Here is a 56,070-nt window from a genome sequence, read left to right on the forward strand (position 1 = left end):
GCCGACGCCTTCGCGAGGGCCAAGGTGATGGCCATGAGGAAGGGGAAGACGTCTGAGGAGGCGACGGCGATGGCCGAGGACGCGGCGCCTCCCCTGACCGCCGGGCAACGCAACACGTGGGCGTTCCAGCAGATCGCGCAGGGGATGCGCGATGCCGTGCTGCCTTCCAGGCTCCGCGCCGCCATGTACGGCGCCATGGCGAAGATCCCCGGCGTGCGATACGAGGCCCGGTCCACGGACCTGGCCAAGCGCTCGTGCGTCACCCTCTACCGCGTCCAGAGCGGTTACCTGCGCGAGGAGATCTTCATCAACCCCAAGACCTACGAGTACATGGGATACCGCACCATCGCTGTCCGGGACCACGACGGAAGCAACGGCGTCCCCCTGAAGAAGGGCCAGATCGTCGGCTGGGACAGCCTGCTCAAGGCCGTGATCGTCGACAAGCCCGGCCGGCGTCGCTGATGAGTCGGAAGCGCACCGTGGTGAGGGCCCGCGCCGTCAGAGGGTGTACTCCTGGATCGAGTCCGCCAGCTGCACCGCCAGCTCCTCGGCGTCGAGGCGCTTCTCGATCAGCTTGAGGTCCTCGATCCTGGCGCGTGTCTCCGCGCGCTTGGGGGCCAGCAGGGTGCAGCAGTCCTCGTCGGGCAGTTCGGAGATCTCCAGCGTGCCGATGCGCCGCGCCTCGGCCATGATCTCGGTCTTGTCCCAGCCGATCAGCGGTCGGAGGATCGGCAGGTCGACCGCGTTGTCCTGGGCGGTGATGTTCTGCAGCGTCTGCGACGACACCTGGCCGAGCGCGTCGCCGGTGACGAGCGCCCCCGCCCTGATGCGGTGCGCGACCTCCTCGGCCGTCTTCAGCATGAGCCGCCGCTGCGCGATCACCGCGAGCCTGTCCTGGCCCGAGGTCCTGATCGACTGCTGCGCCTTCCCGAACGGCACGACCCACAGCCGTGACTTGCCCTGGAAGCGGTCGAGCTTGCGGACGAGCGCGTAGGCCTTGTAGATCGACTCGGAGGTGGTGAAGGGGATGCCGGAGAAGTGCAGGAAGTCGACGTGGAGTCCGCGTCGCATCATGCGGTAGGCGGCCACGGGCGAGTCGATGCCGCCGGACATCAGCACCAGGGCCCTGCCGCTGCTGCCGACGGGAAGTCCGCCCTGGCCCGGCAGGCCGTCGGTGAAGACGAAGACCTCGTCGCGGTCGACCTCGATGAAGACCGTCAGCTCGGGGCGCTTCAGGTTGACCGGCAGGCCGTAGGTGTCGTTGATGGTGCCGCCGACCAGGCGGTCGAGCTCGTTGGAGCGCAGCGGGAAGCGCTTGTCGCGGCGGCGGGAGCGTACGGCGAACGTCGCTCCCCGCTTGACCTCGTCGCGATCCTTGATCAGCTCAAGCGCGGCCTTCACGACGGTGTCGGGGTCCTTGGCCACGCGCCACGCGCGGTGGATCCACACCAGGCCGGGCACATCGGTCACGCGCTGGGCGACCTGGTCGGCCACCTCGACGGTGGTGCCCTCGGGCAGGAAGATCGCGATGACGCCGTGGCGCTGGCGCACCTCGGTCTTGAGGTCGAAGTCCTTCAGGGCGGCGCGGATGTTGCCGACGAGCCTGCGCTCGAACAGCTCGCGGTTCTTGCCTTTCAGGACGATCTCCCCCAGCTTGAGCAGAACGCACGGCTCGCCCAGGGCGGACATCGTCATGGCGGGAACCTCCGGGAGGAATGTGGGAACGCGGCGCCATCTGCAACGCCGCGACCCATCGAGTTTAGTCCGCCGGGGAGCGGAGAGCCCCGCCCGTCTTCCGGGTTCCTGCCGCTCCCGTCGAGTCGCGCCCCGACGGGAGCGGCGAGGGGGCCGCGTCAGAGGTCCTCGTCGAGGCCCTGTTCGATCGCGTAGCGGACCAGTTCGACACGGTTGTGCAGTTGGAGCTTGTTGAGCGTGTTCTGGACGTGGTTCTGCACGGTCCGGTGGCTGAGCCCGAGCCGGTCGGCGATCTGCCTGTACGACAGCCCCTTGGCCACCAGCCGCAGCACCTCCGTCTCCCGATCGGTCAGCCGGGGCCCTTCGGGCTGGGTCTGCGGCCTGGTCGCCAGCCTGCGGTACTCCCCCAGCACCAGCCCGGCGAGCCCCGGAGTGAAGACGGCGTCGCCCGCGGCGGTTCGCGCCACCGCGTCGAGGAACTCCTCCCTGCCGGCCGACTTGACCAGGTAGCCGCAGGCCCCCGCCTTGACCGCCTCCAGCACGTCCTCCTGTTCGGCGCTGGCCGACAGCACCAGGATCTTCACCCCCGGCAGCCCGCTCGCGACCTGCGCGCCCGACAGGTCGGGCAGATGCAGGTCGAGGACGACCACGTCAGGCCTGACCGCCTGGGCCACCCGCAACGCCTGCCGTCCCTCACCCACCGCCGCGACCACCTCATACCCCGCCTCGGCCAGGTCCCTGGCCACCGCGTCGCGCCACATGGGATGGTCGTCGACCACCATCACCCGCACCATGCCGCAACTCTAGGACTTCGGGCGCAACGCTAGAGGAGCGGCGCGGGCACGGTGATCTCCACTTCGGTGCCCTCGCCGGGTGCGGACAGGATCGAGACCCGGCCGCCGAGGTCGGCCACGCGTCCCTTGATGGACTGGGCCACCCCGAGCCGCCCGTCGGCCTTCGCCCGCTCCAGCCGTCCGTCGGCGATCCCCGGCCCCTCGTCCCGCACGCTGACCGTCACCTCGCCGTCGCCCTCCTCCGCGAACACCCAGGCCCGCGCCTGCTCACCGCAGTGGGCGCGCACGTTGTCGAGCGCCGCCCGTACGGCCGCGGCCGTCTCCTCGGCCATGGCGGTGGGCATGACGAGCGGCGTGGCCGGAGTGGACACCGTCACCTGGGCCGACCCGAACCTCATCAGCAGCGCCCGCAGGTCCGCCGACCCCGTCGGGGCGGGCCGCACCGCGACCAGTTCGCGCAGCGCGGCCTCCTGCTCCCCCGCGAGCCTGCCGAGCTCGGCCGCCTCGCCGCCGATCTCCTGACCGCGCCGCTTGACCAGCGCCAGCACCTGGAGCACGGAGTCGTGGATTCCGCGGGCGAGGCGTTCGCGTTCGCGCTGCGCGGCCTCCATCTCGACGGCCCGCTGCATGCGCTCCTCTGCCCTGATGGCCAGGCGCGCCACGTGGCCGACGACGATCCCCGCCATGAACAGCAGGACCGCCCCGTTGATCAGGATCGGCGCGCCAGGCCCGTTCAGCCGCACCCAGAGGTCGGCGCCCGCCACGATCGCCGCGGCGACCCCGCCGAGGCGGCGCCCGCCGTACACGGCCCATGCCAGGACGGGGCCCGCCACCCAGATCGCGGGGACCGGCATGCTGCCCAGTTCTCCCTGAAACGCCCCCTGCACGTACGGCGTGGCCAGCAGGCACGCCAGCGCCACGAGCATGTCGATGACCAGCAACGGCCACCCGCGCATGGCCTCGACGGAGTAGCAGAAGGTGGCGGCCGCGGTCCACAGCGCCATGATCGCGATGACCGTCCACCCCAGGACCGGGTGGGCGAAGCCTTCGTGCTGGACCATCAGCACCGCCGCGTAGACCAGCGACGCGACCCTGAACACGGCGATCGCCCGCCAGAAGGCAGAGTCCATGAGACATTCTCACGTTTCCGACAGACTTTTCTGACAGATAGTCGAACTATCCATGCAAATCGGACAGACCACTGCCACAATCCGGGAGATCCCTATGGCAAGGATTGTCACAACATGAATCATTTCACCCAGGGTCCGCTCACGCCGATCCTCGCCTACGTGATGTCGTGCATGGGGTCGATGCTCGGACTGCGCCTCACCGCCCAGGCCCACGCCTCGACCGGCTACTCGCGTGCCCGATGGCTCATCGGGGCCGCCATCTCCATCGGTGGCACCGGCATCTGGGTCATGCACTTCATCGCCATGATGGGCTTCGACGTCGAGGGCACCGAGATCAGGTACGACGTGCCGCTCACCGTCGCCTCCGCGCTGGTGGCCGTCGTCTTCGTCGGCGCGGGACTGTTCCTTGTGGGTTACGGCCGCGCCAAGGTGGCCGCCCTGCTCGGCGGCGGATTGCTCACCGGGCTCGGCGTGGCCGCCATGCACTACATGGGCATGTACGCCATGAACATGTCGGCCCACGTCTCCTACGATCCGACGATCGTGGCGGCCTCTGTCGCCATCGCGGTCGTCGCCGCGACGGTCGCGCTGTGGTTCACGCTGCGGGTCAGGCGCGCGGCGGCGATCACCGGCGCCGCCCTGATCATGGGTGTGGCCGTCTGCGGCATGCACTACACGGGCATGTTCGCGATGAGCGTCCAGCTCCACCACCAGCAGGGGCACGTGGGCGGCGCGGACGCGCTGTCGTTCCTCGTGCCGTTGATGACGGTGGTCAGCCTGATCACGCTGACCATGCTGCTGATGGTCATCCTGTCTCCTTCACAAGAGGAGCTCCAGGAGGACGCCGAGCTGATGGCCCGTCTCGAGATGCGCCGCCAGGCGGCGGAACGCGCGCAGACCCTGAGCGCGCCCGCGAACGTTCCCCCGGGTCCGCCCATGCCTTCCCGGCCCGCCCGCCCCGCCCAGGGACGGGCTGCGCAGGCACGGCCCGCCCCCCAGGGACGACCCGAATACGGTGGTCCCGAATACGGCGGGCCCGAATACGGCATGCCCCAGGGGGGCCGGCCCGATCCCAGAAGGGCGCGCGCCCCGCAGGGCCGGCCCCAGCCCTACCCGTATCAACGGGGCTGAGGTCTTCCCGAACGAGAGGGTGGCGAGACTCGCGGGTCCTCCCCGAGACCGGCTCCACGACGAGCCGAGGGGTTCACCGGATCAAGGGCCGAGTCTCCCGGACGAGAGGGTCGCGAAGGGCCGGGTCCACGGTCCTGCGCGGCCTTCTCCGCGATCATCGGGCCGAGGGTCCTCCGCAGGAGATCATGACGACCGTCCGGCCGAGGCCGGCAGGCGAGCGCGAAACCGGACTCCGAGGGTACGGCTTGCGCCCCTTCACATCGGGGCCGCAACAGTCGGGGCACAAGCCGTACCTGGAGGGGAATGGAGCGGTCTCCCGCTCTGCCCTCAAGGTACGGCCCGCCACTTGCAATCCGCTTAACCGAAGAAGACCTCGGCCTCCGCGTAGCGCTCGACCGGCACGGTCTTCAACTGCGAGGTGGCCTCGTCGAGCCCTACCCGAACGATGTCGGTGCCGCGCAGCGCCACCATCGTCCCGAAGTCGCCCGAGTGGACCGCGTCGATCGCCTGCAGGCCGAACCTGGTGGCCAGCACCCTGTCGAAGGCGGTCGGCGTGCCGCCGCGCTGGATGTGGCCCAGCACGGTCGTGCGGGCCTCCTTGCCTGTGCGCTTCTCGATCTCCTTGGCCAGCACCTCGCCGATGCCGCCGAGCCGTACGTGGCCGAAGGAGTCGAGCTCGCCCGCCTGCAGCGCCAGTTGCCCCTCGATCGGGTGGGCGCCCTCGGCGACCACGATGATCGGCGAGTAGCGGGTGCGGAAGCGCGACTCGACGTACTCGCAGACGCGGTCGATGTCGAACGGCTTCTCGGGGATGAGGATGACGTTGGCGCCGCCCGCCATGCCCGCGTGCAGGGCGATCCAGCCCGCGTGGCGGCCCATCACCTCGCAGATGAGCGCCCTGTGGTGGGACTCGGCGGTGGTGTGGAGCCTGTCGATGGCCTCGGTGGCGATGTTGACGGCGGTGTCGAAACCGAAGGTGTAGTCCGTCCCCGACAGATCGTTGTCGATCGTCTTGGGCACGCCGACCACATTGACGTCACGGTCGAACAACTGGCGGGCGACACCGAGGGTGTCCTCCCCGCCGATGGCGATCAACGCGTCGATCCCGCCGGTCGCGAGATTGTCCTTGATCCGGTCGACACCACCCTCGATCTTGATCGGATTGGTGCGGGACGAGCCGAGTATCGTGCCGCCACGAGGCAGGATTCCTCGCACGGCCTGGATGTCGAGCGGCATGGTGTCGCCCTCGAGGGGGCCACGCCAGCCGTCTCTGAACCCGACGAACTCGTGTCCGTAAGCACTGACACCCTTGCGAACAACAGCCCTGATCACAGCGTTCAGACCGGGGCAGTCTCCGCCTCCGGTGAGCACTCCAATACGCATGGCGGGTTCCTCCCGATGGGGTTCACGGCCAAACTAATGGGGCGGTGCGATCGGCGTATCGCCGACGCAACGAATTGTGCCTCCTGGCACCGACAATGGTCTAGACCAAAAGGTGAGGCGCCGTGAGCGTTTTGGCGATAGACGCAGGCACAACAGGAGTAACCGCCCTGGTGGTCACCGATGAGGGGCGGGTCGAGTCGCGGGCATATCAGGAGTTCCCCCAGCATTTCCCCCATCCCGGGTGGGTCGAGCACACACCGGAGGAGATCTGGCAGGCGACGCTCGCGGCCTGCCGTACGGCCCTGGACGCAGCCTCGGCGGCGCCCACCTGCGTCGGCCTCACCAACCAGCGGGAGACGGCGGTCCTGTGGGACAGGCGGACGCTGGCCGCGCCGCGCCGCGCGATCGTCTGGCAGGACAGGAGGACGGCCGAGATCTGCGCGCGGTTGCGCGAGGCGGGCCACGAGCCCCGCGTGTCCGAGCTGACCGGGTTGCGCCTCGACCCCTACTTCACCGCGACCAAGCTGACCTGGCTGGCGGCCCACGACCCGCGAGCGTGGGAGAGCGTCACCTCGGGCGAGAGCGTGGTCGGCACCGTCGACGCCTACCTGATCGCCAGGCTGACGGCGGGCGCGCGGCACGTGACCGACCCGTCCAACGCCTCCCGCACACTCCTGTACGGCCTGGCCTCCGGCACGTGGGAGGAGGAGCTGTGCGAGCTGTTCGGCGTCCCCTCGCACGCGCTGCCGGAGATCGTCCCGAACCACGGAGAGATCGGCAGGACGGCCCCCGAGGCCTTCCTGGGGCTCGACCTGCCCATCACGGGGATGGCCGGCGACCAGCAGGCGGCGCTGTTCGGCCAGACCTGCTTCGGCGAAGGCGAGGTGAAGTGCACCTACGGCACCGGCTCGTTCCTGCTGGTCAACACCGGCAGCGAGATCGTCCGCTCGGACGCGGGCCTGCTGTCCACGGTCGCGTGGCAGACACCTTCGGGCGAGCGCACCTACGCCGTGGAGGGCGCGATCTTCGTGACGGGGGCGGCCGTGCAGTGGCTGCGCGACGGCCTCGGCCTGATCCACACCGCGCCCGAGTCGGAGGCGGTGGCCCGTACGGTGCCCGACAGCGGCGGGGTGGTGTTCGTGCCCGCGCTGACCGGCCTCGGCGCGCCGCACTGGGACCCCGACGCGCGCGGCACGATCACCGGCATCACGCGCGGCACGACCCGCGCCCACCTGGTGCGGGCGACGCTCGAGGCCATCGCCTTCGAGGTGCGCGACGTGGTGGAGACGATGCCCGAGGTCGCCGCGTTGAAGGCCGACGGCGGCGCCAGCTCCAACGATCTCCTCATGCAGTTCCAGGCCGACCAGCTGGGCATCGCGGTCGAGCGTCCGGTGGTCCAGGAGACGACGGCGCTGGGCGCGGCCTTCCTCGCGGGGCTCGGCTCGGGGGTGTGGGGGTCGACGGAGGAGCTGCGCAAGACGTGGCGGCTGGACCGGCGCTTCGAGCCAGGCGAGCGCGACGACGCGGCTTACGAGCGGTGGCGCGACGCCGTGAGCCGATCGTCAACTCGCGGTTGACGCTCCTCGAGCGTCAACCTATGGTTGACGCATGGAGAACACCGTCAGGCTCGACGACCTGATCTCAGCGATCAAGACCCGCGGGGGCGACGCCCTCGCCCAGCTCTCCGACGCGGTCACCCTCGGAGAACACCTCGGCGAAGTGGCCGACCACCTCATCGGCCACTTCGTCGACCAGGCCCGCCACTCGGGCGCCTCGTGGACGGAGATCGGCCGCAGCATGGGCGTGTCCAAGCAGGCCGCGCAGAAGCGGTTCGTGTCCAAGGACGGGCCCACCCTCGCCGAGGATCTGCGCAACTTCGCCCGCTTCACCGAGCGCGCCCGCCACGTCGTCATCGAGGCGCAGGCGGAGGCCCGCGACGGCGGGCACGACCAGATCGAGGTGGGCCACCTCGTCCTCGGCCTGCTGCACGAGCCCGAGGGCCTAGCAGCCAAGATCATGCTCACGCTGGGCGCGGACGCGGCGTCCGTGCGGGACGCGGTGGCCGTCCCCGCGGGACCCGGCGCGGGCGACATGATCGCCTTCTCGGCTCAGGCCACCAAGGCGCTCGAGCTCACCCTGCGGGAGGCGCTGCGGCTCGGCCACAACTACGTGGGCACCGAGCACATCCTGCTGGGGATCCTCTCACTGGAGGAAGGCTCGGCGGTGGAGGCGCTGGCCGGCCTGGGCGTGACGAAGGAAGCGACGGAGGAGGAGCTGAAGCGGCTGCTGGCCGGGATCCTCGGCAAGAGCTAACGCGGCAGCACGCACGCGGGCGCGACGACGTCGAGCTTGACGTCCGTCGGCCGGGGGATTCCGCCGCGCAGGGTCAACAGCGTGACCGCGTCACCGGTCTGGTTGGCCACGTACATGCCGGTGCCGTCGATGGCGAAGTGCCGGGGCCACGTGGCCCCGCTGGGCACCTCCGCCACCATCGCCAGGTCGGACCCGCGCAGCACGGAGATCGTGTCGGGGCCCCGGTTGCCGACGTAGACGTAGTCGCCCGCCGCGTCGATGTGCGAGGGGTAGTTGGTGCCGGGCTCCTCGCTGGCGACCGCGGCCGCCAGCTCGTTCCAGTCGCCGTCGTAGGTCCGGACCATGGCGTCGAGCTCGCCCGCCACATGGCAGCGGCCTCCTGCGAACACCAGGTGGCGGGGCCCCATCCCGGCGGGCAGCTTGACGAACTCCAGCGCCCGGCCGTCGAGCGCGTAGCGGCGGATCTCGTCGGTGCCGAGGTCGGAGACGTGCAGCACGTCCTCGTGGAAGACGGCCTGGTGGGCGTGGGATCGCTCCTGTCGCTCCCATACAGGGCCCGAACCCTGGTGCGCCAGCACGAGCGGGTCACCGGCGAACGCGCCGGCCTCGTCGAGCCTGTGCAGGCTGACGACGCCGTCACCGTAGTTGGCCACGGCCAGCAGCTCTCCGCCTGGATGCACGGCCAGATGGCAGGGCTGGCTTCCCTCACTCGGCCGCTCGCCGAGCAGCGACAGCTCACCGCCGGTCACCGTGTAGGCGGTCACGGTGCCGCTGTCCTCCTCCCCCACGGCGTACAGGACGGGCAACGTGGGATGGGAGGCGAGGAAGGAGGCCTTGACGGCCGCGGTCCGCGCGATCACGTCCAGATCCTTGCTCGCGGTGAGGATGGAGGGGCCGTATCCACCGATAAAGAGCTGCTTCACATCAGGCATCCTTTCATGCTTGACTATGTCAATGAACTCGTTGACTGAGGCAAGGATTGCCGAGATCAGGGCCTTCAATCGCTTCTACACCAAGGTGATCGGCGTCCTGCAGATCGGCATGCTCGACTCGCCCTACTCGCTGACGGAGGTGAGGGTGCTGTTCGAGCTGGCCAACGCCGACGGGCTCGCGCTGGAGGCGGGCGAGCTGCGGCGGATGCTCGACCTCGACGCCGGATACCTCAGCAGGATCCTGACCAGGTTCGAGAGCGACGGCCTCCTCGCCAAGGAGCGGTCCTCGACCGACGCCCGCAAGCAGGTCGTCCGGCTCACCGAGGCGGGAGCGGCCACCTTCGCCCGGCTCGACCTGCGCCAGAGCGAGCAGATCGGCGCGCTGCTCGACGGGCTGAGCGAGGAGGAGCAGGTTCGGCTGACCGAGGGGATGTCGTCGATCAGGGCGGTGCTCGACAGGGCCTCGTCGCCCGCGCGGGCGCCGTACGTCATCAGGCCGCCGCGCACGGGCGACCTCGGGTGGGTCGTGTGGCGGCACGGGGCGCTCTACAGCAGGGAGTACGGCTGGGGGCTCGAGTTCGAGAAGCTCGTGGCGCGGATCGTCAGCGACTACGACCCTGCGAAGGACGCGGGGTGGATCGCGGAGATCGACGGGACGCCCGTCGGGTCGGTGTTCTGCGTGCACAGGGACGAGAGCACGGCGCAGCTGCGGATGCTGCTGGTGGAGCCCTCGGCCCGCGGGCTCGGCCTGGGGCGGCGGTTGGTGGAGGAGTGTCTGCGGCATGCGCGGGAGTCGGGGTACAAGCGGATCATGCTGTGGACCAGGGACTCTCTGGTGAGCGCGCGCAAGATCTACCAGGCGGCGGGGTTCGCGCTGGACTCGGAGGAGAAGTCGGTCGAGAACGGGGTGGACGTCGTCGAACAGGTCTGGTCCCGCGACCTCTGACCCCCTCAGGGGACGCCGGGGCTACGGGGCCGCGCGGGATTCGAGGTAGCGCCGTTCGGGGACGCTCAGCGTCGTCCTGGCGGCCAGCTCGTAGTGGACGCGGGCCCCCTCCCTGTCCACGCCAGCTCCAGCAGGTGGGCACGGACCGCGTGCACCCTGTGGTGCCCGGCGCCGCCTCGTCGTGCACCGCGATCGCCGCCTGCACCTGGTACGGCCCGACGGGCGCCCCCGACAGCGTCCTGGTCAGCTCGGAGAACTGGCCCTACAGCTCCCGAGTCGTCGGATTGCTGTAGATCAGGATCAGATACTTCATCGGTCGAGATTAGTTGGAGGAATCCGGATGATGCTGGCCGAGCTGCTGTCCAGCGTGGCGGCGGGAAAGCTGCCCGACGCCGACGGAACGGTGACGATCGTCCCCCAGCCCAGCCCCCGCGACATGGGCGTGATCGCCTTCACGGGGCACAGTGTGGTCTTCGCCGACCTCGACCACGGCTGGTTGAGGGACAGGCTGCCCGAGGGCGACCTGTCCGCGCCGCTGAACCCGCCGTTCCTGCGCGCGCTGGAGCTGGAGACGGGCCGGACGGTGGACAACGTCGACGCGCTCGTCCTCGCCCAGCCGCTTGACGGGTCGCCGCCCGCCGGGCTCGCCGAGGTCACCGGAGACGACCGTCCCAGGGTGGCGCGGGCCATGAGCCACCGCGACGCCGTACGGGTATGGGCGTGTGAGGAGGGGGTGCTGACGATCGGCAGGGGCGTGGCGGGACGCTGGGAGGTGTCGGTGGAGGTCGACCCCGAGCACAGGGGGCGTGGTGTGGGCAGAAGGCTGGCCTCGGCGGCACGCGGGCTGTGCGACGAGCCGCTGTGGGCGCAGATCGCGCCGGGCAACGCGGCCAGCCTGCGGGCCTTCCTCGCTGCGGGGTTCGCGCCCGTGGGCGCCGAGGCCCTGCTCGTGGCCGACGAAACTCGGTAAACTGCTCGCATGTCCGACCGTCCGGTACGCCGCCAGGCCCGCGGCCTCAAGCGCATCGCCGAGATCCTCGACGCGGCCGAGCTGGTCATCGCGGAGGTCGGCTACCCCGACCTCACCACCAACCAGGTCGCGGCGCGGGCGGGCATGTCCCCCGGCTCGCTGTACCAGTTCTTCCGCAACAAGGACGAGATCCTCGACGGCCTGGTCGCCCGCTACACCGACGAGCGCCGCGAGTTCTGGGCCGAGCGGCTGGCCGCCGTCACTCCCGAGGTGCCGCTGGAGGCCCTGGTGGCGGCCTTCGTCGACGAGAGCGTGGCGTTCAAGGGCCGATCGCCCGCCTACTGGGCCCTGCTGTACGGCTCGGCCACCGGCGACAGGCTCGCGGCGGCCTCCCAACGCCTGCACGCGGCCATCGCCGAGCAGGTCGCCGAGCTGCTGGTGCGCCGCCTCCCCGGCCTCGACCGCGATCGGGCGCTGCTCATGGGCACGATGGCCGTCTCCATGGTCAAGGCCGTCGTCCCGCAGAACTCGCCGGAGCTGACGCGGGAGCTGAAGGTCGCGCTGACAGGCTACCTGACCAGCGCCTGAGCGAAGGGGCCCGTCACCTCGAAGGTGTGGCCGTCGAGGCCGCCCGCGTCACCCCTCTTGCCGCGCTGGGAGGAGAAGTAGAGCCGCCTGCCGTCGGGGGAGAACGCGGGCCCCGTCAGCTCCGAACGGCCATGGCCCGACAGGCGCAGGAACGGCGAGACCTCTCCCGAGAGGCCGACCAGGCTGATCTCCATGTTGCCGCCGTCCTCGGCGACGAACAGCTCGCCCGCGCCCGTGCCGGTGATGTTGTCGGCGCCCCGCACGGTCGACAGCGCCTTGAGGGTGCCCGCCGTGGCGTCGTAGGCCCAGACCTTGCCGTCGCCCTTGGTGGTGAAGTAGCAGACGCCGCCCATGTAGTGGCAGCCCTCGCCGCCGTCGAAGTGCCTGGCGTCGTCGACCTGGTGGCGGGTGGCCCTGGTGACCGCGGCGGGCGAGGGAACCCTGCGCCAGGCGCCCGAGGTGGTCAGCACGTCGAGCGTGCCCTCCGTCAGGTCGCCCCAGTCGCGCGGCCTGAACCGGTAGAAGCAGCCGTCGGGCTCGTCCTCCGTGAGGTAGACGACCTGCCTGTCGGGGTCGCAGGCGGCCGCCTCGTGCTTGAAGCGGCCCATGGCCAGGCGGGGGCGGGCGGCGCGGGAGCCGTACGGGTCGCACTCGAAGACGCGGCCCCTGTGGATCTCCTCGCACGACAGCCAGGTGTTCCACGGGGTGGCGCCGCCCGCGCAGTTGAGGTTGGTGCCCGACAGGATCCGGTACGCGTCGCGGACGGCGCCGTCTGCCCCGAACCTGAGCGCGGACACCCCGCCGAGCAGCGGGATCTCGGAGTTGGAGACGTAGATCCAGCCGTTGCCGTCGGGGAAGCACGCGCCGCCGTCGGGCGCGGCGTGCCAGGTCAGCCCCGCCACCTTGTGGCCTGAGCGGGCGACCACCCTGCCCGTGAAGCCCTTGGGCAGGGCGAGACCGTCGGCGTTCGGCTCCTGGAGCGGGCCGTAGGGGCCGGCGGAGGCGCTCACCTTCGACGTTCCGAGCCACAGCGAGCCCACGACGACGGCGCCCGTGCGGAGGAGAGTTCTGCGCAACATGTGGGGCCCTCCCTGTCAGTTGCCACGCTAGGCCCAAGCCCGTACCCAGTCGATCGGAATGACATGAATGGAAGGGGATCTCGCCGTCAAACTCTGCGCAAACCTCTGCGCAAGCCCCGCGCCACCGCCGATCCGGAGCCCCAGCATTCTTGGACATGACACCCGTGCAGCTCGCTCCCCGGATCAGAGAGCGCAGGGCGCTGGTCTTCCTCGACGGCGAACCCTCCCGCAGGTTCGCGCACGCGCTGCGGCAGTGCGGGTTCGAGGTACGGACCGGCGAGTCGGAGTCGCCGTTCCCCGCCCTCGCGGCGTTCCTCCAGTCGGCCGCGCCCGGAGAGCTGCTGCTGGTCCGCTGGCCCGCGGGCTCGGCCTGGGTGCCGAGCGCGTTCACCGGGCTGATCTCGGAGTTCGCGCGGCGGCTGGGCGACTCGTGCGCGGCGGCGCTGCTGCTGGTGGTCGACTTCGGGTGGGTGCTGCACAGCGGTTCCGACGGGCCCGGCCACGCGCGGCTCGACGTGCCGGGCGATCCGCCGGTGGCGGCCGCCGCGCTGACGGCCTCGCTGGGCCACGGCGCCGAACGTCCCGGCCCCGCCCCCTCGCTGACCGAGCTGCTGGCCGACGGGCTGCTGTCGCGGCGCGAGGCGGTGACGGTGTCCGACCTGTACGTCATGGCGAAAGAGGGCTACGAGGAGGTCGGCTCAGACCTGCGCGCGATCATGTTCAGCCACGGCGACATCGACGACGTGGCGGTCAGTGCCGGCCGTACCGAGGGAGAGGTGGCGCTGGCGCACACGGCGGCCATGCTGAAGGCGGCGGGCGAACGGGAGGTGCCCGCGTCGGCGGCGGAGATCGTCGCCCGCGTCCACGACCTGTACCTGAGCGAGCCCGCGCGACGGCTGCTGCCCGTGGTCGCGCTGCTCGGCCCCGGCGAGGAGCTGACGGCCGACCACGCCGAGCTGCTTGACGCCCGCGAAGGCCTGGACGAGCTGGTCAGGTGGGGCCTGGTGCCGACGCCGCACGAGGCGGTGCGCGCGTTCGGCGGGTCGCTGCTGTCGCGCGAGGAATCCGAACGGCTGGCGTGGAGCCTGCGGCGCATGCGCGCCCGCCGCGTCGCCGTACGGCCGAGAGCGCGGCTGACACCGGACAGGTGGACGCTCGACGACCGGCTGGGGCACCGCGTGTACGCCGAGGCGATGGCCGCCTTCATCCGCCACCCCGACACCCAGCCGCCGCTGACGATCGGCGTGAAGGGCCCGTGGGGCGTCGGCAAGACCTCGCTCATGCGGATGGTGCAGGAACTGCTCGACCCGGGGGCGACGGGCGAGAACCCGGTCGGCCTGCGCCCGCCGCGCCGCGAGCGCGGCCAGGTCACCAACGCCGAGATCCTCGATCGGGTACGGCGGGCGATCGGCGCGCGCGAGGGCAGGGCGGTCCCCGACGCCGACGCCGACTGGCGGCCGACGGTCTGGTTCAACCCGTGGATGTACCAGGACGGCGAGCAGGTGTGGGCGGGGCTCGCCCACGAGATCATCACACAGGTCACCCAGCGCCTTCCCCTCGCCGAACGCGAGAGGTTCTGGCTGGAGCTGAACCTCAGCCGCGTCGACAGGGAGTCCGTCCGCCGTCAGGCCTACCAGCTGGCGCTCACCAGGCTCGTGCCCGTGGGGATCGGCCTGGCGGCGACTCTGCTGCTGTCGGGCGCGTCGCTCGCGGCCGAACAGCTGCTGCCCTGGCTGAAGGGGTCGGCCGCGGCGATCGGATCGGCGGGGGCGCTGGCCTCCGTGGTCACGGGAACGCTGCGGATCGCCAGGTTCTTCGGCGAGTCGGCGGGCGGCAGCTTCAGCGGCCTGATGCGCCCGCCCGACCCGCTCGGGCTCGGCTTCGAGCACGACTACCGCGGCAAGGCGGGCTTCCTGCACCTGGTGCAGACCGACATGCGCAACGTCCTCGACCTGGTGGCCACGCCCGAGCGGCCGCTCGTGGTGTTCGTCGACGACCTCGACCGCTGCTCGTCCGGGACGGTCGCGCAGGTCATCGAGGCGATCAACCTGTTCCTTGCGGGCGAGTTCCCGAACTGCGTCTTCGTGCTGGCGATGGAGCCCGACGTCGTGGCGGCGCACGTCGAGAACGCCTACCGGGGCCTGCAACTGCCCGAGGGCGTCGGCTGGCGGTTCCTCGAGAAGATCGTGCAACTACCGCTGAGCGTGCCGCAGCTCGACGACGACCGGCTGCCCCACTACCTGCGCGTCCTGCTCGGCCTGCCGTCGCACGACGCGCCGCCGCGCGCCGAACCCGTGCGTGAGGAGGAGATCGACAGGGTGGAGGCGGCCATCAGAAAGCTGTCGCCGACCAGTGCGACGTTGGAGCGCAGCGTCCGCCACGCCCAGGCCGCCCTCGGCGCCCGCCCCGAAGAGGTCCTGCGCGCGGCCGACCGCGTCTTCGGCGACATCTACAGCGACGAGAACGCCTTCCACGCCATCGAGGCGACGCTCCCGTGGCTGGACCTGCGCAACCCGCGCGAGGTGAAGCGGTACCTCAACGTGTTCCGCTTCTACTCGTTCGTCACCTATCGGCGGCAGCTCGCCGGGGCTCCGCGCACGCCGGACGCCGCGGTGGCCAAGCTGGCCGCGCTCACGGCCGGGTGGCCGCACCTGCTGTCGACCCTCTGCAGGGAGGCGCATCCGGGTGCGACGGTGCTCGATCGGCTGGAGCGGGCGGCGCTGCGCGGCGACGGTGACGCGTGGCTGCGGGCCCTCATGGAGGGCGAGGTCGCCACGCACGGGGCCACGGAGGAGGCGCTCCGCCTCCTGCTGGCCACCCGTCCCCCGATCGCCGCGCTCGCCGCCGAACTCCTGTAGTTCCTTACCCCTGAGCTCTTTCCACCCCTGAGCTCTGTCTACCGCTGGGCTCTGTCTACCGCTGGGCCTGGAACATCCAGTGCTGCTTCTCGACGTCCTGGGTGACGGCGATCAGTACGTCCTGGGTGACGGGGTCGGGCTCGTCGGTCGCGGCGACCCGCTCGCGCATCCGCCTGAGGACCCCTTCGAGGATGTCGGTGAAGGTGGCGACGACCTTGCCGTCCTCGATCCACCCCTGCTCGGGCTGCTGCACCTTCGTCGACCCCGCGATCGTGGCCGATCTCCCGTCAGGGTTGATCCCCAGCGCGACGGCCCGCTCCGCGACGGTGTCGGCGTGCTCGCGCGCCACCGCCACCAGCTCGTCCAGCTGCAGGTGCAGCGGACGGAAGTGCGGGCCGATCACGTTCCAGTGCGCCTGCTTGGCCACCAGGGAGAGATCGATCAGATCGACCAGCGCCCCCTGTAGGGCCTCCGCGACGACCTTCCTCGCCTCGCCCGACAGCGCTCCGGTGATCGTAGCCATGAGGTTGTCCTCTCGTCGCTCGACAAAAAGGTTCGCTCTGAACAACCGATCTCACCGGCCGAATCTTCCCCGGCATTGACACTGCAACGATGACAGTGTCATCGTTGCATCATGAGCGAGACCTGGACGATCGGCGAGCTGGCGCGGCACGCGGCCAGCGAGTTGCGCACGTCGGGCCAGCAGGTCAACGGGCGGGTGCGCGAGGTGCCGAGCGAGCGGCTGATCAGGTGGTACGCCACGATCGGGCTCCTCGACCCGCCGCTGACCAGACGCGGCAGGGTGGCCCTCTACGGTCGGCGCCACCTATTGCAGCTGGTGGCGATCAAGCGCATGCAGGCCGAGGGGTCGTCCATCGCGGAGATCCAGGCGGCCCTGACGGGCGCCACCGACACGATGCTCGCCCATGCCGCCCAGCTCCCCCTCCCTCCGCTCACCGCGGGCACATCCCCCCACCCCGGGCCTCCCCCTCACGCCACGCCCCCACACCCCTGGCCGCCCTTCCCCCCTTCCCCCGCACCCCCGCCAGCCACCGGCGAGACGCCGGCTGCACGGCCGGCCACCGCCGACCCCTCCGAACCGCCTGACGGCCCCGAAACCGCCTGGCCACCCCCTGCCCCCGCACCGGGCGACGGTCCCACCACCGCCCAGCCGTCTCCTGCCCCTGGCTCCGTCCGGCCGTATCCACCACCTCCTGCCCCCACGACGTCACCCGCCGCGCCTGACACCGTGTGGCTGGGCGAGGTGGCCAGGCCGAGGTTCTGGGCGCGCAGCCCCGAGTCCGGTCCGCGGTCGTGGCCCGTCCACGGGGTACGGCTGGCCGAGGGCGTGACGCTGCTCATCGACGGCGCTAGCCGTACCCCGTCAGAAGCCGACCTCGAGGCAGTCCTCGCCGCCGCCGGACCGCTTCTCGCGGTGCTCGAAGAGCGCCGCCTCCACGAAGGGAGCGCGACATGAAGATCATCTCGCTGGACCCGACCGAGTGCCTTCCGGTCCCCGAGGCCGGCATGGGCGCGCTGCGGACCGAGCGCGGCAACCTGCCATTGGAGAGCGTCGACGTCGCCGCGCGCATCTCGGGGCTGATCGCGGGCGTGGAGGTGGCGCAGGGCTTCCGCAACCCGTTCGACGTGACGCTGGAGGCGACCTACGTCTTCCCGCTGCCCGACAGGGCGGCCGTGACCGCGTTCACGATGGAGGCCGACGACCGGCTGATCGAGGGCGTGCTCAAGGAGCGCGGCCAGGCCAGGGCCGACTACGACAGGGCGCTCAGCGAGGGCAGGAGGGCCGCGCTCGCCGAAGAGGACAGGCCCGACGTCTTCACGATCACCGTCGGCAACATCCTGCCGGGCGAGCGGGTCACCGTGCGGCTCACGCTGAGCCAGCCGCTGCCGTACGAGGACGGCGCGGCCACCTTCCGCTTCCCCCTGGTCGTCGCGCCGCGCTACATCCCCGGCGACCCCCTCGACGGCACTCCCGCGGGTGGCGGAGTCGCGCCCGACACCGGCGCCGTCCCCGACGCCTCCCGCATCACCCCGCCCGTGCTGCTGCCGGGCTTTCCCCATCCGGTACGGCTGTCGCTGCGCGCCGACGTCGACCCCGCTGGCCTCGAACTGCGCGAGCTCGCCTCCAGCCTGCACGTCGTCCAGCGCGAAGGCACCACCGTGGAGCTCCAGCCGGGCGAACGCCTCGACCGCGACTTCATCCTCCGGCTGGGCTTCGAGGCGTCGACGGCGCTGCTGCTCGACGGCGACGGCACCTTCAACCTGACCGTGCTGCCGCCCGCGCCGCAGGGGCAGCGCACCCCCCGCGATGTGGTGCTGCTGCTCGACCGCTCGGGCAGCATGACGGGCTGGAAGATGGTGGCGGCCAGGCGTGCCGCCGCCCGCATCGTCGACACGCTGACCACCGACGACAGGTTCGCGGTGCTCGCGTTCGACTCCGTGGTGGAACAGGCGTTCGAGGGGCTGCGCGAGGCGTCCGACCGTAACCGCTACCGCGCGGTCGAGCACCTGGCCAGGGTCGACGCCCGCGGGGGCACCGAGCTGCTCGCCCCGCTCCGGCAGGCCATCACCCTGCTCACGCACCCGTCCCCACCATCGCCCACGCCCCCTCGTGGAACGGCCGACGCCTCGCCCGGCCCCATGAGCACAGCCACCGTGCCGAGTGAGGGGCCGAGTGCACGACCGGGTGAACGGCCAGGTGAGGGGCCGGGTGAACGACCGGATGAGGGGCCGGGTGCCCGCGACCGGGTCGTCGTCCTGGTCACCGACGGCCAGGTCGGCAACGAGGACCAGATCCTGGAGCAGGCGGGAGGCGCACTCTCGGCCATGCGGGTGCACGTCGTCGGCATCGACAGGGCCGTCAACGCGGGCTTCCTCGGCAGACTGGCCGGCCTCGGCGCGGGCCGCTGCGAGCTGGTCGAGTCGGAGGACCGCCTCGACGCGGCCATGGAACAGATCCACCGCAGGATCGGCGCCCCGCTGGTCACGGATCTGTCGCTGAAGGGCCTCGACGTCGAGACCGACACCGTCACCCACCTGGGCTCGATCTTCCCCGGCGTACCGCTGCAGGTCTCAGGACGCTACCGCGACGGCTCATCCATCACCGTCCACGGTCTCGCGGGCGGAAAGCCCTGGGAGCAGACCGTCCCCGGCACGGTGGTGGACAACCCTGCCATCCGGGCGATCTGGGCCCGCGCGCACCTGCGCGACCTCGAGGACCGGTACGCCATGGGCGAGCACGACCTGGAGTCCAGGATCGTGGAGACGTCGCTCGCGTACGGCGTGCTGTGCCGCTTCACCGCCTATGTCGCGATCGACACCCATCAGGTCGCGGAGGGCGCTCCCGAACACCGCGTGATCCAGCCCGTCGAGCCGCCCAGCGGGTGGGAGATGCCCGCCATGCCGCCCTCGGCGTCCGGCATGATGTTCACCGCCATGGCCGCCGCCGCTCCCGCCACGCCACCGCCCCCGGCCTCCCGCCGGCCCGGCGGCTCGGGCATGCCGCGCGGCCTCCCCGAGCCCGGCGCTCCCGCCCCGGTCGACGAAGACTCCGGCTTCGGTGGCGGCGGCGCACCGGACAGCCAGGCGAACGTCGACTGGATGGTCCATGAGCAGGAGCGCGGCGGCCCGGGCGCGCCCGGCTACGGCGGCTCGGGGCCGATGAGCGGTGGCCCATCCTTCAGCCGCAGCGCCAAGTTCGGCCGCGGAAGGGCCGCCTCGCCACAGCCACCCGTCAGGCATGAACTCGACCTGGTCAGGCCACAGCTGGTGGCCGAACTCGAGCGGCTGAAGACGGTCCTCGTCAACCGGCAGCTCTACCTTGCCGACCTCGGCAGCCGCCTGGCCGCCCTGGCCGCCTACCTCGGCGGTCACGCCGAACTGTCGGCGCTGGCTGCCGAACTGGAGACGGCCGAACACCCCGGCGCCGACGCGGACGCCCTCTGGACCCGCGCGGTCGAGGTCCTGACCAGGCTCGTGGGCGACTCCTCCACCGGCACCACCCGCCCGCGCCCGTTCTGGAAACGGGGCTGACCGGCCGATCGTCAACCCGCCCAAGGCCGCGCGGATGCACCTCCCCGCGCGGCCTTCCCCTACCTGCCCCGCACCAGGGCTCGCTGGCTCCTGTGGCCGGGGTTCATCGGAAGTCGGCCACGTGGTCGCGGGCCCACTCCTCGTAGCTTCGCGCGGGCCTGCCGAGCACCTCCTGCAGATCGGGCCACGTCCGCATCAGCGCCGACCAGTCCTGATCGGCGTAGCCGTCCTCACCGGCGGCCGCGGCCCCGCCGTACTCGACGAACCCGAGCATCAGGTCCGCGCTCTCGGCCGCGAACCCGCCCTGCGCCTTCATGATCACGCGGGCCTCCTCTCGCGTCACCTCCGTGTACCGCACCCGCTCTCCGAGCGCGGCCTCGATGGCGGCCACCTGCTCGCGTACGGTCACCAGCCCCGGCCCGGTCAGCGTGTACGCCTTCCCGTGGTGACCGTCCTCCAGCAGCGCGGCCACCGCCACCGCCGCGATGTCGGCCTCGTGGATGAGGTTCATCGGCTCGTCCGCGAACGGGTAGCGCACTTCCCGCGACGCCCTGACCGCCGGAGCCCAGATCTGCAGCATGTTCGCCATGAACCCGCACGGCCGCACATGCGTCCACTCCAACCCGGACGCCTCGACCACGGACTCCACCGGGCTGGTGTGCAGCCCGGCGCTCACCGACGCGGCCGACAGGTCCACGATCCGCCGCACCCCCGCCGCCTTCGCCCGCGCGACGACCTCCTCGGCGCCCTTGTCCACGGGGAACAGGTACATCCGCTCAACCCCATCCAGCGCCCCCGCCAACGTCTCGGGCATGGCCAGGTCCCCGCGCACCACGTCCGCTCCGGGCGGCAGCGCGGCCCTGGCCGGGTCCCGCGTGAGCGCGCGCACGCTCTCCCCCGCGGCGAGAAGCTGCTCGACGACGTTCCTACCGACAAAACCGGTAGCACCGGTTACCAAGATGGTCATGTCTCCACGCTAGGGTGAATTCCGGCCACTTTCCGGCCTGAATGAAAGCGACCATGAAGCCATGGCCAACACCAGCGCACGGATGCTCCGTCTCCTCTCCCTCCTTCAGACCCACCGCTACTGGCCCGGCGGAGAGCTGGCCGGCAAGCTCGAGGTGAGCGAGCGCACGCTGCGTCGCGACATCGACCGCCTGCGCGAGCTCGGCTATCCGGTGGATGCCAGCCGCGGCGTCTCCGGCGGCTACCAGCTCCGATCGGGTACGGCGATGCCGCCGCTCCTGCTCGACGACGAGGAGGCGGTCGCCATAGCCGTCGGCCTGCGCACCGCGGCCGGGGTGGACGGCATCGAAGAGACATCGGTGCGCGCCCTGTCGAAGGTCGTCCAGGTCATGCCGCCCCGCCTCCGCCGGAGAGTGGAAGCGCTCCGCGCATACACCATTCCTTCGTCAGTAGACGGCCCGACGGTGGACGCCGAAATCCTGACCGTCCTAGCCCAGGGCTGCCGCGACGCCGAGCGCCTCCGCTTCGCCTACACCTCCGCGTCGGGCGAGCGGAGTGAACGGCTGGCTGAGCCGTACCGGCTGGTGTCCCTGCGCCGCCGCTGGTACCTCGTCGCCTGGGACGTCGAACGGTCCGACTGGCGTACTTTCCGCGTCGACCGCCTCAACGAGCCCGCCCCGACCGGCGCCCGCTTCCGGTCCCGCGCCCTCCCCGGCGGCGACGCGGCTGCCTTCGTCGTGTCCAAGCTCGATTCCCTCCCCGTACGGCACGCCGTCGTGGCCGTGGTCCACGCGCCCGCCTCCCGGGTCGAACCGGTCATCGCCCAGACGGGCGGGATGGTGGAGCAGGTGGACGAACGGACGTGCCGGTTGGTGATGCACGTCGAGGACTTCGAGTGGCCGGTGTTCGTCCTCGGCGCGATCGGCGCGCCCTTCGACGTCGTCGAGCCCGCCGCCTTCCGCGACCACCTCAGGACCATCGGCTCCCTCTTCCTCGACGCCGCCCGCTGACCAGCGACATCGCGAGGACCCGGGACACGAAGACGCGGAAGACGAGTACGGACCGGAAAGCCGCAAAGCGAGAGGTCCCAGCCAGAAGGGCACGGGCGTGAAAGACGCGTGCGGGCCGGAAACTCGCGGGGTGGGCGGGCCAGGGTGGGAGGGCGCGGAGACGTGGGAGACGAGGATGCGCGACATGAGGGGCAGGGGTGGCGGCTGGGGTGGCGCGCGCGAGGGGGCGAAGGGCGGGCGGGGGAAACGCTTGGAGAAGAGAGAATAAAGTGATGGTGTGAGCACACTTGTCCTAGATGGCGGACTTGCTACCCATCTCGAAGCGCTGGGCGCCGACCTGCGCGACGAGTTGTGGTCGGCACGCCTGCTGCTGGAAGACCCCGCCCTCATCCGCCGCGTCCACGCCGACTACTTCGCGGCCGGCGCGCAGGTGGCGACCACCGCCAGCTACCAGGCTTCCATCCCCGCCTTCGTCAAGCGTGGCATGTCCGAGCGCGAAGCCGCCGACCTCATCACCCTCTCTGTCGAGCTCGCCATCCAGGCCAGGGACGAGGCGGGCGGCGGGCTGGTCGCCGCCAGTGTCGGCCCCTATGGCGCGTACCTGGCCAACGGCGCCGAGTACACCGGTGACTACGACCTCGACGAGGACGGCTTGGCCGACTGGCACCGTCCGAGGTGGGAGATCCTGGCAGGCTCGGGAGCGGACCTGCTGGCCTGCGAGACCATCCCGTCGTTCGCCGAGGCCAAGGCGATCAGCCGCCTCCTGAAGGAGACGCCCGAGGTGAGGGCGTGGATCGCCTTTTCCTGCCGCGACGACAAGCATCTCAACGACGGCACCCCCGTCAGGCGGGCCGCGGCGCTGTTCGCCGACAGCCCGCAGGTCGTCGCGGTGGGCGTCAACTGCACCTCGCCGTCCCACATCTCGGGGCTGATCCGCGAGCTGGCCGGGTTCACGGTCGTCGTCTACCCGAACTCGGGCGAGACGTGGGACGCCGAGGGCCAGCGCTGGCGCGGGTTCGCCGACCCGACGGAGTACGGCGAGGCCGCCAGGCAGTGGAGGGACCTGGGCGCGTCGTTCATCGGCGGCTGCTGCCGTACGACGCCTGAGCATGTGAAGCGGGTGCGCGCAGCCACCGCAGGGTAAGCAGCGCGCCGGCGAGCACGACGGCCGCGATGACGAGGTAGCCGGCCGACATGCCGTGGGTGGCCAGGGCGGTCCCCATGACGGCGACGCCGACGGCGCTGCCCAGCTCACGGGAGGCACTGGTGAGGCCGGAGCCGAGTCCGGCCCGCTCGGGCGGCAGCGCGGCCACGGCGGTGTGCGAAAGGTGCGGAAGGCTGAGCCCCATGCCCGCGCCCATGAGCGTGGGCCCGATGGCGTAGAGCACGTACGGCGTGCCGGCGCCCGCGAACGACAGCGTCACCAGTCCGGTGAGCACCAGCGCGAGCCCGGCCGGCACCGCCCTCCGCTGGTCGAAACGCGCCGACAGCCGCGACAGCACGATCATCGGCACCGTGAGCGGCAGGATCGCGAGACCGGTGAGCAGCGGCGAGAAGCCCATGACCTCCTGCAGGTAGCGGGCGTTGACGAAGAACAGCGCGAACAGCCCGAAGAAGAGCACGGCGACGCCGAGTGTGCCGGCGCGCAGTCCTGGCCTGGCGAACAGGCGCGGGTCGAGCAGCGGCCCCGCCGTGCGGTACTGGTGGGCGACGAAGCCGGCGAGGAGTGCGGCGGCGACGGCGAAGGCGCCGAGCACGGGGGCGCTGGTCCAGCCGTGCGAGGGCCCCTCGATGACGCCGAACAGCAGCGCGACGGAGCCCGCGATCAGGAGCGCGGCTCCCGCCAGGTCGAGGTCGGCGTGGTGGCGGGGCTGCCTGGGCGCCAGCCTGGCGGTCAGCAGCGCGAGGAGCCCTGCGATCGGCACGGGGATCAGGAACAGCGCCTGCCACGGCAGGTACTGCATGACGAGCCCGCCGCCCACGTTGCCGAGGACGCCGGCGATGCCGGTGGCGGCGGTCCAGGTCGCGATGGCCTTGCCGCGTTCCTCGGGCGGGTGGACGCCGATGGTCAGCGAGAGCGAGGCGGGCATGACGAGCGCCGCGCCCGCGCCGCTGAGCGCTCGGGCGGCGATGAGCACCCCGGTGGTCGTGGCGAGCGCGGCGGCCAGACTGCCGAGCGCGAACACGCCGAGGCCGGTGAGCAGCACGCCCTTGCGGCCGTAGCGGTCGCCGGCCGCGCCCGCCGGGATGAGCAGGCAGGCGAAGACGATGACGTAGGCGTCGACGATCCAGACCAACTGCGAAGGGCTGGGCCGGAGCGTGCCGGCGGCGAGGGTGGGGATGGCCAGGTTGACGGCGGCCACCAGGGAGACCGCCAGGATGACCGAGGCCGCCATGACGGCCAGGATCCTGGATCTTTCGGGCATGCGGGAACCCCTCGAAACAGGTGGGAGCGGGAGACACCCTCACCGTAGGATCGACGGTGACATGACTTCAAATGCATCTTTGGCAAGGTGTACATGCGCCAGGCACAACCATCGCTCGACCTGCTGATCGCCCTCGACACGCTCCTGGAGGAGGGCAGCGTCTCGGGCGCCGCGCTGCGCCTGCACCTGTCCGAGCCCGCGATGAGCCGCACGCTCGGCCGCATCCGCAGGGCGATGGGCGACCCGATCCTGGTCAGGTCGGGACGGGGCATGGTCCCGACGCCGCGTGCGCTCGCCGTACAGGCCGAGGTGCGGTCGCTGGTCGAGGCGGCGCGCAGGGTGTTCGCCTCCCCTGCCGAGCCCGACCTCGCCACGCTGAGGCGCGACTTCGCGATCCTGGCCTCGGACGCGGTCATCGCGGCGATCGCGGCCCCCCTGCTCACCAGCACGGTACGGCAGGCCCCCGGCGTGACCCTGCGCTTCGTCCCCGAGGGCCCCACCGATGTCAGGGCGTTGCGCGACGGCCTGGCGGACCTGGAGGTGACGGTCATCCACGACGCCGCGCCGGAGACCAGGGTCGAGCCGCTGGCCACCGACCGTCTCGTCGGCCTGGTGCGAGCGGGGCACCCGCTGCTCGACGGGCCGATCACGCCCGAGCGCTACGCCGCCGCCGACCATCTCCTCGTCTCGCGGAGGGGACGGCTGGCGGGGCCGATCGACAAGGCGCTGGCCGAGCTGGGCCTGTGGCGCCGGGTGGTGGGCACGGTGCCCGCCTTCACCCAGTCGCTGGTCGTGCTGCGCGACTCGGACCTGGTGGGGATGGTGGGCGCCTGGCAGGCCCCGGAGGCGGTGACCGCGCTCGGCCTGGTGACGTTCGAGATCCCGCTGGAGCTGCCCGCGCTGGAGATCTCGCAGGCCTGGCATCCCCGCCACGACGCCGACGCCGCGCACGCCTGGCTGCGCGGCGCGGTCAGGCGGGTTTTCGCCGAGAAGCCCGCGTGGTGACTATCCCTGCATCGCCCGCGCGGCGCGCTCCAGCTCGACCCTCGCGCTGGCGGCGTACTTGTCGACGTACTCCTGGCCCGACAGCTCCATCAGCGCGTACATGATCTCGTCGGTGACCGCCCTGAGCACCAGGCGGTCGTCCTCCATGCCGTAGTAGCGGGAGAAGTCGAGCGGCTTGCCGAAGCGCACGCCAGGCCGGATGCCGAGCTTGGGCAGCGGCCGTCCTGGCGGCATCATCTCGTAGGTGTTGACCATCGCCCACGGTATGACGGGGGTCCGCGACTCCAGCGCCAGCCTGGCCACGCCCGTCTTGCCCTTGTAGAGGCGGCCGTCGGGCGAGCGGGTGCCCTCGGGGTAGATGCCGAGCACGTGGCCCTCGGCCAGGATGCGCTTGCCGGTACGCAGCGCCGCCTCGCTGGCCTTCCCGCCGGAGCGGTCGATCGGCACGGTGCCGACGCCGCTGAAGAACAGCCGGGTGAAGAAGCCCTTGATGCCGCGTCCTGTGAAGTAGTCGGACTTACCGAGCGAGATCACCTTGCGCGGCAGGTGGAGCGCTCCGAAGAAGTGGTCGGCGAAGGACAGGTGGTTGCCTGCGAGGATGACAGGACCCTGGCGCGGCACATTGTCGAGGCCTTCGGCCCACGGCCTGAAGACCAGATGCAGGAACGGCGACAAGATGGCCTTGACCACCCAATAGAACACCTGGCCACCTCTTCCTCGGAACAGTCCGTAATCATCTTCGCATCTCGGGGGCGAAGCTCCTACACCACTACTCGCGCAACTCCCCCATATCATGCGACGATCGGGCAAATCGGGGATCAATTGCAGGATTGAATATGCAGGGATGATTTCCCGGCGAGGAGCGGTTATGCCGGTCATGCCAGGTGCTGAGCCGTACCACCACGACGCCGGACAGGTCGGTGTGTTGCTGTGTCACGGCTTCACCGGCACTCCTCAGTCGTTGCGCCCGTGGGGGGAGTATCTCGCGGCTCACGGCCTCAGCGTGGCCCTGCCCAGGTTGCCGGGACACGGCACCACCTGGCAGGAGATGAGCCACACCCGCTGGGAGGACTGGTACGCCGAGCTGGAGAAGACCTTCGAGGACCTGCGCGGCAGGTGTGCGGAGGTGTTCGTGGCAGGGCTCTCGCTGGGCGGCTGCATGGCCTTAAGGCTGGCGGAGGTGCACGGCTCGGGCGTCAAGGGCGTGATCGTGGTCAACCCCTCGATCGCCAACGACGTGCCGCTGCTGCGCCTCGCGCCGGTGTTGAAGTGGTTCATCGCGTCGGTGCCCGGCGTGGCCAACGACATCAAGAAGCCGGGAGCGGTCGAGCTCGCCTACGCTCGGACCCCTGTCAAGGCGGCGGCGACGCTGCCGTGGCTGTGGTCGCTCGTGCAGGCCGATCTCGGGACGCTCGACGCGCCTGTCCTCGTGTTCCACAGCCCTGAGGACCACGTGGTCAAACCGACAAGCGTGGCGATCCTGCGCGAGCGGGTCGCCGGAGTGACGGTGGAGGAGCTCCCCGATAGCTACCATGTTGCGACCCTGGACAACGATGCCGACAGGATCTTTGCCGGGAGCCTGGACTTCATCAGGACACATGCCTCGGTACCCTTGCAGAGAGACTGATCGCCGCCGGGGGGAATGTGCGATCTTCGTGAAGGATGTGACGTGACGCCGCAGAGTGACGAGGACGAGGTCTGGCGTCAGATCGTCGCGTCCTACAACGAGCCCGACTCCGCCGATCAGCCATGGCCCGACAGCGAGAACCTGTCCCCCGCCGAGCAGGAGCCCGAGCCGACCCGCCGGGTGATCAAGGCCTCCGAGCCCGAGCCCGAGGACGACGACGAGCCGCTCCTCGACGAGGAGGACGACGAGGGCCACTTCGTGCCCGAGCCGCCCCCTCCGCTGCCCAAGATCGACCTGGCCACCAAGGTGGCGTGGGTGGCGCTGTTCGGCGGTCCCGCCTACCTGCTGGTGGCGGCCATGAGCGGCTGGGACATGCAGGGCTGGGCGCTGTTCACCGCGGTGGCGGCCTTCATCGGCGGCTTCGTGGCGCTGGTGGTGCGCATGGGGGACGGCCCGCCCAACGACTCGGGCTGGGACGACGGCGCGGTCATTTAGCCGACGAACGCCCGAAGGACTCCACGATGTCGCTGTAGCGTTCGGCCGCGTCCACGACGTGGCCGACGGCCCAGACGCCGCCCTTGCCCGGCAGGTAGGTCACGGCCTGCAGCCTGACGCTGCCCCTGGCCTTCTCGGGGCCGCCGCGGATGACCTCCCACTGCTTCTTCTCGTTGCGCAGCAGGAACGCCTCGCCGTCGTGGTCGGGGTCGTAGCCGGAGACCCAGAAGCGGCCCTTGCCGTCGCCCGTCACGCCGTAGAGCCTGGCGCGTGACTTCGGCAGGTCGGCGCGGGTCCAACGCTTGCCGTTCCAGACGAGGGCGAGCGGCTCGGAGACGCCGAGCTCGCCGTAGACGCCGCCCACCGCCACCGCCCGCTTGGCGCTGTCGACGTAGATGTCGCGCAGATAGCCGCCGGGCACCGAGGGCAGCTCCATCGAGGTCAACTCGCCGTCGGCGTAGCGCATGATCAGCGGCGCCTTGCCGGTGTCACCGACCGCGAAGGAGCCGTCGACCGCGTAGAGGGCACCCTTCTGCTGGGTCTGGTGGAAGGTCCACTTGCCGTCCTGCCCGGTCAGCAGCAGCGCCTTGCCGTCGCGGCTGCCCGCGGCGACGACCTTGCCCGCGCGGGCGTCGATGCCGCCGAACCAATCGCCGGCCCGCATGCCGGGCACCCTGACCCTGTCGAAGCCGCTCGCGTCACCCCTGCCGAGGTACGGCAGGCCGTCATGGCCGTCTCCCACCGTCCACACCTGGCTGGCGGAGACCGCCGAGACGCTGCGCAGCGGCCCCGCGGCCGTGGCGTCGCGGACGGGCACCTCGCTCCACCCGGTGCCGTTCCACCTGCCGATGGCGCCGCGGCTCTCCCACACATCCCAGATCTGCTGCTGGCCGACCGCCCACACCTCGTCCGCGGAGACGGCGTCCACGTCGGTCAGTGAGCTGTCGGCGCTGAGACGCACGCTGGTCGAGCGCTGCCACGACTCGATCGGAAGGCGGGCGGGCTCGGCGTGCGCGGCACTCACGACGGGCAGGCCGGAGACGATGGTTGCCACGCACAGGAACAGCGCACGCCGCCGAAGGCGACGGGTCATGACCAAATGGTACGGCCAGCGGTGAGGCCGCGCGGCCTAGGCCCGTACAAGCCTGGCCACCACGGGTAGGTGATCCGTGGCCGCGACCAGGTCGGCGGGATCGGCGTCGACGCCGCCGCACCAGGCGACCTGGAGCCCCTGGGTGGCGAAGATCGCGTCGATGCGCTTGTCGGGGCTCCTGGCCCTGAAGGTCAATCCATTACCTCGCGGCGCCCTCGGGTAGCAGTCGCTGAGCCTGGCCGCGATGTACCGCCAGGTGGCCTTGTCGTCCTGCTCGTTGATGTCGCCCGCCAGCACGATCGCCGCGTCGAACCTGGCCGCGACCTGCTCGATCATGGCGACGGCCTCCGCGGCGTGGTGGAGCCTGGCCGCCTCGTCGAGGTCGAGGTGGATCGACCCGACGGTGAAGCGCGCGCCTTCGACCTCGACGACCGCGATGGCCACGGCCCTGATCTCCAAACCTAGGAAGATCTTTAAGACGTGGCTCTCGGTGTGCAGCAGCCGTACGCCCGGGGCGAGGAGGATGGCGACGCCGCCGAGCCTGCCTCCCGCGGCCACGCGCAGGCCCGCGGACTCGGCCAGCTCCATGCGCCGGCGCCGCCAGCACACCAGCCGCGGCGCCTCCTGCACGCACAGCACGTCGGGACTCATCGCCCTGATGACTCTGCCAAGCGCGGCGACGTCATCTTTCATGCCGCGCACGTTGTAGGTGCCGACCGTGATGGTCACCCCGTGAATTTAACGCCTGCGCGCCAGATCCGCAGCGCCCACGAGCCCGGCGGACGCGCCGAGTTCGGCGAGCTTGATCTCGGCGACGGGGCGGTGGCCCCTGCCGGTCAGCACGCGCTCGAACGTCTCGCGGGTCCTGTCGAGGAACAGGTCGGCCGCCCTGGACACGCCACCGCCGAGGATGAAGCGCCCCGGGTCGAGCACGGCCGCGAGATCCGCCATGCCCTGCGCCAGCCAGTCGGCCATGGCGGTGAAGGCGGCCAGCGAGGCCTCGTCGCCCTGCCTGGCGGCCTCGGTGACCTCCTCGCCCTCGATCGTGCCGCCCGACAGGCCGAGCAGGATGGCGGCCCGCTCCGGCTGGTCGGCGACGATCTCGCGCGTCTCGCGGACGAGCGCGTTGCCGCTGGCGTACTGCTCCCAGCAGCCGAGGTTGCCGCACCCGCAGAGCCTGCCCTCGGGCACGACCTGCATGTGGCCGAGCTCGGCGCCCATGCCCCAGCGGCCGCGGTAGAGCTGGCCGTCGATGACGATGCCGCCGCCGATGCCGGTGCCGACGGTGATGCAGACGATGTGGCTCTCGCCCCTGCCCGCGCCGAAGCGGGCCTCGGCCCACGCCATCGCGTTGGCGTCGTTCTCCACGATGACGGGCAGGCCGATCAGCTCGGTGATCTTCTTCTGGAGCGGCTCCTCGCGCCAGGCCAGGTTGGGCGCGAAGCGGACGATGGAGCGGGTCTCGTCGACGAAGCCCGCCGCTCCGACGCCGACCGCCTCGATCTCCCTGCCCTTGGCCAGCTCCTTGACCACGTCGGCGACCGTCGCGGCCACGAGGTCGGGCCGGGTGGCCGGGGTGGGCCGCAAGGCGTTCTCGATGATGGTGCCGTTCTCGTCCACCACGCCCGCGGCGACCTTCGTCCCGCCGATGTCCACACCGATGGTCAGCATGTCCGTCCCAACCTTTCTTCCCGGGGCCGCTCAGCCCAGGTCGATGTGCTCCACGTCCTCGTGCCGCTCCTCGCGGGGCCTTCGGGGGGAGCTCGGACGGCTCAGCGCGTCGACCGCCTGGCGGAAGGCGGCGAACAGCTCGCCGCCCGCGGCCACCAGGTGCCCGGTCACGTCCGACCCCGACTCCTTCTGCGCGGCGATGGCCCTGCAGATCGGGCACGCGCGGCAGATGTACTCGCCTTCGGGGTGCTCGGCCACGGCCTCGCCCCACACGTCCCGCTCGCGACCGCCCGCGCCGCCCCCGGTGAACGAGTTGATCACCGTCTTGCCGACCTGGCGGCTCGCACGCCCCTGCAGCGCGTCGAACAGCTTGCGCGCCTCCTCGGCGACCGTACCGATGGGATCTCTGTCGTTGCTCTCAGTCATCTCGCCCTCCTGCCACGAACCGTACCCGGAGGCGGCCCTCGCGGAGCACGGCGCCGCTGATCTTCCTGCGGGCCAGCGCGGTGGGCAGGGCCAGGATCCTGCGGTACGGCCCCGCCGTGACGATCAGCTCGTCGCCCTTGCGGGCCAGGTCGACCTCGGCCCTGTCGGCTCCCGGCAGGGCAAGGGACAGCTCGTGCCCGTCGAAGAGCAGCGGCGGCTCGACAGCGGGATCGGCGAAGGGATCGCTCCCCGCGTAGATGCCCTCGCCGACCTTGGCCAGCGCGTCGGCGCCGACGGGCTCGCCCGGCAGGTAGGGGACGACGTGGACGGGCAGCGGCGCGAACGACTCCTCGGCCTCGGCCAGCAGCTTCGACTGCGCCCGCACCCACTGGGAGCGCCACTCGTCGGCGCCGTCGGCGGGGAAGACGCGGTTGGCGATCACGGCGTCGACGCGGTAGCCGTACAGGTTGAGGGAGGTGAGGGTGCGCCTGGCCTCGGCGAGCACCACCGACTCCGGCGTCAGCACGAGACGGACGGAGGCGGACTCGCCCGTGAGCAGCTCGCGCACCTCCATGAGGCCGCGGTGGAAGCGCTCGCCCGCGCTCACGACCTCCTCGCCCGGGGTGCTGACGTGGGCGACGCTGCGCACGAACGGGGCGACGACCTTCATCAGCTTGCGCCCGACGGGCAGCAGGCGCGAGACGTGCCAGTCGAGCGCCTCGGGCAGCGCCAGCAGGCGCAGAGTCTCGGCGGTCGGCGCGCAGTCGACGACGATGACGTCCCAGCGGCCCGAGTGGGCCTGCTCGCGCAGCTCCAGCAGCGCGATGACCTCCTCGGCGCCCGGCAGGACGGTGATCTCCTCGGAGGTGATCTCGTCGAGGCCGAGCTCGGCGAACAGGCCTCTCGCGTAGTCCTGCAGCTCTCCCCAGTGGCGTTCGAGCGACTTCTGGGTGTCGACCTGGTGGAGGTGGAGGCCAGGCTCGATCTCCACCGGCTGGTCGCCCACGGCGACGTCGAGCGCGTCGGCCAGCGAGTGCGCGGTGTCGGTGGAGACGACCAGCGTCTTCAGCCCACGCCGCGCGGCCAGCGTCGCCGTGGCCGCGGCCACCGTGGTCTTCCCGACGCCGCCCTTACCGGTGAAGAGCAGGACTCTCATCGGCCTTCGACACGCTTCTTCAGGCCCTTGAGGGCCGTGTCGACGATGACCTTCTCCGCCTTGCGCTTGATCATGCCGATCATCGGGACCTTCAGGTCGACCGCGAGCTCGTAGGTCACCTCGGTGGCACTGCCCCGGTCGGCGAAGGTGTAACTCCCCTTCAGCTCGCGCACCATCGTGCCCGACTCGACGACCTGCCAGCTGACGCTCTCGTCGTCGGACCACTCGTAGCCGAGGGTGTAGGTGTCACTGATCACCCCCGCGTCGAGCACGAAGCGCACGGTCTGCGGACGGCCGTCGCCGTTCGTGCTCAGAACCTCGGCCGACTTCACCTGACCTGCCCATTCGGGGTAGGCGGGGAAGTCGGCGACGACGGTCATCACGCGGGAACGGTCGGCGTCGATGGTGATGCTCGACGTGGTGCGATCAGCCATGCGACAAAGGTACCGGTCGGGTCACCATTCGAGGACGTACGGGACGCCCTTTCCGCGGAAATGGCCGACGTTCACACATTCGGTCCTGCCGATCCTGGTACGCGCGTAGAGCGGCTGGTGCACGTGGCCGAACAGCGCGTAGCGGGGCTGGGTCCGCCTGATCGCCTCCAGCGTCGCCTCGCTGCCCCGCTCGTAGCGCCTGGCCACCACGTCGTAGAGCAGCTCGGGCACCGCGGGAGGGATGTGGCAGCACAGGACGTCCACCTCGCCGACCGCCTCCACCTTGGCGGCGAACTCCTCCTCGGTGATCTCGTACGGCGTGCGGTACGGCGTGCGCAGCCCGCCCCCGACGAACCCGAACCTGAGCCCGCCGATCTCCACGGTCTGCCCGTCGAGCACCTGGAGTCCTGGCTTGAGGTAGTCGCCCCACAGCCTGGGCAGGTCGACGTTGCCGTAGGTGAGGTAGGCGGGCGTGGGCATCGCCGCGAACAGCCGCGCGTACTGGTCCCTGACGATCCGCTCGATGTGCTCGCGCGGGTCGCCGCCGAGCCCCGACCACAGCCGCGCCGACATCGCCCTGGCCTCGTCGAACCGCTTGGCGGTGCGCAGCGCGATGAACTCGGCCGCGTTGTCCGCGCCGAACAGGTCGGGGAAGATGCCCTGCGCGTGGTCGTCGTAGTCGATGAAGAGGATGAGATCGCCCAGGCAGATCAGCGCGTCGGCGCCGTCGCCCGCGCGGGCCAGCGCGTCGACGCTTCCGTGGACATCGCTCACGACATGCACCCGCATACGGCACACCCTAACGGCGGCGCCTCGCGGGCCGCCTCACGGACCGCCCCGCGGCTCGTGCGGCGCAGCGCCGATCGGCTGCTAGCGTGATGAACGCCCTAGATAACGCCTATGTGACGAGGCTACCCACGCGTAACTTAACGCGGTAGCGTCCTCGGTCGTCCCAGAAGCGTGCACCCGGAGGAGTGATCCGTGCGCGAGTACAGCGTCCCCGTCCTGGTGGATGTCCCGCTAACCGCCAACTGCACCGACACGGTCTTCAGGCGGGGCGAGCAGGAGCCCGGGGCGGTCGTGATGCGCAAGAAGGCCGGCGAGAGCTGGCCCGCCGTCACCGCTCGCGAGTTCCGTGACGAGGTCGCCGCGCTCGCCAAGGGCCTCATCGCCGCGGGGATCGAGCCGGGCGACCGTATCGCGCTGATGTCGCGCACGCGCTACGAGTGGACCGTCATCGACTACGCCATCTGGGCGGCGGGCGCGGTCAGCGTGCCGGTCTACGAGACCTCCGCCACCGACCAGGTCGCGTGGATCCTGTCCGACAGCGGGGCCAAGGCCGCCTTCGTCGAGCTGGACGCCCACGAGGAGACGGTCAGGGCGGCGCAGCCCACGCTGGAGAAGGTCTGGCGGGTGGAGGAGATCGCCTCCCTCACCGGGCCCGACGTCTCCGACGAGACGCTCGAGGCCCGCCGTACCTCCAGGAAGGGCGGCGACCTCGCGACGATCATCTACACCTCCGGCACCACGGGCAGGCCGAAGGGCTGCAGGCTCACCCACGACAACCTGCTGTTCACCTCGATCAACGTGGCCAGAGGTCCGCTGGAGCAGCTGTTCGACGTGCCAGGCAGGGCGGCGCTGCTGTTTCTGCCGCTGGCGCACGTGTTCGCCAGGGTGATCCAGATCGTGCTCGTCGAGACCGGCACGATCCTCGCCCACACCCCGAACATGAAGAACGTCGCACCCGACCTGGCCGCCTTCCAGCCGACGTTCCTGCTCGGCGTGCCCAGGGTGTTCGAGAAGGTCTTCAACGGCGCCGAGCAGAAGGCCATCTCGGGCGGCAAGGGCAAGATCTTCGCCCGCGCCGCCGACGTCGCCATCGCCTACAGCAAGGCGCAGGCCGCCGGCGGCGCGCCGCTCGGCCTCCGCCTGCGGCACAAGCTCTTCGACAAGCTCGTGTACGGCAAGCTCCGCCAGGCCACCGGCGGTCGCCTGTCCGCGGCGGTCTCCGGCGGCGGCGCGCTCGGCGAGCGGCTCGGCCACTTCTTCACCGGCGTCGGCATCGAGGTGTTCGAGGGGTACGGCCTGACCGAGACCACCGCCCCCATCTCGGTCAACATGCCGGGCGCCAACAAGATCGGCACCGTCGGCAAGCCGATCCCGGGCGCGACGGTCAAGATCGACGAGGACGGCGAGATCCTCACCAAGGGCCGCCACGTCTTCCACGGCTACTGGAACAACGACGAGGCCACCGCGAGCGCGGTCGACCCCGACGGCTGGTTCCACACCGGCGACGTCGGCGAGCTGGACGGCGACGGGTACGTGCGCATCACGGGGCGCAAGAAGGAGATCCTGGTCACGGCCGCGGGCAAGAACATCGCGCCCGCGCCGCTGGAGGACGCGATCAGGTCGCATCCCCTGATCTCCCAGGCCATGATCGTCGGCGACGGCCGCCCGTTCGCCGCGGCCCTCATCACTCTCGACCCCGAGGCGCTGACGCAGCGCGGGCTGTCGGCGGCCAAGGAGGCCAAGCAGGACACGGCGGTGCTCGCGGAGGTCCAATCGGCGGTCGACACCGCCAACAGGAGCGTGTCGAAGGCGGAGCAGATCAAGAAGTTCGTCATCCTGGACACGGACCTGACGGAGGAGAGCGGTCACCTGACGCCGACCCTCAAGGTCAAGCGGAACCTGGTGATGCGGGACTTCGCCGCGGACATCGACGGCTTGTACGCCAAGTAAGGCCAAGGCGGGCGGCGCACGCGAGACGGGCGCCGCCCCTACGGTGATCGTGTGACCAAGAGCATCACGGTTCATCAGGCTTCCGCCGACGACGCGGACGCGCTCGGCGAGATCCATGCGGAGTCCTGGAAGGCGGCCTACATCGGCTTCTTCCCTCCCGCGTTCGCCGCCGAAGCGGTGCGGCACCGGCGCACCAAGTGGCACGACGTGCTCGCCAAGGGGGATGGCACCGTCATGGTCGCCGTACTGGACGGGCGGCCGCTGGCCCTGTCCTTCTTCGGCCGCTCGCGGACGCGGCCGGGCTCCGCGGAGATCTTCAGCTTCTTCGGCCATCCTGAGGGCTGGGGTACCGGTGTCGCGAGCGCCGTGATGGCCGCCACGCTTCGGCGGCTGCGGGAAGACGGGTTCGGGCACGTCCACCTGTGGACGCTGCGGGATACGGCGCAGTCGCGGCGCTTCTACACCAAGAGCGGCTTCACCGAGTCCGGCGCGGTCCGGGAGCATGACTTCGGGCGGGGCCACCTGCTCGGCCAGGTCGAGTACGAGCGCGCCTTGACCGGCTGACGCTTTCCGATCATGGCGGGGGCGGTCTCCGAGTACCCTGGCGATCTGATCATCGGGGTGAGGCGGGGCGAACGTGACGAAGCGGCAACCGGACACGCCTGCTCCCGCTCGGGAACCGAAGCGGGCTGCTCGCGGACCCGGCACGTCACGGCGAGCCAGGATGAGCCCGTGGCGGTGGGCAGGCATCGCGGTCTCGTCGGTCGCCGTGGCGGCGTCGCTGACCGGCTACACCTACTACAGAAACCTTGACGCCGGCATCGTTCGCGAGAACGTCGAACCAGGACTGGGCGCCGATCGCCCGCCGGAGACGGGCGCGCTCAACGTGCTGCTCGTGGGGTCGGATTCCCGTGAGGGCGAGAACAAGCGGTACGGGGCGACATCCCAGGGCTTGGGCGAGCGCACGGACACCATCATGATGCTTCACATCTCGCCCAACCGAGATCAGGCGGTCATGATCGCCTTCCCGCGGGATTCCATGGTGCTCGTCCCCGAGTGCGTGAAGCCCGGCGGGGGCACCATCCCGGGCGGGACACGCCAGATCAACGCGGCCTTCAACGACGGCGGCATCGCCTGCACGATCAGAACCATCGAGTCGCTCACGAACATCCACGTCAACCACTTCGTCAAGGTCGACTTCACCGGTTTCAAGAGCGTCGTCGACGCTCTCGGCGGCATCGAGATCTGCCTGCCGAAGGCGGTGAGCGACCCGCAGGCGAAACTCGTCCTGAGCGCGGGCAAGCACGTGGTCAACGGCGAGCAGGCGCTCGGCTACGTCCGGACGCGCTACAAGCTGGGCGACGGCAGCGACCTGAGCAGGATCCAGCGCCAGCAGGTCTTCCTCAGCAAGGTGCTGGCCAAGGTCACCGACGGCGACCTGCTCGGCAGTCCCGACAAGCTGGATGACTTCCTCGGGGCCGCGACCTCGGCGGTGACCGTTGACAGCGCGCTCACGCTGCACCGGATGCTGGACATCGCCAACAGCGTCAAGGGCCTGACCGCCAAGGAGCTCAAGGGCATCACGGTTCCCGTCCAGCCCTATCCCGCCGACACGAACCGCGTCCAGTTCAGGCAACCCGACGCGCAGAACTTCTTCGACTCCGTACGGCGCGACGTCGAGGTCACCTCCACGACCTCGTCGAGTCCCTCCGCCGCCCCGAAGATCAAGAACGAGCAGGTGCGCGTCCAGGTGCTCAACGGCACGGCGACGAAGGGAATGGCCAAGCAGGTCGCCGACGAGCTGGCCGCGCAGGGCTTCGTGGTGACGCAGCTCGGCAACGTCGCCGAAGCGGCGCGAACGACGATCCGCTACCGCGGGAAGGACGCGGAAGGCCCCGCGTACGCCGAGGCCGTCGCGTCGAGGCTGTCGAAGGACAAGCGCACGCCGACGGCCGGCAAGGTGAAGCCGCTCACCAGTGAGGCGTACGCGGGAACAGCGGCCGCCACCCCGGCCGCCACCCCGGCCGCCGGGCCTGCCGCCGGGCCTGCCGCCGGGCCGGTCGTCCAGTTGGTCATCGGCGCCGACTGGCCCGGCGTGCGGGTGCTTTCCGCGATTCCCGGCTCGTTGAAGGACAAGGTCATCGACACGACGACCAACCCCTGTCTCTGAGGCGGGCCGACGAGCTCGTTGTCGCGCGTCACCGCGAGGCCGGCCCTTCAGGCCGCTTACGACGCGGTGGCAAGGGCCGGGACCGGGCGGTCCCAGTCCACGTGGTGGCGCTGCTCGACGCCGAGCGTGCGCTCCGGCGTGAGGAAGGTGCGCATCGCCACCGGCATCATCAGCCGCATCATCGTGATGGCGAACGGCCCGAGCGCCTTGCTGTTGTTGGTCCTGGACGCCCTGGTCGCCACCTTCTCCACCCTGCCGCGGCGCAGCCGTACATAGGCGGAGAAGGCACCGGGCGCGTCGGGCAGGTCGCGCAGGCAGCGGGCGAGCTGCACCGCGCTCTCGGCCGCCAGTGACGCGCCCTGGCCCGAGCTGGGCGACGGCGCGTGGACGGAGTCGCCGACCAGCACCATCCTGTCGCTGTGCCAGCGCGGGACGCTCGGCATGATCGCGACCGAGCCGAGCGTGACCAGCTTCTCCTCTCCGGTGTGCCGCAGCAGGTCCGGTCCCGGCGCGTCGTGGGCGTAGATCTCGCGCAGCCTGCGCAGCCACTCGCCCGCGGGCACCTCCCGCGCCTGGGCCGTGGTCATCGGCGTCTCGTGGGGGAGGTTGGCGAACCAGGCGGTCCGGCCGTCGGGCTGCACCCAGTAGCCGAGGAAGCCGTGCCTGCCGAAGACGAAGTAGGTGGTGTCGGTTCGGGCGGGCACCGCGAGGTCGGCCAGGCCGCCGAAGTTGAGGAGGGGGACGTGGCGCGGCGCCGGCGCCGCCGGATCGATGAGTGTGCGGACGACTGAGTTGATGCCGTCGGCGCCGACGAGGATGTCGGCGCTCGCGCCGCCTCCGTCGGCGAACCTGGCGGTGACGCCGGTGGAGCTCTCGTCTGCGCCTACCAGGCGCCTGCCGTACTCGATGGGGACGCCGGAGGCGATGGCGTGCTCGTGCACGGCGCGGTACAGGTCCGAGCGCCACATCGCCTGGCTGGGCTGGAGGTCCCGCAGGCCGGGGAACTCGCCGATGCGCCTGCCCGCGCCATCGGTGATCACTGTGTACGCCACGGGCTGCCCCGCGGCCTTGACGGGGACGTCGGCGCCGACGATCCGCAGCGCGTCGAGCCCGTTCGGGGCGATGGTGAGCGTGCCGCCGATGCCGTCCGCGCTGCCCGCGTAGGCCTCGTAGACGGTCGCCTCGATGCCCGCGCGGCGTAACGCCATCGCGGTCACGGGGCCGGCGATGCCGCCGCCGATCACCAGTGCCGTTCTAACCGCTGTCATGCTGACTCCCGAAGACCGTGTGCCATGTCTTGATGTAGTCGGGTTGCCGAAGCGACTCGATGAGCCGGGTGACGAAGCGGAGCTCGGCCTCCAGGACCGCGAGCCGGTACTCCTCCTCGACGAGGAAGACCCACACGACGCCGCCGTCGGTGGCGGCGCGCACGCCCTCGCGGATCTCGCGGGTCTGCGCGTCGAGCGCGGCCGTGCGTCGTCGCAGCAGGTCGACCGCCTCGGTGGGGTTCAGGACGCTGAGCAGGGAGAGCGCGACCCCGAAGTTCGGGTACTCCTCCGCGGGCATGGCGACCAGCTCGCGCAGCCAGTCGTAGAGCTCGCGCCTGCCCTCGTCGGTGAGCGCGTAGAGCGTGCGCTCCGGCCGCTCGGTGTCGCGCACGGTCTCCCGCTCGACGATGAAGCCCGCCTTCGCCAGCTGCTTGACCACCATGTACAACGAGCCTCTGTTGTACTTGAAGCTGCGGTCCTTCTCGGTCTCCTGCAGCCGCCGCCCGAGCTCGTACGGATGCATCGGCTCCATCAACAGGAACGCCAGCACCGCCAGAGCCAACGGGTTGGACACCTTGCGATGGTTCTCCACCGCACCTCCTTAGTTGATATCAACTATCCAATCTCGACTAGTTGATGTCAACCCATTGGTGACCCCGTAATCGTTAGGAAAGTTACGTTGACATTCGTGCTGATTCTGTGGAGATTTGCGGGATATCGGGGGAATCTGAGGGTCGGTCAAGGAGGAACTCACCATGACCCAACGACTGCCGATCACCCGCCGGAACCTGCTGCTCGGTGCAGCGGCCTTCGGAGTCCCCGCGATCCTCGCGGGATGTGGCAATCCCAACGATCAAGGCACGCCTGGCGCGAGCGGCTCGGCGGCGCGCGGCACGATCACCATCGGATCGAACGCCTCCGACGAGATCCCCAAGAAGTCGCTGGAAACCGTGGTCAAGGCCTTCACGCAGGCCGACGTCAGGATCAACACGGTCGACCACAACACCTTCCAGGAGAACATCAACCGCTACCTCAAGGGCACGCCTGACGACGTGTTCACCTGGTTCGCCGGTTACCGCATGCAGTTCTTCGCCGAGCAGGGGCTGGCCACCGACATCTCCGACGTGTGGCGGGAGATCGGCTCGGACTACACCCCCGCGTTCAAGGCGGCCTCGACCGGCTCGGACGGCAAGCAGTACTTCGTCCCGTTCACCTACTACCCATGGGCGGTCTTCTATCGCAAGAGCCTGTGGGAGGAGAAGGGATACCAGCCGCCCAAGACGCTGGACGAGTTCACCGCGCTGGCCAAGAAGATGAAGGCCGACGGGCTCATCCCGATCGCGTTCGCCGACAAGGACGGCTGGCCGGCGATGGGCACCTTCGACATCCTCAACATGCGGACGAACGGCTATGACTTCCATATCTCCCTCATGGCGGGCAAGGAGGCGTGGACCGACCCGAAGGTCAAACAGGTCTTCGACACCTGGCGCGGCCTGATGGAGTTCCACCAGCCCGCGGCGCTGGGCCGTACCTGGCAGGAGGCGGGGCAGTCGCTCGCCCAGAAGAAGACCGGCATGTACCTGCTGGGCATGTTCGTCGCGCAGCAGTTCCCCGAGGCCGAACGGGACGACATCGACTTCTTCACCTTCCCCGAGATCAACCCGCAGTTCGGCACCGACTCCATCGACGCGCCGATCGACGGCTACATGATCTCGGCCAAGGCCAAGAACGTGGACGGCGCCAAGGCGCTGCTCAAGCACCTCGCGCAGGCCTCCTCGCAGAACGCGGCCACCAAGCTCGACCCCGGCACGCTGGCCTCCAGCTCCAAGGCCGACACCAGCGGCTACAGCGCGCTGCAGAAGCGCGGGGCCGAGCTGGTCTCGCAGGCCACGCACATCGCCCAGTTCCTCGACCGCGACACCAGGCCCGACTTCGCCTCCACCGTGATGATCCCCGCGCTGCAGCGGTTCGTCGGCAAGCCCGACGACATCGACGCGCTGCTCAAGGACATCGAAGCGCAGAAGGCCAACATCTTCCGTTGATCACCCGCCGCTACTCTCGCAGGGACGTCGCTGTCCTGAGCCTCGGGCTCGGGACGGCCATCCTGGTCAACGTGGCTCTCATCTGGGGACCCACGCTGGCCTCGGTCGCGCTGTCGGGCACCGACTGGAACGGCATCTCGGAGCTGCGCTGGATCGGGACGCGCAACTACGGAGACCTGGCGAGCGAGTATCCCCCGTTCTGGTCGGCCGTCCGCAACAACGTGCTGTGGCTGGCCTTCCTCGGCCTGATCGCGACGCCGTTCGGGCTGTTCTGCGCGGTGCTGCTGGACCGGCGGCTACGGCTGTCGCGGGTCTACCAGAGCGCGCTCTACCTGCCCGTCGTGCTGTCGCTCGCCGTCGTGGGCTTCATCGCCCAGCTCGTCTACTCCTCCGACTACGGCGTGCTGAACGCGGTGACCGGGCTGACCACCGACTGGCTCGGCGACAGCGACATCAACATCTGGGTCATCATGATCGCCGCGGCCTGGCGGCACGTCGGCTACGTGATGATCATCTATCTGGCCGGGCTGAAGGCGGTAGACCCCGCGCTGAAGGAGGCCGCGGCGATCGACGGGGCCAACGAGGCGCAGTCGTTCTTCCGCGTGGTGTTCCCGACCCTGCGGCCGATCAACGTCATCGTGCTGGTGATCACGGTGATCGAGGCGTTGCGCGCCTTCGACATCGTCTACGCCATCAACAAGGGCAGGAACGGGCTCGAACTGCTGTCCGTGCTGGTCACCGAGAACATCGTCGGCGAGGCGAGCAGGATCGGCTTCGGCTCGGCCATCGCGGTGATCCTGCTGGTGATCTCGATGGGGTTCATCGTCACCTACCTGACGCAGCTGTTCAAGGAGGACCACAGGTGACGCTGACCGCCGCCCGCCCCACCGCCGTCGAACAGACCCACCGGCCGGCCAAGCGCCCCCTCCGCCCGTTGCGCGTGCTGCTGCACGCCTTCCTCGGGCTGGTGGCGCTGGGCTGGCTGCTGCCGCTGCTCCTGGCCGTCTACGCCTCGCTGCGGCCGTACGAGGAGACGGCGCGGCTGGGGTACTTCTCGCTGCCGCGCACCCTCACGCTCGACTACTACACCCAAGCGTGGGACCAGGCCGACCTGCCGAAGTACTACCTCAACACGTTCATCATCGTCGTGCCCGGCGTGATCCTCACCCTCCTGCTGGCCTCCTTCACCGCCTTCGCGATCGCGCGGCTGCGCGTGCCGGGGCGCAAGGTGCTGCTGGTGGTGTTCACCGCGGGCAACCTGCTGCCGCCGCAGGTGCTGATCACGCCGCTGTACACGCTGTACACGCTGATCCCGCTGCCGTGGTGGCTGTCGGACTCGCTGTCGCTGTACGACTCCTATCTCGGGCTGATCCTCATCCATGTGGCGTTCCAGTTCGGGTTCTGCGTGTTCGTGCTGGCCAACTTCATGCGGACCATCCCCGAGGAGATCTCGGAGGCGGCGCTCGTGGACGGGGCCGGCGTGTGGCGGCGGTACTGGCAGCTGACCCTGCCGCTGTGCCGTCCCGCGCTGGCGGCGCTGTCGACGCTGCAGTTCACGTGGATGTACAACGACTTCCTGTGGGCTCTTGTGCTGATGTCGTCGGGCGACAAGCTGCCGGTGACGTCGGCGCTGAACAACCTGCGCGGGCAGTTCTTCACCGACTACAACCTGCTGGCCGCGGGGTCGCTGCTGGTGGCGCTGCCGACGTTGATCGTGTTCCAGCTGCTCCACAAGCAGTTCGTCTCCGGTCTCACGCTGGGCTCCACGAAGGGCTGACCGGCGGTTCGAGGGCGCATAGCGCCGTCGTGCGTTGCATCTGGACGTCCACGAGGCACACGTCCGGGCGCAGCCTCCTGGCCAGGGCGACCGCCTCGGCGCCGTCCGAGGCCTCGGCGACCACGCTGATGTCGGGCTGGTCCTCGAGGATGATCCGCAGGCAGCCGCGGATCATCGCCTGGTCGTCGGCCAGCAGGACCCTGATGGTCATGGGTGCTTCCGCGCGGGCACGGGCAGGGTGGTGAGCACGGACCAGCCGGCCCCTGGGCGCGGGCCCGCGCGCAGCGTGCCGCCGAGCGCCTCGAGGCGCTCACGCATGCCGACCAGGCCGAAGCCGCCGCGGTGGTGGTACCGGGTCCTGACCGGCGGAGCGTCGTCGACGACCTCCACGGTGACAGCTTCCCGATCTTGGGCGACGCTGACCGTGACCGAGCGGGCATGCGGGGCGTGGCGGGAGACGTTGGTCAGCGACTCCTGGACGACCCGGTAGACGGTGCCCGCCACTTCTGGCGGCCAGGCCGATGCGTCCTCGGGGAGCCGCAGGCGCACGGCGGGGCCGTGATCGCCGAAGCGTTCGACCAGTTCGCTGAGCCGTTCGGGGCCGGGCGTCGCGGGGGCCGCGTCGTTCTCGTCGCGCAGCAGGGCGACGACGCGGCGCGTCGCCGCCAGCGCGTCGGAGCCGGCGGCCTCGATGTCCGCGAGTGAGCCGTCCACCGTCTCAGGGTGCTTGCGGGCGACGAGGCGGCCGGCCTGAGCCTGGAGCACGATGCTGGTGATGTGGTGGGCGACGACGTCGTGCAGTTCCCTGGCCAGCGTCAGTCGCTCGTCGCGGCGTACCTTCTCGGCGATGGCCCTGCGGCGGGCGTCGAGCAGCCGCGGCCACAGCCCGATCGCGACGGCGGCGAGCCATCCCACGCCGTTCAGCGTCGCGACGGCCTGGTGTGAGGACGTGGAGGTCAGAGCGGCGAGCAGGCTGCCGGCCACCACCGCGAACCCTCCGGCGGCGACGGCGACGGCACCCGGGGCGGGGAGAGCCCTGATCGCGGAGCCGATGAGCACGGACAGGCCCAAGGCCATGGCGGGGCCAGGCTCGGCGGGCAGATGGGCGAGGCGGGCGATCAGGACGGCGGCCGCCGCGACGGCCAGTCCCGCGACGGCCGCCCTCGCCGGGTCGCTCCGGCGCACCAGGGCGCAGGCGCACACCACCGCCCCGGCCGCGCAGTCGAACCGCCAGTATTCGCCACCCCAGCTCTCCGCGATCCTGAACGCCCAGAAGGCGAGCGCCACGGCGAACACGGCGCCGAGCCCGACGTCGGCCGCGATCCCTGCCCGCCCGGCCAGAGTCTCCCGAACATTCACATCGTTCAGGCTAGAGATCTCCACGCGCACGCTGAACCGGCCGAAAGTACGGTCGCGGACGGCCGATCCCTGCTTTCAACCGATGCCGGCACCGGGCGGCCGCCCGCAGGATGAGGCCCCATGCCATATGAAGATCTCCCCTCCGGCGCTGAGGGCCGGGGCCCTGACCAGGTGTTGAGGCAGTCGCCATGCTCTGGTCCACTGCCATCCGCACCTCCCGCGGTGCCGGGTCACCGGCTCGGGCGTCCCCCCGCCCCCGGAGGCCACGCGACGACCTCCCCCGGCCGGCCGCGCATCTCGGCGCTCGACGTCCTGCGCGGGTTCGCGCTGTGCGGGATCCTGCTGGCCAACATCCAGCCGATCGCCAACATCGGCAGGGTCGTCGTGCAGCGTTCGGCGACGCCGGAGGAGGCGTGGATGGGGCTGCTCGTCGAGCAGCGCTTCTTCCCGATCTTCTCCCTGCTGTTCGGTGTCGGCTTCTCGCTGCTGCTGAACTCCGCCTCGGAGCGCGCCGCCCGCCCGCGGCTGCTCCTGCTGCGGCGGCTTCTGGTGCTGCTCGCGATCGGCCTCGCACACCGCGTGCTGCTGTGGCAGGGCGACATCCTGACCGTCTACGCCATCGTCGGCCTGCTGGTGCTGCTGCCCTCGACCTGGCTGCCGCGGTGGGCCGTGGCCGGCCTCGCCGCCGTGCTCATCCCGACGTCGTTGATCTTCACAGGCGGCTTTCTCGCGCTGGTCCCCGGGCTGTTCCTGCTGGGCTCGGCACTGACCCGGTACGGAGTGATCGACCGGATCGAGCGCTCCACCGGGGTGCCCGCCGTACTGGGCCTGGTCCTCGCCGCGGCGGCCGCGCCTCTCCTGTGGCTGCAGGAGAACGGCGACCCACTCGACTCGGCCTTCGTCCTCCCCTTCGCCGCGGCCGGGCTGCTGGTCGCGGGGGTGTACGTCTGCGCCCTGCTGATCCTGCTCAGGACGCCGCTCCGTACGGCGCTGCGGGCCGTCTTCGCACCGCTGGGCCAGATGGCGCTGACCAACTACCTGACCGCCACGATCCTCGTCCTGGCGGTCGGTCGCGTCCTCGGCAGCCCGCCGGAGAGCTGGTCCTTGACGACGGTGTGCCTGATCGCCGGCGCCATCCTCGCCATCCAGTGGCTGTGGTCCACCCTTTGGCTGCGCCGCTACCGCCAGGGCCCCCTCGAATGGCTCTGGCGCTGGGCCACCTGGGCCCACCGCCCACCCCTCCGCCGCACCCCCTGACCCGTTCAAAGCCGCACCTCCCCGACCGCCGCACATGACCTACGCCACACCAGAAGGCCGCTTGTTCGGCGGTGACATGAGCTGAGATCTCCTCACCGCGGTGACGCGGCCGTGCCGACGACGTCAGTGGCCGTGACCTGCCGCTCAGGTGTACGGCCACGCGGTCCGAAGGACGGCCGGACACCCGCGTCGACGCCTGGGGATCTCCTGCGAGAAGGCGGTCAGGCCGCTCGATCGGACGCCCGAACGCGCATGGCGCGACCACCTCGACGACAAAGGCCGCATTCTCTGACGTCACCCCCTCTTGCGATGACGTCACCTTGATGCCATGATGACGTCATGGATCTGACGCAGTACATCGAGAACCTGCGGCGCGAGTTCGGTGACGCGGCCGAGGCCGCGGGGCCCGAGGCCCGCGCCACGGCGGACCGGCTCACCGGTCTGCTGGACTCGGCGCTGCGGCTCACCCTCATCGAGGTGCTCTCCGAGGCCGCCGACGAGCTGACCAGAGAGATCGAGCCGGGCGTCGTCGATGTGCGCATCCGCGGCAGGCAGCCCGAGTTCGTGGTCACCATGCCGAGCCCTTGGCACGCGGGCCCGCCCGGCGCTCCACAGCCTCCCGGCGCCCCGTTTCCACCCGCCGCGCCTGTGCCGCCAGGAGCGCCGCTTCCGCCCGCACCCCCTGAGCCGCCCGTCCCGCCGGGCGACAACGATCAGGGCACGGCCAGGATGACGCTCCGGCTGCCCGAGGCGCTGAAGGCCCGCATCGAACGGGCCGCCGCCACCTCGGGCGTCTCGGTCAACGCCTGGCTGGTCAGGGCACTGTCCGGCGCCGTGTCCGAGCCCCAGCCGCAGGGCCCGCCGCCCACCATCGGCCGCCGTATCAGCGGCTGGGTGAGCTGACAGCTCTCTTCTCTCTTCTCTCTCTTCCTCTCTACACACCGATGGAGTTTCGTCATGCCCGTTTTTCCCACACCCGATCCCGTCTCCGTACGCGTCGACTTCCCCGCAGGCCACCTGCGGGTCACCGCGTCCGACCGCGATGACACCCACGTCGAGGTACGGCCCGGCGACCCCGGCAGCACGACCGACGTCGAGTACGCGCAGGACGTCCTCATCGAGCACACCGAAGGGCTGATCACCGTCAAGGCTCCCGACCGGCAGCGACTCCGCAGGACGCCCTCGCTCGACGTCACCATCGCCCTGCCCACCCGGTCCAACCTGCGGGTGATCACGGCGGCGGCCGACGTCATGGCCACAGGACAGTGGGGCGACGTGAAGGTCAACTGCGCCTCAGGTGACGTCGACGTGGCACACGCGAGCAGGATCGACGTCAAGGCCGCCTCGGGTGACGTCAGATGTGACGTCGTCGAGAACGACGCGGTCATCGACGCCACCTCCGGGTCCGTCCGGCTCGGCACTGTCCACGGCACCACCACCGTCGTCACCGCCTCCGGCGACACCGTCATCGGTCACGCGGGCGGCGACGTCAACAGTCGCACCGCGTCAGGGAGCCTGGACGTCGGCGGCATCGGGCACGGCAAGGTGACCGCGAAGACGGCCTCCGGTGACATCACGATCGCGATCCCCAAGGGGTCGGCGGCGTGGCTCGACGTCTCGTCGCTGTCCGGGCGGGTGAGGTCCGAGCTGCAGCAGTCAGGAGAGCCGGCCGAGGGCGTCAGCGCCGTCGAGGTACGCGCTCGCACGCTGAGCGGCGACATTTCCATCGTCAGAGCGGAGGGTTCCCGATGAACGACCAGATGTGCCACCTGTACGCCCAGTCCGTGCACCAGGACCGCGTCGCGGAGGCCGAGCGCCTGGCCGCGCTGCGCGCCCACCGGGCCTCCCACCGAGGCACCATCCGTCACACGATGGCGCTCGGCCTGCACCGCCTGGCCGACTCCATCGACCCATCCCGCCCATCGCGGATCCACCCCTCCCCTTCCCACTGACCCTCACGGGGCCAGACCCCACCGCACCCGCCCCGCTCCACCCCACCGATCCCAACCACCTCTCCAAACGCCCCACGCCGCCTCGCCGAGCCCCCCGGACCCACCCCCTCCACCGGACCAACCCGACCGAGCCCCTCGGACCCGTCACACTCGACCAATATCGAGCGACCAGGCCACGTGTCTCCTCCGGCAGCCGCCTTGCGACCCCACTCGGCACGTCCCACCGGATGGACCGCCTTCCAGCAGGCCGGCCGTTCCCTATCCAACGCGCCCATTCCCGTGCATCGAGCAGGATCCCTTCGATCTCGATGCCGCGCAGGCCCCGTCCGGTCCGCGATTCACCCGGGGCAGCCTCGAAGGTCCGGTGAGGTGGAGCGGTCACAGGAGGGTGCGGAAGCGGGAGGCGACGTGCTGCCAGTCCCATTCGCTCGACACCCACTCCCTGCCCCGCTCCCCCATCTTCCTGGCCCGTTCGGGATCGCCCAGCAGGTCGATCAGCGCCCCCGCCACCTCGTCCACCGACCTGCCGTCGACCACGAGCCCGGTCTCCCCGTGCCGCACCGCGTCGGGAGCCCCACCGGACGCGCCCGCGACGACGGGCAGTCCGGTCGCGGAGGCTTCGAGGAACACGATCCCCAGCCCCTCGACGTCGATCCCGCCCAGCCGTGTCCTGCACGGCATGGCGAAGACGTCGCCCACCGCGTAGTACGAGGGAAGCAGCGAAGGAGGCACGACCCCGGTGAACCGCACCGACTCCCCGAGGGGCGCGGCCATGCGGGCCAGCCGACGGCGGTCGGGCCCGCCGCCCACGATGAGCAGCACCGCGGAGGGGACGGCCCTCAGCACCAGTGGCCACGCCCTGATCAGTTGGTCCTGTCCTTTGCGTGGCACGAGCCTGGACACGCACACCGCGACGGGCCTGCTGTCGAGTCCGAGCGACCGCCGCAGGTCCGCTGCATCCACCGACGGGTGGAAGAGGGACGGGTCGACGCCTGGCGTGAGCCGTACGAGCTTGGCGGGAGGCACCACCCCTGCGAGCCTGGCGTGGGTGTAGGACCCCAGGTAGGTGACCACGTCGGCGTGGGCACCGATCCGCCGCATCAGCGGGCGGAAGAGCGGCGAGGACTCGTGCCCGTGGGTGAGCATGACGATCCTGCGCGCTCCGGCGGCGCGCAGGCTGGGGGCGAGGAGGCCGAGCGGGGCGGCGGCGCCGAAGACGACGGTGTCGGCGCGGTGGGCGGCCACGAGCCTGGCCGCCCTTCGAGCCACGGCCACCGTGGGAAGCATGAGTGAGGTGGGGTGCCTGACGACCGGGTACGGCTGCCGCCGGTCGAACTCCTCACAGCCGCGCCACCGTGAGGCGTAGACGAGGACGGAGGGGGTGCGGAGCGCGAGCCCGTGCACGAACGACTGGATGCCGCCCGGCCGGGGAGGGAAGTCGTTCGTGACGACGAGGACCCTGGTCATGGGCGAACCCTGGCCGCCGGGCCGAACCCGAGGACAAGGCGGGAAATCCCGCGTGCGGAACGAACCATGGTCACACGAAGAGCCCTGGTCACAGGGAGAACCGTGGTCACGGGACCGGGCCCGCTCACGGGGCGTTCATGAGCTCCCATGAGCGGGCCATGGCGATGCGCTGCGGTGCGGTCGGGTGCGAGGCATAAAGCACATATTCCACGACATCAGGCGACAAGTCCGAAATGTTGGTAATGGCAAGCCGCTTTTGCATGGAGATGAACGTCTCAGGGTCTCGGGTGAGGTCGAGCGCGTGCAGGTCGGCTCTGGCCTCGATCTGACGGCTGACGACGTTCTGGGCAGGCCCCGACAGCACGGTCGCCAGCGACAGGAAGCCCATGATGGCGCCTACCGTCAGCGGATCCGAGAGCGGCCGCCGCCACAGCGGAGCCAGGCAGAACAGCAGCACCACCCCGAAGGCGGCGCCGAGCCCGCCCACGAGCGTGCCGTTGAGCACGTCGTTGTACTTGGCGTGCCCCAGCTCGTGCGCGATGATCAGCTCCACCTCCTTCTCCGGCGCGGCGAGCAGCGTGTCGTAGACGACGATCCTGCGCGTGGCGCCGAACCCCGACACGTAGGCGTTCAGCGCGGTGGTCCTGCGGGAGGCGTCGGCGACGAGCACGTCCTCGACGGGTACGTCGGCGCGCTCGGCCAGGTCGAGCAGGTCGGTACGCAGTTGTCCCGCGGGCATCGAGGTGAAGTCGTTGAAGAGCGGCTCGAAGACGATGGGATAGATGAACGAGGCGCCCACCGTCAGCACGAACGCGCCGACGGCCGCGGGCACCCACCAGCTCTTGAAGCGCCTGGCCAGACCGACGATCACCAGCACGATGACGGACAGCAGCGCCACGCGCACGCCGATGCCCTTCAGTCTGTCGCCCGTCCAGCTCCCCCAGTTCTGGGTGGAGAGCCCGAAGGCGCGCAGCTCGGTCTCGTACCAGACGCCGAGCGGCCAGCGCAGCAGCTCGACGACGGCGGTCAGCACGACGACGCCGAGGATGACCCGCAGCCACCACGGCCCCCTGAGGCTGCCGAGCAGGCGCTCGCCGAGGGGCGTGGCCACGAGCAGCCCCGCGAACACGATGGTCAGCCCGAGCGACAGGTAGGCGGGCGCGCTGGTGGCCGCGTCGAAGGCGCGGGAACGGGCGATCTGGGCGGCGGTGAAGTCCCGTGCGGGATCGGGTGGTACGGAGGGACCGTCCCGCATGAGGTCCCATGGCGTGGTGAGCGCCACGACCGCGAGGATCGCCACTCCGAGCACCACCAGCGCGATGCCCGCCCGCCGGTCCAGCCACCTCATCGGTTTCCCCCCACGTCGGTCAGCTCGTTCCGGACATACTCCCGCCAGTGCGCGGCGAGCGTGCGGACCGACAGGCCCAGTGGCTCCAGCGCCTGGCCGAGATCCTTTCCGGCAGCCCGATAGTAGAGGTCGACGAGCGCCTGCCTGCCGTACCTGGTGGCGATCAGGCGGCAGGCCAGCCACGCCTCCTGGTAGACCTGTGCGAGCCGTGGCGAGCCCGGCGCGAAGTCGGCGTCGGCGGGCAGCGAGGAGGGGAGCCGGCCCGCGCGTGCCTCGGCCGTCAGCTCCGCCGCCGCGACCGGCGTGCCGAGCCCGGAGCGCAGGTAGCCGACGTAGTCGGCGAAGCCCTCCCGCAGCCACACCGGCCGGCCTTCGGCTCCGGCGGCCACGTGGGTGAGCTCGTGGGTGAGGACGACGTCGCGGCCGACAGGCGTCAGCCGCGCGAAGGCGCCGGGCAGGACGATCACGCGGCCCGCCGAGGCCAGCGCGGCGAGACCTTCCACGGGTCCCGTGCCCGCGAGCGCGGCCGCCTCCGCGGTGGTCGAGGGCATCAACACCAGCGGCCGTACGGCACGCCGCAGGACGGTGGAGACGGTGAGTGCCGCCGTGTCGGCCCTGGAGGCGAGGTCGCGGAGGAGGGCGGCCTCGGCGTGGTGGCCGACGACGAGCGAGCGCTTGCCGTACGCCACGGTGACGCCCGACTCCCACAGTCCTCTGGCCGCGGGCGGCAGCCACCGCCCCGCCGACCCCGCCACCGTGCAGATCACCGGGCAGGCCAGCGCGGCCGCCAGCAGCGTTCTGCGGGTCACCACGGCTGCGATGCTAGCCCGGACAGGCCAGAGCCCCGTCCGAGGGGGGATGGACGGGGCTCTGGACGTCCGGCTAGGCGCCGGGGCGAACCGCGCCGGCGAAGGAGGCCTTGCGCCAGCCGTTGAGCTTCTCGATCCGCACGGTCTTGCCTGTGCTCGGCGAGTGGATCATCCGGCCGTGGCCGACGAACATGCCCACGTGGCCCTTCCCGCGAAAGAACATCAGGTCACCTGGCTTGAGGTTGCTCCACGTGACCTTCTTCTTGATGCGTGCGTACTGGCTGTACGTCACGCGCGGGATCTTGATGCCGGCCTTGGCCCAGGCGTACTGGACCAGTCCTGAGCAGTCGAAGGCGCCCGGTCCCGTGCCGCCGAAGCGGTAGGGGTCGCCGAGCTGCCTTCTCGCCATGGTGACGGCCTTGGTGGCCTTCACCCTCTGCCGAGCGGTTCTGGTCTGCCGCTTCGCCTTGGACGTCGACGCCGCGGCCGTCTTCACGGCGCTCACCGTTCTCACGGCGGTCACCGCCTTCACGGTCACGGTCGCCTGTGCCGTGGGTGCGTGGAGGACGACTCCTCCCATCGCCGCCACGACGCCGCTCAGGGCAAGGCAGGACAGACGGGTTTTCTTCAAGGGGGTAGACAGAACGTCTCCTTGGGACTTCCACGAATGCCTACCGGGTTAGCTGACGGGTTCGGGCGTGGAAGTCGCCCTTCCGGCCTTCAGGCCGGATTCACCCCAGGAACGTGGTTCCCCGGCTCCGTGCTCCATGCCGCACGGACTCGGCAGGTCGACCGCGCACGCCTGTCTGGGGGCTCGGCGCGGCGACCAGCGGATCTTTATGCGTGCACACCGGCCACATCGGGGCCGGTGGACGTTGCCTGCGCCATGGCTTGGTCGCCGCGAAGCGAGAAGGTACCCGGATGCCCAACGGCAGGCAAAGCCGGAGTAAAGATGTCAAGATCACTAACCCATACTTGTCAGAACAGGATCCGCTGCTCCACGAAGTGTTTCGTTATTCGAATGTGACCCTACTCACACTTGCATAAATGCCGACTTGTCAGGTCCCATCTGTCACTTCAGTCACACCCGTAACATCAGCGAAAAGAGGGCCTTCGCATGCTTGATGGGTGGGCGTTGCGCGTCCTGCTGGAGGTCGGACGGCGCGGCTCGTTCTCGGGAGCGGCCGAGGCCCTGTCAATGACCCAGCCCGCCGTCTCGAGGCAGATCGCCACGCTCGAACGCCGCGTCGGCGTCACGCTCTTCCACCGCCGTCCCAGAGGCGTCCAGCCGACCGAGGCGGGCCTGGCGGCCCTCGAGCAGGCCGAGGCCGTGCTCAACGGGATGAGCCTGTTCGAGACCAGGTTGCGGGCCTTCACCACGGCGGAGGCAGGCAGCGTCAGGGTCGCCGCCTTCCCCAGCGCGGCCACCTGGTTCGTGCCCGAGAGCTTCCGCCGCTTCGCCGCGGCGCGCCCAGCCGTCGAGCTCTCCCTCACCGTCGGCGGCGAGGGCCTGCTGGAGGGCACGATCGACGTCGCCCTGCGCACCTCGTGGGATCGCGCGCCCGAGCCGGGGCTCGAGGTGCTCGACCTGTTCGAGGACGAGCTGCTGGTCGCCCTGCCCGCCGGGCATCCGCTGGCGGCGGCCGAGCGCGTACGGCTGGCCGACCTGGCCGCCGAGCCATGGGTCGACGGCACCCACCCCGACTGCCTGGGCCCGATCGCGGAGCTGGCGGCCGCGATGGGCGGCGCGCCGAGGGTCAACCACCTGTGCGACGACTGGAACGGCCGTCAGGGCCTGGTGGCGGCAGGCGTCGGCGTGATGCTCTACCCGTCGATCGCGGGCAGGGCCGTACGCGCCGACATCAGGCTGGTGGAGCCGTCGCCGCGGCTGCCCGCCAGGCGGATCAGCGCGGTCTTCCTGCCTTCGCCGGGCCGCCCGCCCGCAGTGAGCGCCTACCTGGGGGTGCTGCGCGAGTTGAGCGAGAACTACGGGCGGATGGCGCCGACGAGCCGCCCGCCGTAGGAGGACATCGGGACGACCTTCACGACGTCACCCGTCTGGGGCGCGTGCACGATCTTGCCGCCGCCCGCGTAGATGCCCACGTGTCCGAGACCGGAGCTGAAGATGAGGTCGCCGGGCTGCAACGAGTCGAGGGAGACCCTGCGCTTGGCGCCCCACGCCCACTGCTCCCAGGTCGTGCGCGGCAGCGACACGCCGCCTGCCCGCCACGAGGCCTGCGTCAGGCCCGAGCAGTCCCAGCCGCCGGGTCCCGTCCCGCCGTACTGGTACGGCTTGCCGATCTGCGCGTAGGCGAAGCTGAGCACGGAGGCGGCGTTGCCTGAGGCGGAGCCGGTGTACTTGAGGCCGGTGCTGTTCGGGTTGCCCACCTTGTAGGCGCCGAGCTTGCGCAGCAGCTTCTCCTGCTCCTTGACCAGTTCGAGGATCTTGTCCTTCTCCGACTTGACGTCGTCGCGCAGCTTGTCCGCCTCGGTGAGCGCGCCCTGGGCCTGCTCCTTGTCGGCCTTGAGCTGGCGGTTCTCCTCGTCGAAGGCGGCGAGGGTCTGCGCCCGCTCGGCCGTCATCTGGTCCATGAGCGCCATGCCACCGAGGGTCGCCGTGGGGTCGGCGTCGCTCAGCATCGAGGTCCACGAGATTATGTCGGCGCCCTGGTAGGCGTTGACCGCCATGCCGACGACCTCGGCCCGCAGGCCCGCCACCTTGGCCAGCTTGCTCTTGTATCTGTTGTTGAGGCCGGTGAAGCTCTTCTTGGCCTTCTTGTACTTCTCCGTGGCCGTGTTGTACCTGTCGACGACCTTGTCGGCCTTGTCGTTGAGCTTCTCGAGCTTGGCCTTCGCCTGCGCGATCGTTGGTTTGGGATCGGCGACCGCGCCGTCCAGAGGCAGAAGAAGAGCCCCTATCGCGAGACCCGCAGCCACCGGTATCCGGCCAAACCTCACAGCGACACGCCTCCCAGTGATCACGCCTGGGGCGAAATAGTACAGAAGCGTTGCCTACGAGCTCAAAATGTCGCCCAATTCGTGACCTAGGCTCGGCCAAGTCGGCGCAGGAGCAGCGCCGACTGCACGGGCCGCGCGCCCATCCTGCGTACCGACTCGGCCACCTCGCGGTCGGAGGAGACCACCGCGATCGCCCTGCCCTGCGGCTCGGCCCTGACGAGCTGGCGGATCAGGTCGTCGGCGATCTCGCCGGGCGCGCTGAACATCACCCGCACGCCGCGCGGCGCCACGACCTGCACGGGCGCGTTGAGCTCCGCGCCGTCGAAGACCACGGTCACCTCGACCCTGGTCTGGGCGACCAGGCCGCCGAGGCCGGTCATCAGCCGGTTGCGCTGGTCGGCGAGGGTGAGCGTGCCGTACCCGGTCTTGGTCACGTTGTAGCCGTCGATGATCAGGTGGACCTGCGGCAGCGCCAGCAGCTGGTCGAGCAGCTGCGGGTCGTCGTCGGCCAGCGCTCTGGCGGGCACTCCCCGCACGGTGGGCGCGCCGGGGGCGACGGCGGCGACCGAGTCGGCGGGCCTGCTGATCGTGGTGGGCAGCGCCAGCTCCCTGCGCAGCCCGGCCGAGGCGTCCTGGAGCGCGTCGAGCAGCACCCTGATCCTGGCGTCCTCGATGCTGCGGCCCTCGCGAGCGGCCCTGCGCGAGGCTTCGAGCTGCCGCTCGACGTCGGCCAGGCGCTCCTTCATCCGCCGCAGCTCCGACTCCCCCGCGCTGCCGGCCGTGGACGCGGCCAGCTTGGCCTCCTCCGCGACCTGGACCATGTCGGCGGCGTGCCGGTCGGCGGCCTTGAGCCGCTCCCTGGCGTCGTGGAGCTTTCGGCGCAGGTCGGAGTTCTCGGCCCTGGCGGCCTTGAGCTGCTCGCGCAGCCTCTCGCTCTCTTCCTTGGCCGCGGTCTTCTGGGCGGCCAGTTGCTCGCGCAGCCGCGTGACCGTCGCCTCCTGGGCCGAGCCTTCGGCCGCCACGGCCGACTGCTCCAGGTCGGCGCGGGCCATCTCCACCATTTCCGCCCACCCGGGCGGCCTGGTCAGATAGGCTGCGGCCGCTACAAGCACGGGGTCAGCGGCGGGCGGCACGTTGCCCTCGGCCAGCGAGGCGACCAGCTCGGGCCAGCCCTTCTCGATCGACTCGGCGACGGCCTCGCGGAACTTCTTGTCGTTCTCCAGCTGGGCGGCGATGGGGGCGCTGCCGAGTTTGGCGCGTTTGCGCGGGTCGAACTTCGCGATACCGCGGAGCGGTGTCGGTACGGCGGTGGCGGGCATCGTGCCGAGCAGCTGCGCCGCCAGATCCACCACATTGAGCCGCACCTGCTCAGGAAGTGGACGAGACAGGCCTTCACCGGCTGAGCTCATCCCACTGCCTCTCAACTGACCCTTCGCGATTGTCCTACTCACCAAGAGTAAGGCTGTCACGCACATGTCCGTGTCGTGACTCACATATGGACAAGCGCTTGGTTGGAGATGTACGACAGGTGCGTGACCGAGCAGATGCGCACCTCCACCAGGGACCTGGATGACCTGCGCGAGCGGCTGAGCGCCTGGCTGGGGGACGACGTGTCGCAGCTGTCGCGCCCCTCCGCCAACGGGATGTCCAGCGAGACCCTCTTCTTCACCGCGGGAACGACCAGGTGCGTGGCCCGCCTCGCGCCGGCTCGGGAGGCGGTGCCCGTCTTCCCCACCTACGACCTCGGCACCCAGTTCGAGGTGATGCGGCTGGCCAGGGAGAGGGCGGGAGTGCTCGCGCCGAGGACGCTGCGGTTCGAGCCGTCGGCAGAGCCGCTCGGCACACCCTTCTTCGTGATGGAGCGGGAGGAGGGCGAGGTACCGCCCGACGTCCCGCCGTACACCTTCGAGGGCTGGCTGCGGGAGGCCGAGCCCCCCGACCGGCGGCGGCTGCAGGACGCCACAGTCGCGGTCGCCGCCAGGCTGCACGGCGCGGAGTTCAGCGACGCCGAGCTCGCGCCCCTCGGCCGGCGCGGGCTGCGGGCCCACGTCGACGCGCAGCGCGCCTACTACGAGTGGATGCGCGGCCCGAGCCGCATCCCGCTGCTGGAGCGGGCCTTCGACTGGCTGGAGGAGCACTGGCCGGACGAGCCCGGCCCTGACGTGCTGACCTGGGGCGACGCCAGGATCGGGAATGTGATGTACCGCGACTTCACCCCCGTGGCGGTCCTCGACTGGGAGATGGCGGCGGTGGGCCCCCGCGAGCTCGACCTGGCCTGGATGATCTTCCTGCACCGGTTCTTCCAGGACCTCGCCGAGGTCTTCGAACTGCCGGGACTGCCCGACTTCATGCGCCGCGCCGACGTCTGCGCCACCTACCGCGACCTGTCCGGCCACACGCCGGAGAACATGGACTTCCACGAGGTGTACGCCGCGCTCAGGCACGGGATCGTCATGGCCCGCGTCTGGCAGCGCCGCATCCACTTCGGCGAGCAGCCCATGCCCGACGATCCCGACGACCTCGTGCTGCACCGCGCCCTGCTGGAACGGATGCTGTCATGACTCCGAGTCGTGGACCAGCAGCGCGATCTGCACCCTGTTGTTGAGGCCCAGCTTGGTGAGGATGCGGGAGACGTGCGCCTTGACGGTCGCGACGCTCATGTAGAGCTCGCCGCCGATCTCGGCGTTCGACCTGCCCTGCCCGACCGCGACCGCCACCTCGCGCTCACGCTCGCTCAGCCGCG

54 protein-coding genes, 2 pseudogenes and 1 riboswitch (2 of these 57 only partly in view) are annotated in these 56,070 nt (G+C 70.6%); of the genes and pseudogenes, 28 read left to right on the plus strand and 28 right to left on the minus strand.

The window, feature by feature from the left end; genetic code table 11:
• A protein-coding gene (locus AB0B45_RS01595; RefSeq protein WP_358123704.1) for a hypothetical protein crosses the window boundary here: on the plus strand, window positions 1-462 show its 3' portion. 663 nt of this gene lie to the left of the window's left edge; the window shows 462 of its 1,125 coding nt (coding positions 664-1,125); its start codon lies off the left edge, out of view; its stop codon occupies window positions 460-462.
• Between the two features lie 36 nt (window positions 463-498).
• Here AB0B45_RS01595 and thiI read toward each other — a convergent pair whose 3' ends face one another.
• The 3 genes from thiI to AB0B45_RS01610 all read right to left on the minus strand — a co-directional run bounded on the left by thiI (window position 499) and on the right by AB0B45_RS01610 (window position 3,619).
• Window positions 499-1,695, minus strand: a complete 1,197-nt coding sequence (gene thiI, locus AB0B45_RS01600; RefSeq protein WP_358123706.1) for a tRNA uracil 4-sulfurtransferase ThiI — start codon at window positions 1,693-1,695, stop codon at window positions 499-501.
• Window positions 1,696-1,853: 158 nt separating this feature from the next.
• On the minus strand, window positions 1,854-2,489 hold the full coding sequence (locus AB0B45_RS01605; protein WP_358123708.1) for a response regulator transcription factor: 636 nt from the start codon (window positions 2,487-2,489) through the stop codon (window positions 1,854-1,856).
• A gap of 29 nt (window positions 2,490-2,518) precedes the next feature.
• Complete coding sequence (locus tag AB0B45_RS01610; RefSeq protein ID WP_358123710.1) at window positions 2,519-3,619, minus strand: DUF5931 domain-containing protein; 1,101 nt, start codon at window positions 3,617-3,619, stop codon at window positions 2,519-2,521.
• Between the two features lie 114 nt (window positions 3,620-3,733).
• On the opposite strand from AB0B45_RS01610, the gene AB0B45_RS01615 reads away from it, so the two are divergent.
• Complete coding sequence (locus AB0B45_RS01615) at window positions 3,734-4,750, plus strand: MHYT domain-containing protein (protein WP_358123712.1); 1,017 nt, start codon at window positions 3,734-3,736, stop codon at window positions 4,748-4,750.
• 357 nt (window positions 4,751-5,107) lie between these two features.
• On the opposite strand, the gene AB0B45_RS01620 is transcribed toward AB0B45_RS01615, so the two are convergent.
• On the minus strand, window positions 5,108-6,133 hold the full coding sequence (locus tag AB0B45_RS01620; protein ID WP_358123714.1) for a 6-phosphofructokinase: 1,026 nt from the start codon (window positions 6,131-6,133) through the stop codon (window positions 5,108-5,110).
• A gap of 122 nt (window positions 6,134-6,255) precedes the next feature.
• On the opposite strand from AB0B45_RS01620, the gene glpK reads away from it, so the two are divergent.
• Together glpK and AB0B45_RS01630 are read left to right on the plus strand one after the other, a co-directional pair.
• Window positions 6,256-7,710: a glycerol kinase GlpK gene (gene glpK / locus AB0B45_RS01625; protein WP_358123716.1), complete on the plus strand. Its 1,455-nt coding sequence runs from the start codon at window positions 6,256-6,258 to the stop codon at window positions 7,708-7,710.
• Window positions 7,711-7,741: 31 nt separating this feature from the next.
• The gene (locus AB0B45_RS01630; RefSeq protein ID WP_358123718.1) at window positions 7,742-8,446 is read left to right on the plus strand and encodes a Clp protease N-terminal domain-containing protein; all 705 of its coding nucleotides are present in this window, start codon (window positions 7,742-7,744) and stop codon (window positions 8,444-8,446) included.
• Here AB0B45_RS01630 and AB0B45_RS01635 read toward each other — a convergent pair.
• The gene (locus AB0B45_RS01635) at window positions 8,443-9,369 is read right to left on the minus strand and encodes a beta-propeller fold lactonase family protein (RefSeq protein WP_358123720.1); all 927 of its coding nucleotides are present in this window, start codon (window positions 9,367-9,369) and stop codon (window positions 8,443-8,445) included. The two genes, AB0B45_RS01630 and AB0B45_RS01635, sit on opposite strands and share 4 nt — an antisense overlap.
• Before the next feature lie 31 nt (window positions 9,370-9,400).
• Here AB0B45_RS01635 and AB0B45_RS01640 point away from each other — a divergent pair, with 31 nt between their 5' ends.
• From AB0B45_RS01640 to AB0B45_RS01655, 4 genes are all read left to right on the plus strand, one after another.
• A complete protein-coding gene (locus AB0B45_RS01640; protein ID WP_358123722.1) occupies window positions 9,401-10,324 on the plus strand; it encodes a bifunctional helix-turn-helix transcriptional regulator/GNAT family N-acetyltransferase in 924 nt (307 codons plus the stop codon).
• Window positions 10,325-10,458: 134 nt separating this feature from the next.
• The gene (locus AB0B45_RS01645; RefSeq protein ID WP_358123724.1) at window positions 10,459-10,617 is read left to right on the plus strand and encodes a hypothetical protein; all 159 of its coding nucleotides are present in this window, start codon (window positions 10,459-10,461) and stop codon (window positions 10,615-10,617) included.
• A 47-nt stretch (window positions 10,618-10,664) separates the two neighbouring features.
• Window positions 10,665-11,294, plus strand: coding sequence for a GNAT family N-acetyltransferase (locus AB0B45_RS01650; RefSeq protein ID WP_358123726.1), 630 nt, complete (start codon window positions 10,665-10,667; stop codon window positions 11,292-11,294).
• Window positions 11,295-11,303: 9 nt separating this feature from the next.
• A complete protein-coding gene (locus AB0B45_RS01655; RefSeq protein WP_358123728.1) occupies window positions 11,304-11,882 on the plus strand; it encodes a TetR/AcrR family transcriptional regulator in 579 nt (192 codons plus the stop codon).
• Here the strand turns inward: AB0B45_RS01655 and AB0B45_RS01660 are convergent.
• Window positions 11,864-12,961 (minus strand): alkaline phosphatase PhoX, encoded by a 1,098-nt coding sequence (locus AB0B45_RS01660; protein WP_358123730.1) that lies wholly within the window; start codon window positions 12,959-12,961, stop codon window positions 11,864-11,866. The genes AB0B45_RS01655 and AB0B45_RS01660 overlap by 19 nt on opposite strands.
• 155 nt (window positions 12,962-13,116) lie before the next feature.
• Between AB0B45_RS01660 and AB0B45_RS01665 the strand changes: the two genes are divergently transcribed.
• Entirely contained in the window at window positions 13,117-15,819 is a 2,703-nt protein-coding gene (locus AB0B45_RS01665) for a P-loop NTPase fold protein (RefSeq protein ID WP_358123732.1), read from the plus strand.
• 55 nt (window positions 15,820-15,874) lie between these two features.
• Here AB0B45_RS01665 and AB0B45_RS01670 read toward each other — a convergent pair whose 3' ends face one another.
• On the minus strand, window positions 15,875-16,342 hold the full coding sequence (locus tag AB0B45_RS01670; protein ID WP_358123734.1) for a DNA starvation/stationary phase protection protein: 468 nt from the start codon (window positions 16,340-16,342) through the stop codon (window positions 15,875-15,877).
• 111 nt (window positions 16,343-16,453) lie between these two features.
• Here AB0B45_RS01670 and AB0B45_RS01675 point away from each other — a divergent pair, with 111 nt between their 5' ends.
• Window positions 16,454-17,296 (plus strand): helix-turn-helix domain-containing protein, encoded by an 843-nt coding sequence (locus AB0B45_RS01675; RefSeq protein ID WP_358123736.1) that lies wholly within the window; start codon window positions 16,454-16,456, stop codon window positions 17,294-17,296.
• Entirely contained in the window at window positions 17,293-19,872 is a 2,580-nt protein-coding gene (locus AB0B45_RS01680) for a VIT domain-containing protein (RefSeq protein WP_358123738.1), read from the plus strand. The genes AB0B45_RS01675 and AB0B45_RS01680 overlap by 4 nt, the downstream gene beginning before the upstream one ends.
• Before the next feature lie 103 nt (window positions 19,873-19,975).
• Here AB0B45_RS01680 and AB0B45_RS01685 read toward each other — a convergent pair whose 3' ends face one another.
• A complete protein-coding gene (locus AB0B45_RS01685; protein ID WP_358123740.1) occupies window positions 19,976-20,839 on the minus strand; it encodes an NAD(P)H-binding protein in 864 nt (287 codons plus the stop codon).
• Window positions 20,840-20,900: 61 nt separating this feature from the next.
• Here AB0B45_RS01685 and AB0B45_RS01690 point away from each other — a divergent pair, with 61 nt between their 5' ends.
• On the plus strand, window positions 20,901-21,848 hold the full coding sequence (locus tag AB0B45_RS01690) for a YafY family protein (RefSeq protein WP_358123742.1): 948 nt from the start codon (window positions 20,901-20,903) through the stop codon (window positions 21,846-21,848).
• A gap of 277 nt (window positions 21,849-22,125) precedes the next feature.
• Window positions 22,126-22,992 carry a homocysteine S-methyltransferase gene (gene mmuM, locus AB0B45_RS01695; RefSeq protein ID WP_358123744.1) on the plus strand — a complete coding sequence of 289 codons (867 nt, stop codon included), beginning with the start codon at window positions 22,126-22,128 and terminating at the stop codon, window positions 22,990-22,992.
• Here mmuM and AB0B45_RS01700 read toward each other — a convergent pair.
• Window positions 22,925-24,274, minus strand: coding sequence for an MFS transporter (locus tag AB0B45_RS01700; protein WP_358123746.1), 1,350 nt, complete (start codon window positions 24,272-24,274; stop codon window positions 22,925-22,927). The two genes, mmuM and AB0B45_RS01700, sit on opposite strands and share 68 nt — an antisense overlap.
• A gap of 93 nt (window positions 24,275-24,367) precedes the next feature.
• Here AB0B45_RS01700 and AB0B45_RS01705 point away from each other — a divergent pair, with 93 nt between their 5' ends.
• Entirely contained in the window at window positions 24,368-25,279 is a 912-nt protein-coding gene (locus AB0B45_RS01705; protein ID WP_358124714.1) for a LysR family transcriptional regulator, read from the plus strand.
• Here AB0B45_RS01705 and AB0B45_RS01710 read toward each other — a convergent pair whose 3' ends face one another.
• Window positions 25,280-25,981 (minus strand): lysophospholipid acyltransferase family protein, encoded by a 702-nt coding sequence (locus AB0B45_RS01710; protein WP_358123748.1) that lies wholly within the window; start codon window positions 25,979-25,981, stop codon window positions 25,280-25,282. It abuts the gene before it with no gap.
• 166 nt (window positions 25,982-26,147) lie between these two features.
• Between AB0B45_RS01710 and AB0B45_RS01715 the strand changes: the two genes are divergently transcribed.
• Together AB0B45_RS01715 and AB0B45_RS01720 are read left to right on the plus strand one after the other, a co-directional pair.
• A complete protein-coding gene (locus AB0B45_RS01715) occupies window positions 26,148-26,906 on the plus strand; it encodes an alpha/beta fold hydrolase (protein ID WP_358123750.1) in 759 nt (252 codons plus the stop codon).
• 42 nt (window positions 26,907-26,948) lie between these two features.
• Window positions 26,949-27,401, plus strand: a complete 453-nt coding sequence (locus AB0B45_RS01720; RefSeq protein ID WP_358123752.1) for a hypothetical protein — start codon at window positions 26,949-26,951, stop codon at window positions 27,399-27,401.
• Here the strand turns inward: AB0B45_RS01720 and AB0B45_RS01725 are convergent.
• Genes AB0B45_RS01725 through AB0B45_RS01755 form a run of 7 tightly spaced genes read right to left on the minus strand, consistent with a single transcriptional unit; the run spans window position 27,394 to window position 32,970 of the window.
• On the minus strand, window positions 27,394-28,494 hold the full coding sequence (locus AB0B45_RS01725; RefSeq protein ID WP_358123754.1) for a hypothetical protein: 1,101 nt from the start codon (window positions 28,492-28,494) through the stop codon (window positions 27,394-27,396). The two genes, AB0B45_RS01720 and AB0B45_RS01725, sit on opposite strands and share 8 nt — an antisense overlap.
• A 36-nt stretch (window positions 28,495-28,530) precedes the next feature.
• Window positions 28,531-29,223 (minus strand): endonuclease/exonuclease/phosphatase family protein, encoded by a 693-nt coding sequence (locus AB0B45_RS01730; protein WP_358123756.1) that lies wholly within the window; start codon window positions 29,221-29,223, stop codon window positions 28,531-28,533.
• Between the two features lie 9 nt (window positions 29,224-29,232).
• Window positions 29,233-30,165 (minus strand): ROK family glucokinase, encoded by a 933-nt coding sequence (locus AB0B45_RS01735; RefSeq protein WP_358123758.1) that lies wholly within the window; start codon window positions 30,163-30,165, stop codon window positions 29,233-29,235.
• Window positions 30,166-30,195: 30 nt separating this feature from the next.
• Window positions 30,196-30,591: a DUF5304 family protein gene (locus AB0B45_RS01740; protein ID WP_358123760.1), complete on the minus strand. Its 396-nt coding sequence runs from the start codon at window positions 30,589-30,591 to the stop codon at window positions 30,196-30,198.
• Window positions 30,584-31,747: an ArsA family ATPase gene (locus AB0B45_RS01745; RefSeq protein WP_358123762.1), complete on the minus strand. Its 1,164-nt coding sequence runs from the start codon at window positions 31,745-31,747 to the stop codon at window positions 30,584-30,586. The genes AB0B45_RS01740 and AB0B45_RS01745 overlap by 8 nt, the downstream gene beginning before the upstream one ends.
• Window positions 31,744-32,181, minus strand: a complete 438-nt coding sequence (locus AB0B45_RS01750) for an SRPBCC family protein (RefSeq protein WP_358123764.1) — start codon at window positions 32,179-32,181, stop codon at window positions 31,744-31,746. Before AB0B45_RS01750 ends, AB0B45_RS01745 begins: the two co-directional genes overlap by 4 nt.
• A 21-nt stretch (window positions 32,182-32,202) precedes the next feature.
• Window positions 32,203-32,970, minus strand: a complete 768-nt coding sequence (locus AB0B45_RS01755; protein WP_358123766.1) for a metallophosphoesterase — start codon at window positions 32,968-32,970, stop codon at window positions 32,203-32,205.
• Between the two features lie 192 nt (window positions 32,971-33,162).
• Here AB0B45_RS01755 and AB0B45_RS01760 point away from each other — a divergent pair, with 192 nt between their 5' ends.
• From AB0B45_RS01760 to AB0B45_RS01770, 3 genes and pseudogenes are all read left to right on the plus strand, one after another.
• On the plus strand, window positions 33,163-34,920 hold the full coding sequence (locus AB0B45_RS01760) for an AMP-dependent synthetase/ligase (RefSeq protein ID WP_358123768.1): 1,758 nt from the start codon (window positions 33,163-33,165) through the stop codon (window positions 34,918-34,920).
• 27 nt (window positions 34,921-34,947) lie between these two features.
• A pseudogene (locus tag AB0B45_RS01765) lies at window positions 34,948-35,484 on the plus strand (GNAT family N-acetyltransferase); the annotation flags it as partial.
• 160 nt (window positions 35,485-35,644) lie between these two features.
• Window positions 35,645-37,090 (plus strand): LCP family protein, encoded by a 1,446-nt coding sequence (locus tag AB0B45_RS01770; RefSeq protein ID WP_358123770.1) that lies wholly within the window; start codon window positions 35,645-35,647, stop codon window positions 37,088-37,090.
• Window positions 37,091-37,146: 56 nt separating this feature from the next.
• Here AB0B45_RS01770 and AB0B45_RS01775 read toward each other — a convergent pair whose 3' ends face one another.
• Both AB0B45_RS01775 and AB0B45_RS01780 read right to left on the minus strand, forming a co-directional pair.
• The gene (locus tag AB0B45_RS01775) at window positions 37,147-38,358 is read right to left on the minus strand and encodes an FAD-dependent monooxygenase (RefSeq protein ID WP_358123772.1); all 1,212 of its coding nucleotides are present in this window, start codon (window positions 38,356-38,358) and stop codon (window positions 37,147-37,149) included.
• Complete coding sequence (locus AB0B45_RS01780) at window positions 38,345-38,950, minus strand: PadR family transcriptional regulator (protein ID WP_358123774.1); 606 nt, start codon at window positions 38,948-38,950, stop codon at window positions 38,345-38,347. The genes AB0B45_RS01775 and AB0B45_RS01780 overlap by 14 nt, the downstream gene beginning before the upstream one ends.
• 163 nt (window positions 38,951-39,113) lie before the next feature.
• Here AB0B45_RS01780 and AB0B45_RS01785 point away from each other — a divergent pair, with 163 nt between their 5' ends.
• From AB0B45_RS01785 to AB0B45_RS01795, 3 genes are read left to right on the plus strand one after another with little or no spacing between them, the layout of a single operon-like run.
• Window positions 39,114-40,400 carry an ABC transporter substrate-binding protein gene (locus AB0B45_RS01785; RefSeq protein ID WP_358123776.1) on the plus strand — a complete coding sequence of 429 codons (1,287 nt, stop codon included), beginning with the start codon at window positions 39,114-39,116 and terminating at the stop codon, window positions 40,398-40,400.
• A complete protein-coding gene (locus AB0B45_RS01790) occupies window positions 40,397-41,266 on the plus strand; it encodes a sugar ABC transporter permease (protein WP_358123778.1) in 870 nt (289 codons plus the stop codon). Before AB0B45_RS01785 ends, AB0B45_RS01790 begins: the two co-directional genes overlap by 4 nt.
• Entirely contained in the window at window positions 41,263-42,177 is a 915-nt protein-coding gene (locus AB0B45_RS01795; RefSeq protein WP_358123780.1) for a carbohydrate ABC transporter permease, read from the plus strand. Before AB0B45_RS01790 ends, AB0B45_RS01795 begins: the two co-directional genes overlap by 4 nt.
• 37 nt (window positions 42,178-42,214) lie before the next feature.
• On the opposite strand, the pseudogene AB0B45_RS01800 reads toward AB0B45_RS01795, so the two are convergent.
• Window positions 42,215-42,388, minus strand: a pseudogene (locus AB0B45_RS01800) (response regulator); the annotation flags it as partial.
• Complete coding sequence (locus AB0B45_RS01805) at window positions 42,385-43,536, minus strand: histidine kinase (RefSeq protein ID WP_358123782.1); 1,152 nt, start codon at window positions 43,534-43,536, stop codon at window positions 42,385-42,387. The pseudogene AB0B45_RS01800 and the gene AB0B45_RS01805, both read right to left, overlap by 4 nt.
• Window positions 43,537-43,758: 222 nt before the next feature.
• Between AB0B45_RS01805 and AB0B45_RS01810 the strand changes: the two genes are divergently transcribed.
• From AB0B45_RS01810 to AB0B45_RS01825, 4 genes are all read left to right on the plus strand, one after another.
• Window positions 43,759-44,793 carry a DUF418 domain-containing protein gene (locus AB0B45_RS01810; RefSeq protein WP_358123784.1) on the plus strand — a complete coding sequence of 345 codons (1,035 nt, stop codon included), beginning with the start codon at window positions 43,759-43,761 and terminating at the stop codon, window positions 44,791-44,793.
• Window positions 44,794-45,132: 339 nt separating this feature from the next.
• Window positions 45,133-45,696: a toxin-antitoxin system HicB family antitoxin gene (locus AB0B45_RS01815; RefSeq protein WP_358123786.1), complete on the plus strand. Its 564-nt coding sequence runs from the start codon at window positions 45,133-45,135 to the stop codon at window positions 45,694-45,696.
• A 54-nt stretch (window positions 45,697-45,750) separates the two neighbouring features.
• A complete protein-coding gene (locus tag AB0B45_RS01820; protein WP_358123788.1) occupies window positions 45,751-46,545 on the plus strand; it encodes a DUF4097 family beta strand repeat-containing protein in 795 nt (264 codons plus the stop codon).
• On the plus strand, window positions 46,542-46,745 hold the full coding sequence (locus AB0B45_RS01825; RefSeq protein WP_358123790.1) for a hypothetical protein: 204 nt from the start codon (window positions 46,542-46,544) through the stop codon (window positions 46,743-46,745). Before AB0B45_RS01820 ends, AB0B45_RS01825 begins: the two co-directional genes overlap by 4 nt.
• 378 nt (window positions 46,746-47,123) lie before the next feature.
• On the opposite strand, the gene AB0B45_RS01830 is transcribed toward AB0B45_RS01825, so the two are convergent.
• The 4 genes from AB0B45_RS01830 to AB0B45_RS01845 form a co-directional block, all read right to left on the minus strand.
• Entirely contained in the window at window positions 47,124-48,212 is a 1,089-nt protein-coding gene (locus AB0B45_RS01830) for a glycosyltransferase family 4 protein (RefSeq protein ID WP_358123792.1), read from the minus strand.
• Window positions 48,213-48,336: 124 nt separating this feature from the next.
• Entirely contained in the window at window positions 48,337-49,560 is a 1,224-nt protein-coding gene (locus AB0B45_RS01835) for a M48 family metallopeptidase (RefSeq protein ID WP_358123794.1), read from the minus strand.
• On the minus strand, window positions 49,557-50,372 hold the full coding sequence (locus AB0B45_RS01840) for a hypothetical protein (protein ID WP_358123796.1): 816 nt from the start codon (window positions 50,370-50,372) through the stop codon (window positions 49,557-49,559). Before AB0B45_RS01840 ends, AB0B45_RS01835 begins: the two co-directional genes overlap by 4 nt.
• 70 nt (window positions 50,373-50,442) lie before the next feature.
• On the minus strand, window positions 50,443-51,000 hold the full coding sequence (locus tag AB0B45_RS01845; RefSeq protein WP_358123797.1) for a C40 family peptidase: 558 nt from the start codon (window positions 50,998-51,000) through the stop codon (window positions 50,443-50,445).
• A gap of 22 nt (window positions 51,001-51,022) precedes the next feature.
• Window positions 51,023-51,165, minus strand: a riboswitch (cyclic di-AMP (ydaO/yuaA leader).
• A 321-nt stretch (window positions 51,166-51,486) separates the two neighbouring features.
• Here AB0B45_RS01845 and AB0B45_RS01850 point away from each other — a divergent pair.
• Entirely contained in the window at window positions 51,487-52,392 is a 906-nt protein-coding gene (locus AB0B45_RS01850; RefSeq protein ID WP_358123799.1) for a LysR family transcriptional regulator, read from the plus strand.
• On the opposite strand, the gene AB0B45_RS01855 is transcribed toward AB0B45_RS01850, so the two are convergent.
• Complete coding sequence (locus tag AB0B45_RS01855; RefSeq protein WP_358123801.1) at window positions 52,356-53,306, minus strand: NlpC/P60 family protein; 951 nt, start codon at window positions 53,304-53,306, stop codon at window positions 52,356-52,358. The genes AB0B45_RS01850 and AB0B45_RS01855 overlap by 37 nt on opposite strands.
• Window positions 53,307-53,413: 107 nt before the next feature.
• Complete coding sequence (locus AB0B45_RS01860; protein WP_358123803.1) at window positions 53,414-54,691, minus strand: NYN domain-containing protein; 1,278 nt, start codon at window positions 54,689-54,691, stop codon at window positions 53,414-53,416.
• Window positions 54,692-54,859: 168 nt separating this feature from the next.
• Here AB0B45_RS01860 and AB0B45_RS01865 point away from each other — a divergent pair, with 168 nt between their 5' ends.
• Entirely contained in the window at window positions 54,860-55,888 is a 1,029-nt protein-coding gene (locus AB0B45_RS01865) for a phosphotransferase family protein (protein ID WP_358123805.1), read from the plus strand.
• On the opposite strand, the gene AB0B45_RS01870 is transcribed toward AB0B45_RS01865, so the two are convergent.
• Window positions 55,883-56,070, minus strand: partial view of a response regulator transcription factor gene (locus AB0B45_RS01870; protein ID WP_358123807.1) — the 3' portion only. The gene runs 463 nt beyond the window's last position; only the last 188 of its 651 coding nucleotides appear in the window; the start codon falls outside the window, past its right edge; its stop codon occupies window positions 55,883-55,885. The genes AB0B45_RS01865 and AB0B45_RS01870 overlap by 6 nt on opposite strands.

Origin of the sequence: Nonomuraea sp. NPDC049152, assembly GCF_040648355.1 — a bacterium.
Lineage (GTDB): Bacteria > Actinomycetota > Actinomycetes > Streptosporangiales > Streptosporangiaceae > Nonomuraea.

Coding starts and splice junctions, on each gene's coding strand:
- thiI (WP_358123706.1), bottom strand. CDS start 1,695: ATGACGATGTCCGCCCTGGGCGAGCCGTGCGTTCTGCTCAAGCTGGGG.
- AB0B45_RS01605 (WP_358123708.1), bottom strand. CDS start 2,489: ATGGTGCGGGTGATGGTGGTCGACGACCATCCCATGTGGCGCGACGCG.
- AB0B45_RS01610 (WP_358123710.1), bottom strand. CDS start 3,619: ATGGACTCTGCCTTCTGGCGGGCGATCGCCGTGTTCAGGGTCGCGTCG.
- AB0B45_RS01615 (WP_358123712.1), top strand. CDS start 3,734: ATGAATCATTTCACCCAGGGTCCGCTCACGCCGATCCTCGCCTACGTG.
- AB0B45_RS01620 (WP_358123714.1), bottom strand. CDS start 6,133: ATGCGTATTGGAGTGCTCACCGGAGGCGGAGACTGCCCCGGTCTGAAC.
- AB0B45_RS01630 (WP_358123718.1), top strand. CDS start 7,742: ATGGAGAACACCGTCAGGCTCGACGACCTGATCTCAGCGATCAAGACC.
- AB0B45_RS01640 (WP_358123722.1), top strand. CDS start 9,401: ATGAACTCGTTGACTGAGGCAAGGATTGCCGAGATCAGGGCCTTCAAT.
- AB0B45_RS01650 (WP_358123726.1), top strand. CDS start 10,665: ATGATGCTGGCCGAGCTGCTGTCCAGCGTGGCGGCGGGAAAGCTGCCC.
- AB0B45_RS01655 (WP_358123728.1), top strand. CDS start 11,304: ATGTCCGACCGTCCGGTACGCCGCCAGGCCCGCGGCCTCAAGCGCATC.
- AB0B45_RS01660 (WP_358123730.1), bottom strand. CDS start 12,961: ATGTTGCGCAGAACTCTCCTCCGCACGGGCGCCGTCGTCGTGGGCTCG.
- AB0B45_RS01665 (WP_358123732.1), top strand. CDS start 13,117: ATGACACCCGTGCAGCTCGCTCCCCGGATCAGAGAGCGCAGGGCGCTG.
- AB0B45_RS01670 (WP_358123734.1), bottom strand. CDS start 16,342: ATGGCTACGATCACCGGAGCGCTGTCGGGCGAGGCGAGGAAGGTCGTC.
- AB0B45_RS01675 (WP_358123736.1), top strand. CDS start 16,454: ATGAGCGAGACCTGGACGATCGGCGAGCTGGCGCGGCACGCGGCCAGC.
- AB0B45_RS01680 (WP_358123738.1), top strand. CDS start 17,293: ATGAAGATCATCTCGCTGGACCCGACCGAGTGCCTTCCGGTCCCCGAG.
- AB0B45_RS01685 (WP_358123740.1), bottom strand. CDS start 20,839: ATGACCATCTTGGTAACCGGTGCTACCGGTTTTGTCGGTAGGAACGTC.
- AB0B45_RS01690 (WP_358123742.1), top strand. CDS start 20,901: ATGGCCAACACCAGCGCACGGATGCTCCGTCTCCTCTCCCTCCTTCAG.
- AB0B45_RS01700 (WP_358123746.1), bottom strand. CDS start 24,274: ATGCCCGAAAGATCCAGGATCCTGGCCGTCATGGCGGCCTCGGTCATC.
- AB0B45_RS01705 (WP_358124714.1), top strand. CDS start 24,368: ATGCGCCAGGCACAACCATCGCTCGACCTGCTGATCGCCCTCGACACG.
- AB0B45_RS01715 (WP_358123750.1), top strand. CDS start 26,148: ATGCCGGTCATGCCAGGTGCTGAGCCGTACCACCACGACGCCGGACAG.
- AB0B45_RS01725 (WP_358123754.1), bottom strand. CDS start 28,494: ATGACCCGTCGCCTTCGGCGGCGTGCGCTGTTCCTGTGCGTGGCAACC.
- AB0B45_RS01735 (WP_358123758.1), bottom strand. CDS start 30,165: ATGCTGACCATCGGTGTGGACATCGGCGGGACGAAGGTCGCCGCGGGC.
- AB0B45_RS01740 (WP_358123760.1), bottom strand. CDS start 30,591: ATGACTGAGAGCAACGACAGAGATCCCATCGGTACGGTCGCCGAGGAG.
- AB0B45_RS01745 (WP_358123762.1), bottom strand. CDS start 31,747: ATGAGAGTCCTGCTCTTCACCGGTAAGGGCGGCGTCGGGAAGACCACG.
- AB0B45_RS01750 (WP_358123764.1), bottom strand. CDS start 32,181: ATGGCTGATCGCACCACGTCGAGCATCACCATCGACGCCGACCGTTCC.
- AB0B45_RS01755 (WP_358123766.1), bottom strand. CDS start 32,970: ATGCGGGTGCATGTCGTGAGCGATGTCCACGGAAGCGTCGACGCGCTG.
- AB0B45_RS01770 (WP_358123770.1), top strand. CDS start 35,645: ATGAGCCCGTGGCGGTGGGCAGGCATCGCGGTCTCGTCGGTCGCCGTG.
- AB0B45_RS01775 (WP_358123772.1), bottom strand. CDS start 38,358: ATGACAGCGGTTAGAACGGCACTGGTGATCGGCGGCGGCATCGCCGGC.
- AB0B45_RS01785 (WP_358123776.1), top strand. CDS start 39,114: ATGACCCAACGACTGCCGATCACCCGCCGGAACCTGCTGCTCGGTGCA.
- AB0B45_RS01815 (WP_358123786.1), top strand. CDS start 45,133: ATGGATCTGACGCAGTACATCGAGAACCTGCGGCGCGAGTTCGGTGAC.
- AB0B45_RS01820 (WP_358123788.1), top strand. CDS start 45,751: ATGCCCGTTTTTCCCACACCCGATCCCGTCTCCGTACGCGTCGACTTC.
- AB0B45_RS01825 (WP_358123790.1), top strand. CDS start 46,542: ATGAACGACCAGATGTGCCACCTGTACGCCCAGTCCGTGCACCAGGAC.
- AB0B45_RS01830 (WP_358123792.1), bottom strand. CDS start 48,212: ATGACCAGGGTCCTCGTCGTCACGAACGACTTCCCTCCCCGGCCGGGC.
- AB0B45_RS01835 (WP_358123794.1), bottom strand. CDS start 49,560: ATGAGGTGGCTGGACCGGCGGGCGGGCATCGCGCTGGTGGTGCTCGGA.
- AB0B45_RS01850 (WP_358123799.1), top strand. CDS start 51,487: ATGCTTGATGGGTGGGCGTTGCGCGTCCTGCTGGAGGTCGGACGGCGC.